Here is a 56,927-nt window from a genome sequence, read left to right as displayed (position 1 = left end):
GGTTCTGCTCCGGCAGGAAGCCCCAGAAACGGCCGTCGTCGCTGTTGTCGCGGTTGTCGCCCATGACCAGGTACTGGCCCTGCGGCACCTGCCAGTCGCCCTGGCCGGCCGGGTTGGCGCGGCCCAGGTACTCCAGCACGGTATGCGTGCGGCCCGGCAATGCCTCGCTGAGCAGGGTGGCGCCGTTCATTTCGGCGCCGCGGCCCTTGCCCACGTACTCGCCCTTGACCTCGTAGGCCAGCGGCTGGCCATTGATCGACAGGGTGTCGCCGTGGAAGCCGATGCGGTCGCCCGGCAGGCCGATGACGCGCTTGATGAAGTTCTCGCCGCGCTGCGGGTCGCCGGGCATGTCCGGATGGCCCGGGAACTGGAATACCACCACGTCGCCACGACGCGGCTCGCCGGTCGGGATCACCTTGGTGTTGGTGATCGGCAGGCGGATGCCATAGGCGAACTTGTTGACCAGGATGAAATCGCCGATCAGCAGGTTGGGCATCATCGAGCTGGACGGGATCTTGTACGGCTCGGCGATGAAGCTGCGCAGCACCAGCACCACCGCCAGCACCGGGAAGAACGCGCGCGAGTAATCGACGAGCGCCGGTTCCTCGCTGTCCAGCAGCCCGCCCTTGGTCGCGCGGCGCTTGGCCAGGAACAACTTGTCCAGCAGCAGGACCAGGCCCGAACCCAGGGTCAGCACCACCAGGGCGATTTCAAACCATTTCATTCGTCATCCTTCGCTATGCACGGGACCCGGCGGCAGGCGCCGGTCACTTGTTGTCCATCTGCAGCACGGCCAGGAAGGCTTCCTGCGGGATCTCCACGCGGCCGACCTGCTTCATGCGCTTCTTGCCTTCCTTCTGCTTCTCAAGAAGCTTCTTCTTGCGCGAAATGTCGCCACCATAGCACTTGGCCAGCACGTTCTTGCGCATCGCCTTGACCGTGGTACGGGCAATGATCTGCGAGCCGACGGCGGCCTGGATGGCGACGTCGAACATCTGCCGCGGGATCAGGTCCTTCATCTTCTCGCACAGCTCGCGGCCGCGGCGGTCGGCGTGGCTGCGGTGCACGATCAGCGACAGCGCGTCGACCTTGTCGCCGTTGATCAGCACGTCCACGCGCACGAACGGACCGGCCTCGAAACGCACGAAGTGGTAGTCCAGCGACGCGTAGCCGCGGCTGACCGACTTGAGCTTGTCGAAGAAGTCCAGCACCACCTCGGCCATCGGCAGCTCGTAGCTGATCTGCACCTGGCTGCCCAGGTAATTGATGCCGATCTGGCTGCCGCGCTTTTCCTCGCACAGCTTGATGATGTTGCCGATGTACTCCTCGGGCGTGAGCACGTTGGCGCGGATGATCGGCTCGCGGATCTCCTCGACCTGGTTGACCGGCGGCAGCTTGGCGGGGTTGTCCATCATCACGATGGAGCCGTCGCTCTTGAGCACCTCGTAGACCACGGTCGGCGCGGTGCTGATCAGGTCCAGGTCGTACTCGCGCTCCAGGCGCTCCTGCACGATCTCCATGTGCAGCATGCCGAGGAAGCCGCAGCGGAAGCCGAAGCCCATCGCCTCGGAGCTTTCCGGCTCGAAACGCAGCGCGGCGTCGTTCAGGCGCAGCTTGTCCAGCGCCTCGCGCAGGTCCGGGTAGTCCTCGGCGTCGACCGGGAACAGGCCGGCGAACACGCGCGGCTGCATTTCCTGGAAACCGGGCAGCGGCGCCGGCGCCGGGTCGGCGGCCAGGGTCAGGGTGTCGCCGACCGGCGCGCCGTGCACGTCCTTGATCGACGCGGTGATCCAGCCCACCTCGCCGGCCGACAGCCTGCCGGTGACCTTGCGCTTGGGGGTGAACACGCCCACCGCGTCGACCTGGTGGTTGCGGCCGGTGGACATGACCAGCAGCTTGTCGCCGGTCTTGACCTCGCCCTGCATCACCCGCACCAGCGAGACCACGCCCAGGTAATTGTCGAACCAGGAGTCGATGATCAGCGCCTGCAGCTTGTCGGTATCGCGCGGGGCCGGCGGCGGGATGCGGTGCACAATGGCCTCCAGCACCTCCTCCACGTTCAGGCCGGTCTTGGCCGACACCGGCACCGCGTCGGTGGCGTCGATGCCGATCACCGCCTCGATCTCGGCCTTGGCACGCTCGGTATCGGCGGTCGGCAGGTCGATCTTGTTCAGCACCGGCACCACTTCCAGGCCCATTTCGACCGCGGTGTAGCAGTTGGCCACGGACTGGGCTTCCACGCCCTGCGCCGCGTCCACCACCAGCAGCGCGCCCTCGCAGGCGGCCAGCGAACGGCTGACTTCATAGGAGAAGTCGACGTGGCCAGGGGTGTCGATGAAGTTCAGGTAGTAGGTTTCGCCATTGCGCGCGGTGTACGGCAACGACACCGACTGCGCCTTGATGGTGATGCCACGCTCGCGCTCGATCGGGTTGTTGTCCAGGACCTGCGCTTCCATCTCGCGCGCGGTCAGGCCGCCACAGATCTGGATGATGCGGTCGGCCAGGGTGGACTTGCCATGGTCGACGTGGGCGATGATGGAGAAATTGCGGATGTTCCGCATCGAATCGGCAGACATAAGGTGGCGGCGGCGCGGCGCGTCGTCAGGATAACGCGCCATTATCGCACGCCAGGCGGCCAGCCCGCACAGACCGCCGGCCCGGACGGCAGGAGCCGCCCGGAGGCGGCCCCTGCGTACAGCTTGATGAAGGCCGGGTTCAGCCGCCGGCCCGGACCGCGACGAAGGCGCTGTTGCCGCCCGCCCGCACCAGCAGCATCACCACGTCGCCCTTCCTGTAGCCGGCCAGCTCGCGGTTGAGCGCGGCCACGCTGCCGACCGGGGTCCGGCCGACCTGCAGCACCACCATGCCCGGCGACAGCCGCGCCTCGCGCGCCGCCTGGCTGTTCACCGCGGTGATGCGCACGCCCTCGCCGGCGTCCAGCCCCAGTTGCCGGCGCTCGGCGGCCGTCAGGTCGGCCACCTCCAGCCCCAGCAGGGCATTGGCGCCGGCCTGCGGCTTGTCGCCGCCGGCCGCGGCCGGGGCATTGGCCGGGCGTGCCGCGTCCTCGGCCAGTTCGGTCAGGGTCACGCTGATCTCGCGCGGCTTGCCGTCGCGCAGGATGCCCAGCCGGACCTTGCTGCCCGGCGGCATCGCGCCGATCAGCGGCGGCAGGTCGCTGGAGGCGGCGATCTCGGTGCCGTTGACCGAGCGGATGACGTCGCCGACTTCCAGGCCCGCCTTGCGGGCCGGGCTGTCCTCGACCATCTGGTTGACCAGCGCGCCACGGCTGTCCGGCATGCCGAGCCCCTGGGCCTTGAGCGAGTCGAGCGGCTCGACCACCACGCCCAGCTGGCCACGGCTGACCTTGCCGGTCTTCTTGATCTGCTCCACCGCGCTCATCGCCAGGTCGATCGGGATGGCGAAGCTGATGCCCATGTAGCCACCGGACGCCGAGAAGATCTGCGAATTGATGCCGACCACCTCGCCGCGGGTATTGAGCAGCGGGCCGCCGGAATTGCCCTGGTTGATCGCCACGTCGGTCTGGATGAACGGCACGTAGCGCTGCTCGGCGTAGGGGTTGCTGCGGCCGGTGGCGCTGACGATGCCGGCGGTGACCGAATGGTCCAGGCCGAACGGCGAGCCGATCGCCACCACCCACTGGCCGGGCTTGAGCGTATTGGAATCGCCCACGCGCACGGTCGGCAGGCCCTTGGCGTCGATCTTCAGCAGCGCCACGTCGTACTGCTCGTCGCTGCCGACGACCTTGGCGTCGAACTCGCGGCGGTCGCTGAGCTTGACCTTGACCGTCTCGGCGCCGTCGATCACGTGGTGATTGGTCAGCACGTAGCCGTCGGCGGAAATGATGAAGCCCGAGCCCATGCCGCGGCCGCGCGGGCCGTCTTCCGGCGCCTCGCGGGGCATCTGGAAGTCCGGGCCGAAGAAGCGCCGGAAGAAGTCCGGCAACTGGTCCATGTCCGGCCGCGCGCCGCCCGCCATGCGCGGACCGCGCCGCGGGCCGATCACGGTTTCCACGTTCACCACGCCGGGCCCGACCCGGTCCACCAGCTGGGTGAAATCGGGCAGGCCGCTGACCAGCTGCGGGGCCGGCGCCGCCGGGCGCGCGGCGACCGCCTGCTCGGCGGGGGCGGTGGGAGCATTGCTCTGGGCACAGGCGACCAGCGGCAGGGTCATTGCCAGCAGGCCGAACAGCCGCGTATGGATACGGTGGGTCATCAGACTCGAGCCTCCGATTGGAAAGTGAAGAAACACGCTCCGCCCGGCATCGAGCGCCAGACGGGGAAATCCCGGGAAACCGCACCGGCCGCGCATGGCCGCCGGTGCGGGAAGAAGCACCGGCTCAGGGCCGCGCCGGCTGCGCGTCCGGCGCCGGCTGCCCACCCTGGGATGGCAGCCGCGGCTCGAACGGGTAGAAGGTCGCCCCGCCTTCCGTCGGCGCGCTGGCATTCAAGGCGGTGCCCGACAGCGCCGGCGACAGGCTCGAGCGCGGCCATGGACGCGCCTGCAGCACGCCGCCAGGGTCGGCGAACGGATCGCGACGGAGCGCCGGCAGCGGTGCCTGCGCAGCCACTGCGCGCGCCGGCTCGGCCTGGCGCGCGGCCACGCTGCGCGCCGCCTGCTGGGTACGGGTGGCGCTGCCACGCCGCACCGATGCATCCGCACGCCGCAGCGCCACGGCGGCCACGGCCGGCGCCGCGGCGGCCAGCCCGGCCTCGGTGCCGGCCTCGGTACCGGCACCCGCGGCCGGGTCGGCATCGGCCACCACCGTGGCCGCCGGAACCTGGGCGGCGGTGGCGATCACGGTCTCCGGCACGGCCGGCCCGGGCAGCTGCCCGCGCGCCATGAACAGGGCCACGGCCGCGACCGAGGCCGCCAGCGCGGCGCCCCCGCCCCAGCGCCGCCAGCCACCGCGACGCGCCTGCCGTTCGGATGCCGGGGATACCCGTCCCGCCTCGGCGGCGATCGCCGCGTGGATCCTGAGGTCGAAGCCGGCCGGTGCCGGGGCGCAGGCCTGGCCGCGCAGGACGTCGCCCAGCAGCTGCCAGCGCTCCTGGCAGCCGGACAACTCGCCGTCGTGCTCGAGCCGGCGCAGCAGGAAACGCGCCTCGTCGGTGGGCAGCTCGCCGTCGACCAGCGCCGACAACTGCTGCCGGTAATGAAGTTCGAACTTGTCGGCGGTATTGCCCGCCGCCGCATCGACGCGGCCGGAAGCATTCATGCGCGGCTCCTTTCACGGGTGGCGCTGGCGGTATCCAGCAGCGGACGCAACTGCACGTCGATGGCCTCGCGGGCACGGAATATCCGCGAACGCACGGTGCCGATCGGGCAGCCCATCCTGTGTGCGATTTCCTCGTAGCTCATGCCTTCCACCTCTCGCAACGTGATGGCCGAACGCAGCTCCTCGGGAAGCGCGTCGACCGCCTTCATCACGGTCTGTTCCAGTTCCTGCCGCATCAGTTCGCGTTCGGGCGTGTCGGTGTCGCGCAGGCGCGCGCCGGCGTCGAACTGCTCGGCGTCGCCGATATCGACGTCGTCGGTCGGCGGGCGCCGGTTGTGCGCGGCAAGGTAATTCTTGGCGGTATTCACTGCGATTCGATGCAACCAGGTATAGAACTGGGCGTCGCCACGGAAATTCCCGATCGCGCGGTAGGCGCGGACGAAAGTGTCCTGGGCCACGTCCTGACATTCACTCCAGTCGGCGATGTAGCGCCCGATCAGCGCGACGATGCGGTGCTGGTACTTGCGCACCAGGACATCGAACGCCGCGCTTTCGCCGCGCTGCACGCGCCGGACCAGCTCCAGATCCAGCTCCTGCGGTATTTCAACCTCGGCCATAAAGGGCCGCACTCCTGTCAGCCCAACCGACGTCGGGCAATGAGACCGCCTGTGGCGGAAAAAGTTCAGCGTCCGGTCCCCGGAGCGCCGCACCGTCCTTCAGAGCATGTTTACATTGCGGCCGCAGCGCCCATGGCCGGCGCGCGCGGCACCCGGGCATGGCGGCCACCGCCCCCCGCGCCACGACGAAGCGCGCGGCGGGCATGTACACGCCCTGCAACCTGCGTTCGTATAGCCTGTCGGCGACAACCGGCCGGCGCGAACGCCCCTGCATCCCAAGCATTGGGATTTGACGCCGGGGAAACAACCTCTGGATCATAGCGGTCTTCTCCATACACAACCGGATGGAACGTCCCATGCTTTCAGGTTTCGATGGGCTCCGCTTCACTCACTGGCAGGCCGAGATCCGCGACGACGGCTTCGTCGTGCTCGCCCTGGACCGCCGCGACAGTCCGGTCAACGCGATGTCCCAGGACGTGCTGCTGGAGCTGGGCGACATCGTCGAACGGCTGGCGATCGACCCGCCCAAGGGCGTGGTGGTCCGTTCGGCCAAGGCCGCCGGCTTCATCGCCGGCGCCGACCTCAAGGAGTTCCAGGAGTTCGACCGCCGCGGCACCGTCAACGACGCCATCCGCCGCGGCCAGTCCACCTACCAGAAGCTGGCCGAGCTGCCCTGCCCCACCGTCGCCGCGATCCACGGCCATTGCCTGGGCGGCGGCACCGAACTGGCCCTGGCCTGCCGCTACCGCGTGGCGTCCAGCGATCCGTCCACCCGCATCGGCCTGCCCGAGACCCAATTGGGCATCTTCCCGGGCTGGGGCGGCAGCGCGCGCCTGCCGCGCCTGGTCGGCGCCCCGGCGGCGATGGACATGATGCTGACCGGGCGCACCCTGTCGGCCTCGGCCGCGCGCGGCATCGGCCTGGTCGACAAGGTCGCCGCACCGGCGGTCCTGGTCGACGCGGCGATATCGCTGCTGCAGTCGGGCGTGACCCGGCCGTTCAAGCAGCGTGCCACCGCCTGGGCCACCAACACCTGGCTGGCACGCCGGATCCTGGCGCCGCAGATGGCCAGGCAGGTCGCGCGCAAGGCGAAAAAGGAGCATTACCCGGCGCCGTACGCGCTGATCTCGACCTGGGAGCGCAGCGGCGGCAGCGGTATCCAGGCACGCCTGGACGCCGAGCGCCGCGCGGTGGTCAAGCTCGCCGGCGGCCCGACCGCGCGCAACCTGATCCGCATCTTCTTCCTGACCGAGCGGCTCAAGGCCCTGGGCGGCAAGGCGCCGGACATCCGCCATGTGCATGTGGTCGGTGCCGGGGTGATGGGCGGCGACATCGCCGCGTGGGCGGCCTACAAGGGGTTCGACGTGACCCTGCAGGACCGCGAACAGCGCTTCATCGACCCCGCCATGGCCCGCGCCCAGGCCCTGTTCGAGAAAAAGGTGAAGGACCCGGCCAGGCGCCCGGAAGTGGCGGCACGGCTGAAGCCCGACCTGGCCGGTGACGGCGTGGCCAGCGCCGACCTGGTGATCGAGGCGATCATCGAGAACCCGGAAGCCAAGCGCGAGCTGTACCAGGCGCTGGAGCCGCGGCTGAAGGCCGACGCGCTGCTGACCACCAACACCTCCTCGATCCCGCTGGACGAGCTGCGCGAACACATCGCGCAGCCGGCCCGGTTCGCCGGCCTGCACTATTTCAACCCGGTGGCGCAGATGCCGTTGGTGGAGATCATCCACCACGACCGCATGGCGCCGGAGACCGAACAGCGGCTGGCCGCGTTCTGCAAGGCGCTGGGCAAGTTCCCGGTGCCGGTGGCCGGCACCCCCGGGTTCCTGGTCAACCGGGTGCTGTTCCCGTACATGCTGGAGGCGGCCACCGCCTATGCCGAGGGTATCCCCGGCCCGGTGATCGACCGCGCCGCGGTGAAGTTCGGCATGCCGATGGGCCCGATCGAACTGCTCGACACCGTCGGCCTGGACGTGGCCGCCAGCGTCGGCACGGAGCTGGCGCCATTCCTGGGCCTGCAGATCCCGGCCGCGCTGGCCGCCGTGGAGCCGGGCAAGCGCGGCAAGAAGGACGGCCAGGGCATCTACAAGTGGGAAAACGGCCGCGCGGTGAAGCCGGAAGTGGCCAGGGACTACCAGGCGCCGTCGGACCTGGAGGACCGCCTGATCCTGCCGCTGCTCAACGAGGCGGTGACCTGCCTGCACGACGGCGTGGTGGCCGATGCCGACCTGCTCGATGCCGGGGTGATCTTCGGCACCGGCTTCGCGCCGTTCCGCGGCGGCCCGATCCAGCACGTCCGCGCCACCGGCGCCGATGCCCTGGTGGAAAAACTCCGGACCCTGCAGGCACGCCACGGCGACCGTTTCGCGCCGCGTCCGGGCTGGGACATGCCGGTCCTGCGCGCGCCCATTGCCTGACCGGCCGGGCCGGCAGGAAGGCCCCCCGGGGCGGCGCGGCGGCCCCGGGAGTTCGCTGCCGCATCCATCCATCGACCCTGCCGCCGCTGCGGCGGCAGCGGCCGCGCGCGCAGCGGTGGATGGCGGATGAACGCATGGCGCGCCGGCATGCGCCAGCGCTGGATTGATTGACCCAGATCAAGGCGATGAAGCCCGCCTGGAACGACTCTATGCGCGTCGTCTGGCGCAGTGTCGCGCCAGACCGTGACGAGCAGGCCACGCGCCGCGTCCATTGCCTATCCCACAGGAGCAACACCCATGAAAACCTCGCGCCGTCTTCTCCTCGCCCTGGCCCTCGTCGGCGCTGCGGGCGCGGCCCAGGCTGCCGGCAACTGCACCGTTTCGCTCAAGGGCAACGATGCGATGCAGTTCGATCTCAAGGAAGCCACCGTTTCGGCCAGCTGCGCCACCGTCACCATCGAGCTGACCCACACCGGCAAGCTCCCGGCCACCGCCATGGGCCACAACGTGGTGGTCTCCACCACCGCCGACATGGCCGGCGTCAACCGTGACGCGATCCGTGCCGGCGTCGCCAACAACTACGTGCCGGCCAAGGACGCGCGGGTGATCGCCCACACCACCCTGATCGGCGGCGGGCAGAAGACCCAGGTCCGCTTCCCGGGCAACAAGCTCACCGCCGGCGGCGACTACAGCTTCTACTGCTCGTTCCCGGGCCATTCGGCCATGATGAAGGGCAAGCTGGTCGTAACCCGCTGATTCCCCTCGCAACGCATACGGAGGCCCGGGCGACCCTGTCGCCCGGGCCTCCGTCATATACTGTTCAGCATGGCATCCACGGTTCACCCCTGGATGGCTGCAACCCGCCCGGGACACGCATTGATTCAAGTCAATGCCCGGAGTGCTCCACACGGTGGATGATTTCCCCCGTTCAGACCGAGGATCAGGCCGCATGCAAAGCGTGCAGGGGACGTATAACGACAAGGTGGTGCGCCAGTTCGCGGTGATGACCGTGGTCTGGGGCATCGTGGGCATGCTGGTAGGCGTGATCATCGCCGCCCAGCTTTACTGGCCGACGCTCGGCGAAGGCATACCGTGGCTCAGCTACGGGCGGCTGCGACCACTGCATACCAATGCGGTGATCTTCGCCTTCGGCGGCTGCGCACTGATAGCGACCAGCCTGCACGTGGTGCAGCGCACCTGCCACGTCCGGCTGATATCGGACAAGCTGGCGGCCTTCGTGTTCTGGGGCTGGCAGCTGGTGATCGTGGCCGCGGCCATCACCCTGCCGCTGGGTTACACCCAGGGCAAGGAATACGCCGAGCTGGAATGGCCGATCGACATCCTGATCGCCGCGGTGTGGGTGGCCTACGCGGTGCTGTTCATCGGCACCATCGCCAAGCGCCGGGTCAAGCACATCTACGTGGCGAACTGGTTCTACGCCAGCTTCATCATCGCCATCGCGCTGCTGCACATCGTCAACAACATCTCCATCCCGGCCGGTCCGACCAAGTCCTACTCGGTCTACAGCGGCGCGGTGGATGCGATGGTGCAGTGGTGGTACGGCCATAACGCGGTGGGCTTCTTCCTGACCGCCGGCTTCCTGGGAATGATGTACTACTTCGTGCCCAAGCAGGCCGGCCGCCCGGTGTACTCCTACCGGCTGTCGATCGTGCACTTCTGGGCGCTGATCGCGGTCTACATGTGGGCCGGCCCGCACCACCTGCAGTACACCGCCCTGCCCGACTGGGCGCAGTCCCTGGGCATGGTGTTCTCGCTGATCCTGCTGGCCCCGTCGTGGGGTGGCGCGATCAACGGCGTGCTGACCCTGTCCGGCGTGTGGCACAAGCTGCGCACCGACCCGATCCTGAAGTTCCTGATCGTGGCGGTGTCGTTCTACATGATCGCGACCTTCGAAGGCCCGATGATGTCGATCAAGACGGTCAATTCGCTCTCCCACTACACCGACTGGACCGTGGGCCACGTCCACGCCGGCGCGCTGGGCTGGGTGGCGATGATCTCGATCGGCTCGATCTACGCGCTGATGCCCAAACTGCTGGGCCGCGAGCAGATGTATTCGGTCAAGGCCATCGACACGCACTTCTGGCTGCACACCATCGGCGTGGTGCTCTACATCGCCTCGATGTGGATCGCCGGCGTGATGCAGGGCCTGATGTGGCGCGCGACCAACGACGACGGCACCCTGACCTACACCTTCGTCGAATCGCTGAAGTTCACCTATCCGTACTACCTGATCCGCCTCGGCGGCGGCCTGGTCGTGCTGAGCGGCATGTGCCTGATGGCCTGGAACGTCTGGCGTACCTGGCGTACCGCCCCCGCGATCGAACCGCAGCCGCTGCTGCCCGTCGACGCCTCCGAAGTGCGTGCCTGAGGAGGAAGGAACCCCATGAGCGAGAACAAGAATCCCCACGAGAAAGTCGAGAAGAACGTCGGCCTGATGGCGGTGCTGATCGCGGTCGCCGTGTCGTTCGGCGGCCTGGCCGAGATCGTGCCGCTGATGTTCCAGGCCGAGGCGATCAAGCCACTGGAGGGCGTCGAGCCCTACCCGGCGCTGGAACTGGCCGGCCGTGACGTCTACGTCCGCGAAGGCTGCTACAACTGCCATTCGCAGATGGTGCGCACCCTGCGCTTCGAGACCGAGCGCTACGGCCACTACTCGCTGGCGGGCGAATCGGTCTACGACCGTCCCTTCCAGTGGGGCAGCAAGCGCACCGGCCCGGACCTGGCGCGTGTCGGCGGTCGTTATTCCGATGCCTGGCACCGCGTGCACCTGATCAATCCGCGCGACGTGGTGCCCGAGTCGAACATGCCCAGCTTCCCATGGCTGGAGAAGAACCAGGTCGACGGCGCCACCGTGACCCGGCACATGAGCGCGCTCAAGGCCCTGGGCGACCCCTACAGCGACGAGCAGATCGCCAGCGCCGCAGAGGACGTCAAGGGCAAGACCGAGCTGGACGCGGTCGTCGCCTACCTGCAGGGACTGGGCCGGCATGCGCCGCGGGGAGGCCAGCAATGATCTCCGGCATCGTGACCGCGCTGCTGCTGGTGCTGTTCATCGGCGGCTGGATCTGGGCCTGGAGCCCGAAGCGCAAGCGTGAGTTCGAGGATGCGGCACGCCTGCCGCTGGAAGATGACAACGTGCAATACGGCAACGGGGGAGAGCGCGGATGATGAGCATGGGATGGACGTGGTACGTCATCGCCCTGGTTGCGCTGAACATCCTGGGCTGCGTGTGGCTGCTGTGGTGGACCGCACGCCGCCGGCCGGGCGACCCGAAGCCCGACGACACGCTGCACACCTGGGACGGTGACATCACCGAGTACAACAAGCCGTTGCCGCGCTGGTGGATCAACCTGTTCTACCTGACCATCTTCTTCAGCATCGGCTACCTGTTCTGGTACGGCGGGCTGGGCAACATCCCCGGCTACAGCGGCTGGACCTCCAAGGGCGAGCATGCCAAGGAGAAGGCCGTCGAGGACGCCAAGCTCGAGCAGACCTTCAAGCCGTATGCCGGCAAGCCGATCGACCAGCTGGCCCAGGATCCCAAGGCGCTGGCGCTGGGCCGCTCGATCTTCGGCAACACCTGCGCCACCTGCCACGGCTCCTCGGGCCAGGGTGCCGTCGGCTACCCCAACCTGACCGACGACATCTGGCACTGGGGCGGCTCGCCCGAGCGCATCCTGGAGACGGTGCTGGACGGCCGCGAAGGCGTCATGCCCGAGTGGGGCACCGTGCTCACCGGCATGGGCGGCCCTGAGGCGATCGACTACACCATCGCCTACGTGCGTACCCTGTCGGCCCCGGAAACCCTGCAGAACAACTACATGGCCGCCCGCGGCAAGAAGCTCTACGAGGGCGTCTGCGTGGCCTGCCATGGGGTCGACGGCAAGGGCAACCAGGACATCGGCGCGCCGGACCTGACCGACAACTACTGGCTCTACGGCAACAGCCGCGAAAGCCTGTACAAGACGATCACCGAAGGCCGCCACGGCAGCATGCCGGCGCACCGCGAACTGCTCGGCGAGACCCGCGTCCGCCTGGTCGCTGCCTATGTCTGGTCGTTGTCGCATAATCAGGCGGACACCAAGGCCAGCACGAGCGCAAAGTGACCGACTTCAGCGAGCCACGCTTCGACCACCCCCCACGTCCGCTGGCACAGCGCGTGGGGGCCATCGCCTGGCCCAGCTTTTTCGCCGCGGGCGTGGCGACGATGGTGTTCTTCGCCTTCGTCGACCCGCTGACGCTGCGCGACATGACCTTCCCCGATCTGCAGATTTCACGCGAGCTCGGCTATACGCTGGGCTTCGCCATGTTCTGGCTGGCCACCGCCTCGTCCAGCCTGTTCACCTGGATCCTGCTGCGCCCCGCCAGCCGCTTCAACCGCGCCCTGCCGCCGGACCGCTGAGCGGCGGCTGCGACAATCCGTCGCTTCCTTGCCTTCGTTTCAAACCGATACTGATCGCTCCCGCGCAGCAATACGCCCCGCATACGCCATGACCGTCAACCGCCCGTTCCCGCTTCCTCCCTCGCCGCCCACGGCGGCTGCTACCGGACGCATGCCATGAGCAAGCGCATTCCGCTGGATGTCGTGGACGAACAGGGCAATTCGTTCTATGTCAGCGAGCGCAAGGTCTATCCGCGCGACGTCTCGGGACGCTTCAACCGCCTGCGGGTGGCCGCGGTGGTGTGGTTGCTGGGCATGTACTACCTGTTCCCGTGGCTGTCGTGGGACGGCCGCCAGGCCGTGCTGTTCGACCTGCCCGCGCGCAAGTTCTACATCTTCGGGCTGGTGTTCTGGCCCCAGGACTTCCTGTTCCTGGCGCTGCTGCTGATCATCGCGGCAATGACGCTGTTCTTCTCCACCGCGCTGTCCGGGCGCCTGTGGTGCGGCTATGCCTGCCCGCAGACGGTGTGGACCGAAACCTTCCTGTGGATGGAGCGCTGGACCGAGGGCGACCGCCCGCGGCGCATGAAGCTCGATGCCGGCCCGTGGAACCGCGAGAAGGTGCTGCGCAAGGGCAGCAAGCACCTGCTGTGGCTGCTGTTCGCGCTGTGGACCGGGTTCACCTTCGTCGGCTTCTTCACCCCGATCAAGGACCTGGGCGCGCGCCTGCTGCCGTTCGAGTGGGGCGGCTGGGAGACCTTCTGGGTGCTGTTCTACGCGCTGGCCACCTGGGGCAACGCCGGCGTCCTGCGCGAGCAGGTATGCAAGTACATGTGCCCGTATGCGCGCTTCCAGAGCGCGATGTTCGACCGCAACACGCTGTTGATCGCCTACGACCCGATGCGCGGCGAACCGCGCGGCCCGCGCAAGCGCGGCCTGACCAGCGTGCTGGAGCGCGTGCGCGGCCTGCTGATCCCGTCGGTCGCCTATGACTACGTATTCCGCGCCGGGCGCCATCCGTCCGCCGCCACCCAGGCCGCGCACGCCAAGGGCACGATCACCTGGGACGGCGACCTGGCCGAGGTCGCGCCGTTGCCCAAGTTCGCCCCAGAGGAACTGGGCGACTGCATCGACTGCACCATCTGCGTGCAGGTGTGCCCGACCGGCATCGACATCCGCAACGGCCTGCAGTACGAGTGCATCGCCTGCGGCGCCTGCATCGACGCCTGCGATGAAGTCATGGACAAGGTGGGCTACCCGCATGGCCTGATCCGCTACTCCACGCAGAACGCCATCGACGGCAAGCCGACCCGCGTGCTGCGCCCGCGCATCTTCGTCTACGGCCTGCTCCTGCTGGGGCTGTGCGGCGCCTGGGTGTGGGGCGTGGGCCACCGCAGCGAGCTCATCGCCGAAGTGCTGCGCGACCGCAACGCGCTGTACCGGCAGTCCGCCGACGGCAGCATCGCCAACGACTACACGCTCAAGCTGATCAACAAGAGCCAGGAGACCCGGCGCTACCGCATCACCCTGGAGCCTGCCGACGCCGGCCTGCGCCTGCAGGGCCAGACCGAGGTCCAGGCCGGTCCCGAGCAGGTGCTGCCGGTGGCCCTGAACGTGGTCGCCGATGGCCAGGTCAGCGGCCGCCGTGCGCTGCGCTTCGTGGTCGAGCGCGAGGGTGGCGGTGAAAAGCGCGTCGTCGAAAGCAGTTTCTTTGGGCCGGTGCAATGAACGAACGTTCCAAATCCCCCTGGCGGGTCCCCGTGTTCTGGCTGGTTGTCGGCCTGCCGCTGCTGTCGATCGTGGCCGGCGTCGGGCTGGTGATCGTCGCCGTGCGCTCCGGCGGCGCCGACGTGGTGTCCGACCCGGTGCAGCGCGTGTCGCAGATCCAGACCACCGACCTGGGGCCGGACGAAGCGGCCGCCAAGCTGGGCCTGAGCGCGGTGCTGCGCGTTGAGGACGGCGTGGTCGAAGTCCTGCCGGCCACCGGCAAGTTCAGCGGCGGCACCGCGCTGCAGCTGGTGCTGGAACACCCCACCCGCCAGTCCGACGACCTGCGCCTGGAACTGCTGCCGCAGGGTCCGGGCTGGCGTGTCCAGCAGGCGGTGGACGGCGAGCACGACTGGGTCGTGCAGCTGCGCGACGCTGACGGTCGCTGGCGCCTGCACGGCCGGCTGCCGAAGCAGCAGCATGCCGCCCGCCTCTCTCCCTCGCTGGGCGGGGACCACTGAGCCCGGACGTGATCGCCGATCCGGCGCGGTCGCCCGCCGTCATGGCGGCCACCGGCACCTGCCACCACTGCGGCGAAGCACTGCCGGCCCAGCCCCACATGGCGGCGCTGGGCGGCAGCACGCATGCGTTCTGCTGCCATGGCTGCGCCGCCGCCGCCGAGTGGATCGCCAGCGCCGACCTGGACGGGTATTACCGGCTGCGCAGCGCCAATGCCGCGCGCGTGGGCGAAGCGCTGCCCGACCTGGCGGTCTGGGACCGCGCCGACGTGCAGGCCGAGCACAGCCGTGCGATCGATGGCGGCCGCGAGATCACCCTGCTGACCGACGGCATGCGCTGCGCCGCCTGCGCCTGGCTGATCGATCGCGCGCTGGCGCGCGAACCGGGCGTGATCGACTGCGGCGCCAATGCCGTCACCGGCCGCATCCGCATCGCCTGGGACCCGGCGCGCACCGCGCTGTCGGCACCGCTGCAGCGGCTGGCGATGCTCGGCTACCGTCCGTACCTGGCCGGCAGCGAGGCCGCCGAACGGCAGCGCACCGGCGAACGCCGGCGCTGGCTGCTGCGGCTGGGCATCGCCGGCCTGGGCATGCTGCAGGCGATGATGCTGGCCGAAGCCCTGTACCTGGATTTCAACAGCACCATGCCGGTGCCCACGCGCGATTTTTTCCGCTGGCTGACATTCCTGCTGTGCACGCCGGTGGTGTTCTACTCCGGCTGGCCATTCCTGTCCGGGGCGATGCGCGAACTGCGCGAGCGCCGCCTGGGCATGGACGTGCTGATCGCCAGTTCCACCCTGCTCGCCTACCTGGCCAGCCTGGTGGAGACCATCCGTGGCGGGCCGCATGTGTGGTACGACGCGGCGGTGATGTTCGTGTTCCTGCTGCTGGCCGCGCGCATGCTCGAACAGCGCGCGCGCTCGGTGGCCAGCGCCCAGGTCGACGCGCTGGCGCGCGCACGCCCGGCCTTCGCCACCCGCGAACGGGCCGACGGCCAGCGCGAAGCGGTGCCGCTGGCGGCGCTGAGCGTCGGCGACGTGGCCTGCGTGGCGGCCGGCGAAGCGGTACCGGCCGATGGCGTGCTGCTCGGCGACGGCGACGACGAGGCCTGGTTCGAAGAGGCGCTGCTGACCGGCGAATCGGCGCCGGTACGCAAGCAGCCCGGCGAGCCGGTCTATGCCGGCACCGTCTGCCGTGAACGCCCGGCACGGCTGCGCGTCACCCTCACCGGCACCTCCACGCGCCTGTCGCAGCTGGCGCGGCTGGTCGAACAGGCCCAGGCGCACCGGCCGGCGCTGGCCCGCCTGGCCGACCGCATCGGCAGCCGCTTCGTGCTGGCGCTGCTGCCGGTGGCGCTGGTCGTGTTCGCCGGCTGGTGGCACTACCAGCCCGAACGCGCGCTGGAAGTCACCCTCGCCCTGCTGGTGATCAGCTGCCCCTGCGCGCTGTCGCTGTCGGTGCCGGCGGCACTGGCCACCGCGCACGGCGCGCTGGCCCGCATCGGCCTGCTGGCGGTGCGCGCGGACGCGATGGACACGCTGGCGCGCGCCACCGACATCGTGTTCGACAAGACCGGCACGCTCAGCGACGGCCGCCCGGTGCTGGCCGCCACCCAGGTGCTGGACCCCGCGCTGGATACGGCCGGCGCGCTGGATATCGCCGCGGCCCTGGAGCGCGACAGCGGCCATCCGCTGGCCGCCGCCTTCACCCGCGGTGACGCTGCCACCCTCGGCGCGGCACGGGTCGAGGCGGTTCCCGGGCGCGGCGTGCAGGGGGTGGTCGATGGCCGCCACTGGCGCCTGGGCCGGGCCGACTTCGCCGCCGCGCGCCAGGATGATGGCGCCCTGTGGCTGGGCGACGGCCAGCGCGCCGCCGCCCGCTTCGTGCTGGAAGAGCGCGCCCGCGACGACGCCGCGCAGGCGCTGGCCGCGCTGCGCGCGCAGGGCCTGCGCGTGCACCTGGCCAGCGGCGACGGCGAGGCGGCGGTGCGGCGCATGGCCGCGACACTGGGGCTGGACGATGCGCACGCGCGGCAGTCTCCGGAAGACAAGCTGGCGCTGGTGCGGCGCCTGCAGGCCGGAGGCCGGGTGGTGGCGATGGTCGGCGACGGCCTCAACGACGCACCGGTGCTGGCGGGCGCCGACGTCTCCATCGCCATGGGCGAAGGCGCCTCGCTGGCGCACCGCGCCGCCGACCTGGTCACCACCGGCGGCGGCCTGCGCCGGATTCCGGCCGCGATCACGCTGGCACGTGCCACCCAGCGCATCATCCGCCAGAATCTGGCCTGGGCCACCGGCTACAACCTGCTGGCGCTGCCTTTGGCTGCGGCCGGCTGGGTCACGCCGTGGCTGGCAGCGCTGGGCATGGCGCTGTCGTCGCTGATCGTGACCCTCAACGCCCTGCGCCTGGCGCGGCTCAAGACACCCATGGAGGCACCCTGATGGCCATCCTGCTGATGCTGATCCCGATCAGCCTGATCCTGCTGGGGCTGGCCGTGGCCGCCTTCGTCTGGGCGGTCAAGCGCGGCCAGTTCGATGATCTCGACACCCCGGCGCTGGACATCCTCGAGGACAACGACCGACCCGCGCCGCCGGCCGGCGACACCCACGCCCGCGCCGCCGACCCGGGCGGTCGCGACTGAACGTGTTGCCACTGGACATCCCGGTCCTGACCGCCGCGTTCGTAGCCGGCCTGCTCGGCGGGCTGCACTGCGCGGTGATGTGCGGCGGCATCGCCACCGGCTTCCCGGCGATGGCCCCGGGCCGCGCCCTGGGCGTCGCCTGGCAGGCCAATCTCGGCCGCGTCACCGGCTACACCGTGGCCGGCGCGCTGGCCGGTGGACTGGGGGGCGGCATCCTGCGGCTGGCGCGCAGCGACACCCTGGCGCTGGGCGTGCGCGTCGCCGCCGGCCTCGCCCTGGTCCTGCTGGCACTGCGCCTGCTCGGGCGCGGCGGCCGCCTGGACCTGCTGGCCCGCCCCGGCCAGCAGCTGTGGCAATGGCTGCGGCCCCTGCACCGGCACCTGCTGCCGGCGGACCGCGCGTGGCGCCGCCTGGCGCTGGGCGCGCTGTGGGGCTGGATGCCCTGCGGCCTGAGCCTGAGCCTGCTGAGCGTGGCCTGGCTGCAGGCCAACGCACTCGGTGGCGCGCTGGTGATGGCCGTGTTTGGCCTGGCCACCCTGCCGGTGATGGTGCCGCTGACTTGGTCCGGTGCGCGCATGGGCCGCGGGCTGCAGCGCCCGGGCCTGCGCGTGGCGCTGGCCGGCTTCATCCTCGCCGCCGGCCTGCTGACCATCGCCGCCCCGTGGCTGATGCAGGTGCCGGCGCTGCATGGCGTGCTCAGCGCGCTGGGCTGCCAGCCGCTGCAATCCCGCTGATCAATCCACCGCCGAACTGCCGGCCGTGGCCATGAACGACGGCAGCCGGCCCTTCAGCGCGACATGGCCGAACAGGCATGCGGCATACAGTGCGCCGGGCAGGGACACCGGCAGCCAGTAATCGAATGGTATGTGGCCGATGGCAACGTGATGCAACCGATACGCCATCGCCGCCACGCCCATCAGTGCCAGCGCGGCACAGAGCGAACGCAGCACCAGGCGCGAATCGACGATTTCCTGCGCGGTTCCCATGCACGGCCGCCGCTGCCCGGTGCCCTGTCGCCAGGATACGACACCTCCGCGGCCTGCCGGCAATGCCGCTCAATGGCTGTGATCGTGGCCGTCGTGCCCGCCATCGTCGTGCGCGCCCTGCCGCGCGTGCACCGTGCAGGCATCGCCGCAATGGTCGGCCTCCACCTGCAGGGTCACGTGGTCGATGCCGAAGCGCTCGTGCAGCATGGCAGCCAGCGCGCGCCGCAGCGTGTCCGCGTCCTGGCCGGTGGCCATCGTCACCACGTGCGCGGTCAACGCCGGCGTGCTCGAACCCAGCGCCCAGACATGCAGGTCATGGATGCCGGTGACGCCGGCATGGCCGCGCAGCGCCTGCTCCACGTCGGCCAGCGCGATGCCCTTGGGCACGCCTTCGAGCAGCACGTTCAGCGCGTCGCGCAGCAGCACCCAGGTGCGCGGCAGCACCCACAGGCCGATCAGCACGGCGAGGATCGGATCGACCAGGGTCCAGCCGGTGAAGCGGATGACCAGCGCGGCGAGGATCACCGCCACCGAGCCCAGCATGTCGCTCCACACTTCCAGGTAGGCGCCCTTGACGTTCAGGCTCTCGCCGCTGCCGGCACTGAGCAGGCGCATGGCGATCAGGTTCACCAGCAGGCCGAAGCAGGCCACCCACAGCATGCCGGTGGAAGCGACGGCCTGTGGCTCGCGGAAGCGGCCCACGGCCTCCCACAGGATGTACAGGCCGACCGCGAACAGCAGGCCGCCGTTGGCCAGCGCGCCCAGCGCTTCCAGCCGCGCATAGCCATAGGTGCGGCGCGCATCGGCCGGGCGCCGGCTGAGCCGCACCGCGGTCAGCGCGATCACCAGCGCCAGTGCGTCGGTGGCCATGTGCGCGGCATCGGACAACAGCGCCAGGCTGTTGGTCATGAACGCGCCGACCACCTCCACCACCAGGTAGGACGAGGTCAGCGCCAGCGCCCACCACAGGGGCTTTTCGTGGCGTATCTCGCTGGGGACGTGGTTGTGGTCGTGGCTCATGGCGGGCTCCGTGCAGGACGCCGCCAGCTTAGTCAGCCCGGTGCGGCGGAGACTATTACATCGCCGCCGGCCACCACCCCGCTCTGAGCGCGAGTGCCGCGATCAACGCGGCCCCAGCACCGCCTGCAGGTCGTCGCCCTGCGGCAGGCCCGAACGTGTCTGCACGCTGCCGTCGGCATCCTTGAACACGATGCCCGGCGTGCCCTGGAACCCGAGCTCCAGCATCGCCAGTTCGTTGTCGCGCAGCTTGGCCTCGATCTCGGCCGGCACCTTGGCCAGGCCCTTGATGCCGCCGCGGGAAAAATCGCGCTCGTTCTGCTGCAGCGCCTGCTCCGGCGACGCCGCACCGAGGATCGCCGCGGCCTTGTTGGCGCTGTCCTCGCGGATCACCCCCACCAGGATCTGCCGGATCTGCACCTTGCCCGACTCCACCCACGGCCGTGCGGCTTCCCAGAAGCGATTGCAGTACGGGCAGTTGGGGTCGCTGAAGGCATACACGATGCGCGGCGCGTCGGCCTTGCCATCGGCCACCCAGTGGCTGGCCTCGACCCGCTGCCACAGCCTGGCGCCCATCGGCCCGGACACCAGCTCCTTGAGCTTGGCCGCACCGACGTCTTCGCCCTTGGCATTGACCAGGGTGCCGACGATCGCATGCTGCCCGTCGCTGGACACGTACACCGCCAGCGGACGCTGCCCGGCGACGCCGGCGTAGCCGGTCAATCCCACCGGCGTGTCGAACGTGCCCATGAACTCCACGCCCTGCCCGCGCAGGGTCTTGACCACCTCCGGCTCGGCGGCGGCGGTGCTGGCGGCCGGCGGCGCGGCGCCGCCATCGCGGGCGCAGGCGGCCGGCGCCAGCATTGAGGCCGAAAGCAACAGCAGGAGGGGACGGGAACGGGTCATCGCATATCTCGCAGGAGGAATCGGGAAGTCATTGCAGCTCGCGCAGGCGCATTTCCAGCGTGGCCCGCGACAGCTCGCCCATGTGCGCGCGGCGCAGCCGGCCGTCGGCGTCGAAGAACAGCGTGGTCGGCAGCGCGCGCGCACCGGTCAGGCGCATCAGCTCCGACTCCGGATCCAGCAGAATGTTCCCCGGCGCCAGCATTTCAGCGCGCAGGTAGCCGGCAACCTCGCTGGCGTCCTCACCCTGGTTGGCGAACACGAAGGCCACCTGCGGGTGCTCCGCCTGCGCGCGCGCCAGGGTGGGCATCTCGCGCCGGCACGGACCGCACCAGCTCGCCCACAGGTTCACCACCAGTGGCTTTCCAGCGTGGGCGGACAGCGGCACCGCGCTGCCCTGCATGTCGCTCAACACGATGTCGGGCAGGACGATGGTCGAGCGCTGCACCGCGAACAGCGCCAGGCTGCCGACCAGCCAGAACGCGGCGCCCGCGGCCAACCCGAGCAATACCGGTCTGCGCGGTGCCTGGCGCCGGGTCCGCCACAGCGCGTAGGCCGACGCCACGGCCACGCCGGCCCAAACCGAATACCCGCCATCGCCCAGGCGGATGATCGACAGCGGCTGCGGCAGGTAGTCCGCCGCGTGCCACAGCACGTGCGCCACGCGCGCACCCAGGACGCCGAGCAGGAACGCGTCGAGCACCACCGCGCCGGCGCGGCGGCGTGCGCCATCGGCGGCACTGGCCATCCCGCGCGCGAACAACCAGGCGATCAGGGCCGCGACCAGACCCAGCACCGCCATCAACGGAAACGGCCCGGCGCTGATCACGGACATGGCGCAACGCCACGCGGCAGGCCAACCTGAACGGGGATGGACCGGATCATGTGCCGCCGCGGCAGACGCGCCGGCGGAAAAACAGGGGGAAAAACGCTGGATGACACGTTGGCATGGACCGTTGCAGATAAGCCCTCAAACAGTAGCGGCTACGGCCGATAATGTCTCTTCGCCCCGCCACGTCCCCACCATCACCATGCCCAACACCCCCTCTGCCCGCGCCGACCACGACGACAACAGCCTTGCCGCCGACTGGCGCAGGAACCTGGTCGAGGCCGGTCCCGAAGCCACGCAGGTGCTGGCGGCGCTGGCGGAAACGGATGCGGCGGCGATGGCGGTGCATTTCTACCAGGTGATGCTGGGCGACCCGCGCGCCTCGCGCCTGCTGTCGCACGAGCAGGTGCGCACGCGCCTGCAGCCGGCGATGCAACGCTGGGTGAACGGCCTGCTGCGCGCCACTCCGGACGACGTCGAGGGGCTGATCGCCGCGCAGCGCGTGATCGGCGACGTCCACGCCCGCGTCGGCATCCCCGTGGACCTGGTGACCCGCGGCACCCGCGTGCTCAAGCAGCGCCTGTTCCAGTCCATCGCCGCGTTGGCGGGCCACGGCCAGGTCGCGCACGCAGCCGTGGCCAGCCTCACCGCCTCGTTCGACATCGCGCTGGAAGGCATGACCCTGGCCTATTCCAACGCGCGCGAACGCTCTTCGCGTACCGATGCCGCCTATCGCCTGTTCTCGCTGGTGCAGAACGTGGGCACCGAGCGCGAGCGCCAGCGCGCGTTGCTGCTGGACTGGGAAAACACCCTGCTCTATGCCCTGGCGAGCCAGTGCGACACCGCCGGCTTCCCGTCGCTGGCAGGCTCGGAATTCGGGCTGTGGTTCACCCACAAGGGCGTGCCCAGCTTCGGCGAGAGCGCCGAAACCCGGCAGATCTGCGAACTCATCGGCGAGATCGACAGCACCCTGCAGCAGACCCTGCGCGGCGAGAACGATGCGCGCGTGCGCGCCACCCAGCTGCAGGACATCCGCGGCCGCGTCAGCCAGGTCCGCAGCCTGCTGGGCATGCTGTTCGAACGCATCGGCGAACTCGACGCCGGTTGCGACACGCTGACCAACCTGCTCAACCGGCGTTTCCTGCCGACCGTGCTGCGCCGCGAAATCGAACTGGCGGCCAAATCGCAAAGCAGCTTCGCGGTGCTGCTGCTGGACCTGGACCATTTCAAGACGATCAACGACGAACACGGCCACGAAGTGGGCGACCGCGCCCTGCAGCACGTGGCCACCATCCTCGGCCAGTTCACCCGCGGCAGCGACTATGTCTTCCGCTATGGCGGCGAGGAGTTCGTGGTGGTCCTGGTGGCGGTGGACGAGCCGCAGGCCCTGGTGATCGCCAACAGCCTGTGCCGGCGCGTGGCCGAATCGCCGGTGGCGCTGGCCAACGGCGGCGGGCTGGGCATCACCACCAGCATCGGCGTGGCCGTGCATGACGGCCATCCGGACTACGAGCGGGTCATGGCCCGCGCCGACGCGGCGATGTACCAGGCCAAGAAGCGTGGCCGCAACCGCGTGGTGCTGGCCGATGGCTCGCTGCCCGAGGCGCCGGGACGGATCGCGTTGCAGCGCAGCTGAGCCGGCACCGGCCATCGCATGCTGGGCACGTGGCATGATCGGACCGCCACCGCCACAGGAAAGCCCGATGCCGACTTGCCGTCCGTCGTTCCGCCGCATGCTCCTGGCCTGCTTCGTGCTGTTCGCCAGCACCTCCGTGCTGGCCGCCACGCCGGTCGCCGAACCCGCGCATGTCGATGCCGACGGTCCTTACGTGTTCCGGGAGGACGGCCACCTGCGCGCCCGCTGGATCTGCGATGACGCGGTCCAGGAGCAGGCCTGGGACGACGCGCAGGCGACGGTCGCGGCGCGCTGCGGTTATCCGCACCCGGTCGCCGTGGCGCCGCCGCTGCCGGTGGCCACGGCGGTACTGCCGCCGGCCGCGCGCATCGTCGCGGTGTCCGATATCCACGGCCAGTACGGCCTGCTGGTGAAACTGCTGCGCGCCAACGGCGTCATCGACGAACAGGACCGCTGGACCCTGGGCCGCGACACCCTGGTGATCGCCGGCGACGTGTTCGACCGCGGCCCGCAGGTCACCGAGGTGTTCTGGCTGCTGTACGGCCTGCAGCAGCAGGCCGCGGCGGCCGGCGGCGCGGTGCACTTCGTGCTCGGCAACCACGAGACCATGGTGCTGTACGACGACCTGCGCTACGTCAACCCCAAGTACCTGCGCAGCGCGCAGCTGCTCGGCCGCAGCTATCCGCAGCTGTATGGCGCCGACTCGGTGATCGGGCAATGGCTGCGCACCCGCCCGGTGCTGCTGCGCGTCGGCGACACGCTGTTCCTGCACGGCGGCATCTCGCCCGAGGCGCTGCAGCTGGCGCTGGACCCGGCCGCCACCAATGCCGCCTACCAGGCATCGCTCGGCCGCCCCAAGGCCGAGGTCAAGGCCGATCCGGCCACTGCGCCGCTGTACGACGGCAAGACCAGCCCGATCTGGTACCGCGGCTACTTCGACGGGCGCCTGGATACCGCCGGCGTGCACAACCTGCTCGACCAGCTGGGCCTGGCGCGCATCGTCGTCGGCCATACCTCGATGCCGCACGTGAGCACATTCCACGGCGGTCGCGTCATCGCCATCGACAGCAGCATCAAGAAGGGCGAGAACGGCGAACTGCTGTTCATCGAGAACGGGAAACTCAGCCGCGGCCTGCTCGACGGCTCCCGGGTCGCACTGGCCGAAGGGACCCTCGACGCCGGCGACTGACCCGGCGCGCGCCTGCCGGCGCCGCCATCGCTCCTCTGCGGAAGCCGGCAACCGGCCGCTTCGCACCGCTTGCGCGCCTTGTCCCGCCGCGGTACCGCGTGCGTTGTCGCTGAACGCGCGGGTTGCGCGTGACTCGCGTTCCAGAACCGCGTGCCCCCCGGCAGGTTTCACACCCCCGTCATGAAACCCACGCCAGCTTGACCATGCGGGGACGTCGCCGGACATCGGGAACCGCCGGTCGACCCCCATGACATACAGAAGCCGCGCACGGGCGAGCGCCCGTCGCGACGTGGTGTTTGCAGAGCTTGGGACAGGCGATGAAACCACGAGCACTCGCGATGCTGCCGTTGTTGCTGGCCCCGGAAGCCGCCCTCGCGCAGGACTCCGTCAGCGCACTGAGGCAGGAAATCAGCCAGGCCCAGGCGCACCTGCAGGCCCTGACCGCGCGCCTGGACGCGCTGGAACGCGGGCAGGGCAACGCACCGCCCCCCGCGCCCAGCGCCGTCCCTGCAAGCAGTGCCCCCGGCGCACCGGCGACGACAGCCGTGACGCCGCCCCGGCCGGCGCCCGCCCCCGCACAGGCCGCGGTCGCCGCGGCGCCCATCCTGCCTCCCCGGGATTCGGTCGCCGACCCATCCACCGCGGCATCGCGCCCGGACAGCGCGGCCTCGCCCACCGACCCGGAACTCAAGGGCTTCTTCGCCATCCCCGACACCCAGACCCTGATCCGCCTGGGCGGCTACGCCAAACTCGACGCCATCGCCGACAACCATGCCGCCGGCGACAACGCGCAGTTCATCCCCTCGTCCATCCCCGTCGGCGGGCCGCACCGCGATGTCGCGCACTTCGGCATGCATGCCAGGCAGACGCGCTTCAGTTTCGAGGCCCGCCGGCCGACCACCCACGGCGCGCTGCGCTTCTACCTGGAGAACGACTTCTTCGGCGGCAGCGACGGCTACGGGTTCCGCCTGCGCCATGCCTACGGGCAGCTGGGCAACACCTATGCCGGTTACGGCTACTCCACGTTCATGGACGCCGATTCGCTGCCGGACACGCTGGATTTCGCCGGCCCCGGTGCCGCCGGCTACCTGCTGGTGGCCGGCATCCACCACAGCTTCGCGCTCGGCAAGGGCAACACGCTGACCCTCGCCGCCGAGGATCCCGATTCACAGCTGGCCGCAGCCGGCGCCACCGACATCAGCACCGAACGCTTCCCCGACATCAGCCTGGTCGCGCGCATGGAGCGCGAATGGGGCCACCTGCAGCTGGGCGCCGTGGCGCGCAGCCTGGGCTACGACGGCGACGGGCGCGACGACCGCAGTTTCGGTGGCGGGCTGCAGCTCAGCGGCTCCTACAGCATCGCCGAACGCGACCTGCTGCTGTTCGGGCTGGTCGGCGGCAAGGGCATCGCCCGCTATACCGCCGACCTCACCGGCTCGGGGCTGGACGCGGCGATCGACGCCGACGGCCGGCTCAGGGCGTTGCCGCTGCATGGCGGCTTCTTCGGCTACACCCACTACTGGTCGGACATGTGGCGCTCGAACCTGGTCTACGGCCGCCTGTACCTGGGCGATGCCGGAGCGTTGGCGGGCGATGCCTTCCGCCGCAGCCAGTACGCCGCATTGAACCTGATCTGGAGCCCGGTGCCGTCGTGGACCATGGGCATGGAAGTGCTCTACGGCCAGCAGCGGCTGCAGGACGGCCGCAGCGCCGACACCCTGCGCGTGCAGGGCAGCCTGCAGTACAGCTTCATCAAATAGCCCGCGCCCGCTGCGAGCGCCCGCACCGTTTCCACTGGAATCACATCGGCATACCCGTTGAAAGGAGGAACCCATGGCAGGCCAGAAGAAGATCGGCGTGGTCGGAGCAACCTTCCTGGTTGCCGGCAACATGATGGGCTCGGGCGTGTTCCTGCTGCCCTCCAGCCTGGCCAAGATCGGCACCGCCTCGATCTGGGGCTGGCTGGTCACCACCGCCGGCGCGCTGCTGCTGGCGTTCGTGTTCGCCAAACTCGGCAAGCTCGCACCAAAGGCCGGTGGCCCCTACGCATACGCGCGCGACTGGTTCGGCCCGTACATGGGCTTCCAGACCAACACCATCTACTGGTTCGCCAACTGGATCGGCAACGTGGCCATCCCGATCGCGGCGGTGGGCTACTTCAGCTACTTCTTCCCGATCCTGTCCGACCCCCTGCCCCGCTGCATCGCGGTGCTGCTGCTGGTGTGGGCGCTGAGCATGGCCAACGTGGTCGGCCCGGCCTTCGTCAGCCGCGTGCAGACGGTCACCACCAGCTTCGCGCTGGTGCCGATCCTGGGCATCGCGATCTTCGGCTGGTTCTTTTTCGACCCGGCCATCTTCAAGGGCGCGTACAACGTCTCGGGCCAGTCCAACTTCAGCGCGGTGTCCAGCGCCGCGGCGTTGACGCTGTGGGCGTTCATCGGCGTGGAATCGGCCTCGGTGACCGCCGGCGTGGTCGAGAACCCGGAGAAGAACGTGGCCCGCGCCACCCTGGCCGGCGTGTTCCTGGCCGCCATCGCCTACATCGCGAGTTCCTCGGTGATCATGGGCATGGTGCCCAACGCGCAGCTGCAGGTATCCGACGCCCCCTTCGCACTGGCGGCGGCCAATGCGGTCGGCGGCTGGGGCGGCGCGCTGGTGAGCCTGTGCGCGTTCCTGGGGGCGGCCGGCTCGCTGGGTGGCTGGATCCTGCTGACCGCGCAGAGCGCCAAGGCCGCGGCCGACGACGGCCTGTTCCCCGGCGTCTTCAGCCGCACCAACAAGGATGACGTGCCGGTCAAGGGCGTGGTGATCGTCGCGGTGCTGATGACCCTGGCGGTGCTGATCACCGCCACCTCGAAAACCGCGTCGGCGCAGTTCGACGTCATCACCTCCGCGGCCGTGGTGCTGACCCTGCTGCCCTACATCTATTCCTGCGTGGCCTGCTACTTCGTGGTGGAGCGCTCGCACACGCTGGTGCATACCGGCGCGTTCTGGGTGCTGACCAGCATCACGGTGGTGTATTGCCTGTGGGCCATCTTCGGCTCGTCCGGCCCGATCGTGCAGTACGCCTTCCTGTTCGTGCTGTTCATCACCGTGTTCTACCCCTTCTTCAGCGACGAACGGCGCAAGCAGCGGCTTGCCCGGCTCACGCCCGCCGGCACGCCGACTGCCGGGTCCAACTGAACGCACCCGCCTGCTAGACAAGGAAACCGCCATGTATTTCAAGTCCCTGGACTATCCCGTCATCATCATCGACGCGGACTACGACTCGCCGCGCATCAACGGCATCCTGATCCGCGCCCTGGCCGAGGAACTGCGCGGCAGCGACCAGCGCGTGCTGGCCGGCCTGACCCTGGACGACGCCCGCGCCGGCGCGCGCACCTACGTGGCCGCGTCGGCAGTGCTGATCTCCATCGACGGCACCGAGGAGAACGACGAACAGTTCCTGCAGCTGCTGGCATTCCTGAGCGAACAGAGCAAGCGCCGCGCCGACCTGCCGGTGTTCCTGTACGGCGATCGCCGCACCATCGAAAAGGTGCCGAGCAAGCTGCTCCGGTACGTGCATGGCTACATCTTCCTGTTCGAGGACACCAAGAGCTTCATCGCCCGCCAGGTGATGCGCGCGGCCGACGACTACATGGCCCGGCTGCTGCCGCCGTTCTTCAAGGCGCTGATCCACCATGCCGCCGAGTCCAACTACTCCTGGCATACCCCGGGCCATGCCGGCGGCGTGGCCTTCACCAAATCGCCGGTGGGCCGTGCGCTGCACCAGTTCTACGGCGAGAACACGCTGCGCAGCGACCTGTCGATCTCGGTACCGGAGCTGGGCTCGCTGCTGGACCACACCGGTCCGATCCGCGCGGCCGAGGCCGAGGCCGCGCGCAACTTCGGTGCAGACCACACCTTCTTCGTCACCAACGGCACCTCCACCGCCAACAAGATCGTCTGGCACGGCACCGTGGCCCGCGGCGACATCGTGTTCGTGGACCGCAACTGCCACAAGTCGCTGCTGCATTCGCTGATCATGACCGGCGGCATCCCGGTGTATTTCACCCCCAGCCGCAACGCCCACGGCATCATCGGGCCGATCAGCCTGGACCAGTTCTCCGGCGAGGCGATGCAGCGGATGATCCAGGCCAACCCGCTGGCCAGCCACGCCGCCCGGCCCGGAGCGCGGCCGCGCATCGCGGTGGTCACCAATTCGACCTACGACGGGCTCTGCTACAACGCCGAGAAGATCGCCGACAACCTCGGCACCGCGGTCGACTTCCTGCACTTCGACGAAGCCTGGTATGGCTACGCCGCGTTCCACCCGTTCTACGAGAACCACTACGGCATGGCCAAGGGCAAGCCGCGCGAGCAGGACGCGATCATCTTCACCACCCAGTCCACGCACAAGCTGCTGGCCGCGTTTTCGCAGGCATCCATGATCCACGTGCGCAACGCCGCCACGCGCGAGCTGGACGCGGAGCGGTTCAACGAATCGTTCATGATGCACACCTCCACCAGCCCGCACTACGGCATCATCGCCTCCTGCGACGTCGCCTCGAAGATGATGGAAGGCGAAGCCGGCCAGTCGCTGGTGCAGGAGATGCACGACGAGGCGGTGGCGTTCCGCCGCGCGATGCTGCATGTCAGCCACGACCTGGGACGCGACGACTGGTGGTTCAAGGTGTGGCAGCCCGACGGCGTGGAGCGTGCGCTGGGGCGGGAGGACGCCCCCCGGCCGATGGCCACCTCGCGCCCGGACTGGTACCTGCGCCCGGACGCGCACTGGCATGGCTTCGGCAACCTGGCCGACGATTACGTACTGATCGACCCGGTCAAGGTCACCCTGCTCACCCCGGGCCTGTCCATGGATGGCGAGATGGGCCGGCGCGGCATCCCCGCCGCGGTGCTGAGCAAGTTCCTGTGGACGCGCGGCATCACCGTGGAGAAGACCAACCTGTACTCGGTGCTGTTCCTGTTCTCGATGGGCGTCACCAAGGGCAAGTGGAGCACGCTGGTCACCGAGCTGCTCGCGTTCAAGGCGCTCTACGACGCCAATGCGGCGCTGGACCACGCGCTGCCCGGCCTGGTCCAGGACCATCCGGCCGCCTACGCCGGCTGGGGCCTGCGCGACCTGTGCGAAGCGCTGCACGACTTCAACCGCGAGTTCCGCGTGGCCGGGGTGATGCGCGAGATGTACGTGGACCTGCCCGAACCGGTCATGACCCCGGCGCAGGCGTACGACCACCTGGTGCGCGGCGAGATCGAGCGCGTCGACATCGACCACATCAGCGGCCGCATCGCCGGCACCATGCTGGTGCCGTATCCACCGGGCATCCCGACCATCATGCCCGGCGAGCGCTTCGGCGCGCAGGACGAGCCGATCATCCAGTCGCTGCGCATCGCCCGCGAGCAGAACGCGCGCTTCCCCGGCTTCGAGTCCGACGTGCACGGCCTGATCATCGATGACAGCGGCGCGCAGCCCGGCTATAAGGTGGAGGTATTGAAACCGTGAGCCCGGCATGGGACCGGGCGTGCCGCAACCGCCAGCCGACAGCCCGATGACCGGTACCCGACAGGAACAACGCGTACTGCAGCGCTCGATCGCGGCCACCGTGCTGGTCGCCGCGATCGGCTTCTTCGGCGGCCTGCTGGCGCGCTCGCAGGCGATCCTGTTCGACGGCGTCTACAGCCTGGTCGATGTCGCGCTCACCCTGGTCGCGCTGGCGGTGCTGCGGCTGATGGCCAGCGAGCGGAGTCCACGCTTCCAGTACGGGTTCTGGCACCTGGAGCCGATGGTCGAGGCGCTGGGCGGGGCGATCCTGAGCCTCGCCTGCATCTACGCACTGGCCAATGCCGTCATCGGCTTCAGCGATGGCGGCCACGAACCCCGGCTCGGCCCCGGCCTGACCTGGGCCGCGCTGCTGGCGGCGGTCGACCTGGTCATGGCGGTGTGGATCGGACGCCATGCGCGCCGGCTGCAGTCCGGCCTGCTGGCGCTCGATGCCCGCGCCTGGCTGCTGACCGGGCTGATGAGCCTGGCGGTGGTCCTGTCCTTCCTCATTGCCCTGGCCCTGCGCGGTGGCGCGCATGCGCACTGGATCCCCTACATCGACCCGCTGGTGCTGGCCGGCATCAGCCTGGCGGCGCTGCCGGTGCCGCTGCGCGCGGCATGGAAGGCCGCGCGCGAGGTGCTGCAGGTAGCCCCGGACGACCTGGACCGGCAGGTACGCGAGGTCATGCGGCAGTTCGTCGCCGAACACGGCTTCGAGGGCTTCACCAGCCATGTCGCCAAGATCGGCCGGATGCAGTTCATCGAGATCCACGTGCTCACCCGGCCCGATGCGCGGTTGGGCAGCATCGGCGATGTCGACCGCCTGCGCGACACCATCGCCAACCGCCTGGATGCGCGTTCGGGCCGTTTCTGGCTGACCATCGACTTCACCTCCGACCCGGCCTGGACCTGAGCGTCTTCGCAGCATGTGCGGCCGGCCGGTGCAACGCCACGCACGGCATCGCGCGGCGTCCGCCTTCCCGGCCGCACCGGCGCGGCCACGGCACACCGGATCGACACCGGCGGTGCCGCTCGCCACGCCCACTCCGTCCCCGCCATGCCCAGCCACTACAATGGCCGCCTGATGGCAGCCCTGCCCGGCTGCCGAAGTGGAATGCACGTGACCGAAAAGAAGCCCGAACACACCCCGTTGATGAAGCAGTTCTTCGCAGCCAAGGCCGATTACCCGGACCTGCTGCTGTTCTTCCGGATGGGCGATTTCTACGAGCTGTTCTATGACGACGCGCGCAAGGCCGCGCGGCTGCTGGACATCACCCTGACCCAGCGCGGCAGCTCAGGCGGCGCGCCGATCCCGATGGCGGGGGTGCCGGTGCATGCCTACGAGGGCTACCTGGCGCGGCTGGTGGCGCTGGGCGAGTCGGTGGCGATCTGCGAGCAGATCGGCGATCCGGCGCTGGCCAAGGGCCTGGTCGAACGCAAGGTGGTACGCATCGTCACCCCCGGCACGGTCACCGACGAAGCCCTGCTGGACGAACGCCGCGACACCCTGCTGATGGCGCTCTCGCGCAGCAAGCAGGGCTACGGCCTGGCCTGGGCCGACCTGGCCGGTGGCCGCTTCATGGTCAACGAGGTCGAGACCGAGGACGCGCTGGAAGCCGAGCTGGCACGGCTGGAACCGGCCGAGCTGCTGGTACCGGACGAAGAGAACTGGCCGGAATTCCTGCGCCAGCGCAGCGGCGTGCGCCGCCGCGCGCCATGGCTGTTCGATGCCGACAGCGGCCGCCGCCAGCTGCTGGCCTTCTTCAAGCTGCACGACCTTTCCGGCTTCGGCATCGACGACAAGCCGCGCGCCACCGCCGCCGCCGGCGCGCTGCTCGGCTATGTCGAGGAAACCCAGAAGCAGCGGCTGCCGCACCTGACCTCGATCGCGGTGGAAACCGCCGGCGAGGCGATCGCGATGAATGCCGCCACCCGCCGCCACCTGGAGCTGGACACGCGCGTGGACGGCGACACCCGCAACACCCTGCTGGGCGTGCTCGACAGCACGGTGACGCCGATGGGCGGGCGCCTGCTGCGACGCTGGCTGCACCGCCCGCTGCGACTGCGCGAGGTGCTGCAGCAGCGCCACCACGCGGTGGCGACGCTGATCGACCGCGGCGCCGATGCCGACCTGCGCGAGTCGTTCCGCGCACTCGGCGACATCGAGCGCATCCTCACCCGCATGGCGCTGCGCTCGGCGCGCCCGCGCGATTTTTCCACCCTGCGCGACGGCCTGGGCATGCTGCCGGCGATCGCCGCGCAGCTGGAGGCGCTGGATTCGCCACGCCTGCAGCAGCTGCGTGCCGAGCTCGGCTCGCACGACGACAGCGCGCACCTGCTGGCCGGCGCCATCGCCACGCAACCGCCGCTCAAGCTGTCCGACGGCGGGGTGATCGCCGAGGGCTTCGATGCCGAGCTGGACGAGCTGCGGCGGCTGTCCACCCATGCCGACCAGTTCCTGATCGACCTGGAGGCGCGCGAGCGCGAGAGCAGTGGCATCGCCACCCTGAAGGTCGGCTACAACCGGGTGCACGGCTACTACATCGAGATCAGCAAGGGCCAGGCCGACAGGGCGCCGGTGCACTACACCCGGCGCCAGACGCTGACCAACGCCGAGCGCTACATCACCGAGGAACTCAAGAACTTCGAGGACAAGGTGCTGTCGGCGCGCGAGCGCTCGCTGTCGCGCGAGAAGCTGCTGTACGAAGGCCTGCTGGATACCATCGGCGAGCGCCTGGAACCGCTCAGGCGCTGCGCCGCCGCGCTGAGCGAGCTGGACGTACTGGCCTGCTTCGCCGAACGCGCGCAGGCGCTGGACTGGGCGCGGCCGGAACTGGACACCGCGCCGTGCCTGAAGATCGAGCGCGGCCGCCACCCGGTGGTGGAAGCGGTGCGCGAGGCGCCGTTCGAGCCCAACGACCTGGACCTGCACCCACAGCGGCGCATGCTGGTCATCACCGGCCCGAACATGGGCGGCAAATCGACCTACATGCGGCAGAACGCACTGATCGTGCTGCTGGCCCACATCGGCAGCTTCGTGCCGGCCAGCCGCGCGGTGATCGGCCCGATCGACCGCATCCTCACCCGCATCGGTGCCGGCGACGACCTGGCCAAGGGCCAGTCGACCTTCATGGTCGAAATGGCCGAGACCAGCTACATCCTGCACCACGCCACCGCGCACTCGCTGGTGCTGATGGACGAGATCGGCCGCGGCACCTCCACCTACGACGGCCTGGCCCTGGCCGACGCGGTCGCGCGCCACCTTGCCCACGTCAACCGCTGCTACACCCTGTTCGCCACGCACTACTTCGAACTGACCGCGCTGGCCGATGAAACCCACGAAGGCGGCCCCAGTGGTATCGCCAACGTGCACCTGGACGCAGTGGAACACGGTGAAACGCTGGTGTTCATGCACGCGGTCAAGGACGGCCCAGCCAACCGCAGCTTCGGCCTGCAGGTGGCCGCGCTGGCCGGCCTGCCCCGTGCCACCGTGGCGCAGGCGCGGCGGCGCCTGGCCGAGCTGGAACAACGCGGCGGCGAGACCCACGCCGCGCAGATGGCGCCACAGGCCCTGGATGCGCCGCAGCAGTTCGGCCTGTTCGCGCCGGTGTCCTCGGCGGCACTGGAGGCACTGCAGGCGATCGACCCGGACGAGCTGACGCCGAAGCAGGCGTTGGAAGCGCTGTACCGGATGAAGTCGCTGCTGTGAGCGGAATCGCTCACTGACTGCATGCCCCTGCAATTGCGGTTGCGGTTGCGGTTGCAGTTGCGGTTGCAGTTACAGTTGCGGTTGCGGTTGCGGTTGCGGTTGCGGTTGCCCGTGATTCTGCAGTTGCCCGATGGCTTTTGACTTCCGGATCCCCTGCCTACGCGCCCAACCCGCTACGCGGGCTGGGTCCACTCCGCCTCCGGGATTTTTCGACACGACCCAGCTGCGATGCAGCTGGGGCCGGGGCAGTCGCCTCACGGCGCCAGCCCGCTCACCGGGGCGAAGCCGTGCTTCGCCTATTTCCGGTTCGCCCCTGTCGTGTCGAAAAACGACATGCGTCCCTGCACGTCGCCCCTGCGGGGTCTTGTCCGTCGGCTCCGTCGCTGCGGAAGGGGATCCGGAAGTCAAAAGCGGAGCAACTTCACAAGCACAGCAACGGCAACGGCAACGGCAACGGCAACGGCAACGGTGGGCAGCGTGCCTCGCTCAGGCACTCTCCGCCCGTTCCGCCACCAGCGCATCGTCCCGCGCATTGGCCCGCTGTGCCGCCGGCCGCTGCAGATGCGCCGCCGCATACGCCTCGAACACCGGCCGCGATTCCAGCTCGCCGATACGCATGTAGTAGCCAAGCACCGCCGCCATGTACAGATCGGCGACGCTGAACCGGTCACCCACCAGATACCGCCGGCCTGCCAGCGCGCCTTCCAGGGTGCGCATCAGGTCGGCCTCGTTGCCGTAGCCCGCCTCCCTCGCCGGCGCCAGCGCGCCATGCCGGCGCGCGCTGATGAACGACTCCAGCGGACCGGCGGCGAACAGCACCCAGCGGTAGCATTCGCCACGTGCGGGTGAACCCGGCGGCGGCAGCAGGTGCTGGTCCGGAACCTGTTCGGCCAGGTGCAGGCAGATGGCCGCGTTCTCGGTCACCACGCTGTCGCCGTGGCGCAGCGCCGGCACCTTGCCCATCGGGTTGATCGCCAGGTACCCCGGCGCCTTCATCGTGGTGCCGTAATCGAGGATGACCTCCTCGTAGGGCAGGCCGGTCTCTTCCAGCATCCAGCGCGCGACGCGGCCGCGGGAGAACGGGTGGGTGTAGAAAACCAACGTGTGCATGGCGGGCTCCTGTGGCGGGAGCCGGCAGTGTGCGCGGGGGCTGCTGACAGCGGCTGTCAGCAGTCAGCAGACGATGCCCGGCGCTGCCGCTGCTGCTCGCCCCAGCGCTTGAGCAGCCGGTGCCGCTGCTCGGGGTAGCACTGGCCGGTATCGTGCAGGGCCAGCACGCGGTCGGCACGGAAATGGCGGAAATCGCCGCGCATCTCGCACCAGGCCGCCAGCAGCCGGACCTCGGCCAGGAAGGCCATCGCGAACGGCCAGATCACCCGCTCGCTGGCGCGGTCCTCGGCATCGCGGTAATGGATGCGCACCGCATGCCCGGCGCGGATCGCGCGGCGCAGCGCCGGCAACCAGGGCTCCGGCACGGTCGGGTGCCACTGCGGCGCGTACAGGCCGCTGGTCTCCACCTGCAGCCGCAGGTTCTCCGGCAGTACCCCGGTCACCCGGTCCAGCGCCGCGCCGGCGGCGGCGGCCAGGTCCGGATCGGCGTGCGAGGCCACCCAGCGCACGCCGAGCACGATCGCTTCCAGCTCCTCGGCCGAGAACATCATCTGCGGCAGCAGGAAGCCACCACGCAGCTGGTAGCCGACGCCCGGGTCGCCGCCGATGTCCGCGCCCTGCCCGCGCAGCGCGTCGATATCGCGGTACAGCGTGCGCAGGCTCACCCCCAGCTGTTCGGCCAGTTGCGCACCGCGCACCGGGTTGCGCCGCCGCCGCAGTTCGTCCAGCAGGTGCAGCAGGCGGGTGGCGCGTTCGCTCATGCGGGGCGGTCCAGGACGGTTCGGGGGCGATGCGCAGTCTGGCAGATGGCGGCCGTCCCCGGGCATCGGCATGGCCGCCCATGGCCCTTGCGCGGCGCCGGCATTCCACCCACATTGCCATCGCCGGCATCCGCCGCGGAGGCTCCCATGTCCCTGCAGCTCTATGGCCATCCGTTCTCCTCGTACACCCAGAAGGTGCTCATCGCCCTGTACGAGAACGCCACGCCGTTCCAGTTCCGCATGCTGGGCCCGGACACGCCGCGCAATGCGGCCGAATGGCTGCGGCGCTGGCCGCTGCGCAGGTTCCCGCTGCTGGTGGACGACGGGCGCAGCGTGGTGGAGAGCAGCATCATCATCGAGTACCTGCAGCAGCGGCACGCCGGCCCGGTGCGGCTGCTGCCGGCCGATCCGGAGGCCGCGCTGGAGGTGCGTTTCCTCGACCGCTTCTTCGACCTGCACGTGATGAGCCCGGTGCAGCATGCGGTCGGCGGCGCGCTGAGCGGCGACGACGGCAAGGCTGGCGATGCGCTGGCCAGCGCGGTGGAGCGGCTGGAGCTGGCCTACGGCTGGCTCGAGGACCAGTTGGCCGGCAGGCAGTGGGCGGCCGGCGCAGCCTTCAGCCTGGCCGACTGCGCCGCCGCACCGGCGCTGTTCTACGCCGATTGGACACACCGCATCGCCGCGCACCATCGCGTGCTGTGCGAGTACCGGGCGCGCCTGCTCGCCCGCCCTTCGTTCGCCCGCGCCGTCGCCGAGGCACGGCCCTACCGGCCCCTGTTCCCGCTGGGCGCGCCCGACCGCGACTGACCCCTGGCGGCCGGCGCAACCGGCGCGTCACACCATAGATGGAACCTATGGCTCCGAGCGGATCATTCGATTTTCCATTTCACCCGCCCGTAGCTATCGTCATTGCACGATGTTTCCAGATGCCAGCCAGGAGCCCGCCATGAGCAGCAACGACAGCAAACCCACCTGCCCGTACCATGTCGCGCCCACGCCGGCGCAGGCCGCGCAGTCGCAGCGCGATACCCGTACCACCCCCGCGCAGAAGCACGGCGACGCCCCGGTCACGCCGATGACCACCGCCTTCGGTGCGCCGGTGGTGGACAACCAGAACAGCCGCACCGCCGGACCGCGCGGGCCGCTGCTGATGGAAGACGTGTGGCTGCTGGAGAAGCTGGCCAACCTCAACCGCGAGGTGATCCCGGAACGGCGCATGCACGCCAAGGGTTCCGGCGCGTTCGGCACCTTCACCGTCACCCACGACATCACCCGCTACACCCGCGCCAGGATGTTCTCCGAGGTCGGCAAGAAGACGGAAATGTTCGCCCGCTTCACCACCGTGGCCGGCGAACGCGGCGCGGCCGATGCCGAGCGCGACATCCGCGGCTTCGCGCTGAAGTTCTACACCGAGGAAGGCAACTGGGACCTGGTGGGCAACAACACGCCGGTGTTCTTCCTGCGCGACCCGCGCAAGTTCGCCGACCTCAACAAGGCGGTCAAGCGCGACCCGCATACCAACCTGCGCAGCGCGCGCAACAACTGGGATTTCTGGACCCTGCTGCCGGAGGCGCTGATGCAGGTCACCGTGGTGATGAGCGACCGCGGCATCCCGCGCACGTTCCGCCACATGCACGGCTTCGGTTCGCACACCTACAGCTTCACCAACGCCGGCGGCGAGCGCTTCTGGGTAAAGTTCCACTTCCACAGCCAGCAGGGCATCGAGGCGCTGACCGACGCCCAGGCCGAGGTGCTCGCCGGCAAGGACCGCGAAAGCCACGGCCGCGACCTGTTCCAGGCGATCGAACGCGGCGATTTCCCGAAGTGGAAGCTCTTCGTGCAGGTCATGCCCGAGCTCGATGCCGAGACCTACCGGTTCCATCCGTTCGACCTGACCAAGGTGTGGCCGAAGAGCGACTACCCGTTGATCGAAGTGGGCGAGTTCGAGCTCAACCGCAACCCGGAGAACTGGTACCAGGACGTCGAGCAGTCGGCGTTCGCGCCGAGCAACCTGGTGCCGGGCATCGGTCCGTCGCCGGACAAGATGCTGCAGGCGCGACTGTTCGCCTATTCCGATGCGCAGCGCTACCGGCTGGGCGTCAACCACCACCAGATCCCGGTGAACGCGGCGCGCTGCCCGGTGCACAGCAACCACCGCGACGGTGCCATGCGCGTGGACGGCAACTACGGCGGGCTGCCGCATTACGAGCCCAACAGCTACGGCCAGTGGCAGGAGCAGCCGCAGTACCGCGAGCCGCCGCTGCGCATCCGCGGCGATGCCGATTTCTGGAATTTCCGCGAGGACGACAGCGACTACTTCAGCCAGCCCGGCGCGCTGTTCCGCAGCTACGATCCGGCGCAGCAGCAGCGCCTGTTCGACAACACCGCACGCGCGCTGGGCGATGCGCCGGACTTCATCAAGCAGCGCCACGTGGACAACTGCAGCAAGGCCGACCCGGCCTATGGCGCCGGTGTCGCGGCGGCGTTGCAGAAGCTGGCGGAAAGCGGCCCGTCGGACCCGTTCGTGCCGGCACGGCCGGAAGCCGGGTTCCCCAGGGCCACGCCGGGCGCGGAAGACATCGTGCTGTAAGCGCCCCCGGCCCCGCCTGCGGGCGGGGCCGCACGCAACCGCCGCCCTCGACCGACTGGCGCTCAGCGGGCGCCCGGTACCCGGCCGCGTCCATCCGGCCAGGCCCGCCCCGGCATGGCCGCACATGCCCGCCCCCGGCGGCGCTACCATGCCCGTGCACACTCACCGCCAGGACCCGCCCGATGAGCCTCACCGACGATCTTCTTGCCCAGTTGCAGGGCGCGCCGCTGCAGCAGGTTTCCCAGCAGCTGGGGCTGGACAGCCAGCAGGCCGCAGGCGCGATCGGCGCCGCGCTGCCGCTGCTGATGGGCGCACTGGGCAACAACGCCGCCCGGCCGCAGGGCGCCGAAGCCCTGCTCGGCGCGCTGCAGGACAACCACAGCGGCCTGGACATCGGCGGCGTACTTGGCGCGGTGCTTGGCGGCGGCAGCAGCCCGGCCACCAACGGTGCCGGCATCCTCGGCCACATCTTCGGCGGCAGCCAGGGCCGTGCCGAGGCCGGCCTGGCCCAGGCCACCGGCCTGGGCAGCGAGCGTGCCGGGCAACTGCTCAGGATCCTCGCACCGGTGGTGATGGCCTACCTGGCCCAGCGCATGTCCGCGGGCGACCAGGCGCAGGTCGATGCCAGCGGCCTGGGCCGGATGCTCGGCCAGGAAAAGCAGCACGTGGTGCAGCAGGGCGGTGTCGCCGGCGGCCTGCTCGGCAGCCTGCTCGACCAGGACGGCGATGGCCAGCTCGGCGTGTCCGACCTGATCCGGCTCGGCAGCGGCCTGCTGGGCAGCGGCAAGCGCTGAGCCAGCGCTGTTCCGACGGGCAGGCGCTGTCCGCAGCGTCGCTGGCGGTGCCACACCGGCGCCCCCCTGCGGGCCTGCGCCGTGCAGCCGCGCCTACAGCGCGTCGATGTCGCCCAGCGCGCGGATCAGCCGCCGCGCGCGCTTGTCCGGCTTGTGTTCGGGCGGCAGGTAGCCGTCACGCGCGGCGGCGCGCTGCAGTCGTTGTTCCTCGCGCGCCTTGCGCGAGGCCTCGGTCTCCTCGTACAGCGCCTGCGCCACCCCTGCCGGCCCGCGCGTGTCGCTGAGGCCGCGCACGCCGATCTCGAAGATCTCCTCGCCACGCTGCACGCGCAGCGCATCGCCGATGCGGACCGCGCGCGAGGATTTGGGGCGCTGCCCGCCGATCTCGACCTTGCCGGTCTCCACCGCATGCTTGGCCAGGCTGCGGGTCCTGAAGAAGCGCGCGGCCCACAGCCAGACATCCAGGCGGATCGCCGCCGGCCCGTGTTGCGTTTCAGTCATGCTTTTTCTTGAAGTCCACTTCCATCGCATCCTTGCGCGACGTGCCGATGGTCCAGTTCAGGCTGTCGTCGGGGTTGCAGCGCCGGCTGCGCATCGACGGCGAAGCGCCCTTGCCCACCGGCTCGCCGCGTTCGCTGCCTACCAGGCAGTCGGCATGGTCGGACGGACGCACGCTGGCGTCCATCAGGCGCTCTGAATTGGCACAGGCTGACAAGGCCAGCACCACGACCGCGCCACACAGCTGTTTCAGCATTCCCGTTCCTCCTCCGGGGACATCCCGGCACCATCGTAGCGACACCTGCGGCCACCGTCACACCGGCAATGCTAGTGTCCGCATTCAGTCGCCGACCTCCGCCCATGACCGCCCCCGCCCCTGCCTCCCGCTCGCTGACCGAAGGCCCGATCGGGCGCAACCTGCTGCTGTTCGCCCTGCCCATCCTGGCCGGCAACATCGCCCAGTCGCTCAACGGCTCGGTCAACGCGATCTGGGTCGGCAAGTTCCTCGGCGAGGCGGCGCTGACCGCCACGGCCAACGCCAACAACATCATGTTCTTCCTGATCGGCTCGGTGTTCGGCATCGGCATGGCCGCCACCATCCTGATCGGCCAGGCCATGGGCGCGCGCGACGTGGCCCAGGCGCGACGGGTGATGGGTACCAGCGCCACCTTTTTCATCGGCATCTCGGTGCTGATCGCCATCGCCGGCTGGTTCATGGCGCACCCGCTGCTGGCGGCGATGGGCACGCCGGCCGTTTCGCTGCCGCTGGCCGAGACCTACCTGCGCATCATCTTCCTGGCCACGCCCACGCTGTACGCCTTCGCCTTCCTCGGCGCGGCGCTGCGCGGTGCCGGCGATTCGCGCACGCCGTTCCGCTTCCTGCTGTTGTCGGTGGCGCTGGACATCGTGCTCAACCCGCTGCTGATCTTCGGCATCGGCCCGTTCCCGCAGCTGGGCATCGCCGGCGCGGCCTGGGCCACGCTGCTGGCGCAGTCGCTGTCGCTGCTCGGCCTGCTGGCCTACATGCGCCAGCGCGGCCACGTGCTGTGGCTCGGGCGCAAGGACATGGCGCTGTTCCGCATCGACCTGGCGATCCTGCGGGCGCTGGTGGTCAAGGGCGTGCCGATGGGCCTGCAGATGGTGCTGATCTCGCTGTCGATGATCATGCTGATGACCATGGTCAACGACTACGGCACCGATACCGCCGCGGCCTATGGCGCCTCGCTGCAGCTGTGGACCTACGTGCAGATGCCGGCGATGGCGATCGGCGCGGCATGCTCGTCGATGGCCGCGCAGAACGTGGGCGCGGGCCACTGGAGCCGGGTGCGCGGCACCGCGCGCAAGGGCGTGCTGTTCAACTTCCTGCTCACCGGGGTGCTGATCCTGCCGCTGATCCTGCTGGACCGGCACTCGCTGGCGCTGTTCCTGCCCGACGGCAGCCAGGCGCTGGCGGTGGCGCGCCACCTGAACCACATCGCGGTGTGGTCGTTCCTGTTCTTCGGCGTGAGCTTCGTGATTTCCGGCGTGGTGCGTTCCACCGGCGCGGTGATCGCGCCGCTGCTGATCCTGGCCGCTGCGCTGTGGGGCGTGCGCGTGCCGTTCGCCGGGTGGCTGCAACCGTACTGGGGCGCGGACGCGATCTGGTGGAGCTTCCCGGTCAGCTCGCTGGTGTCGATGCTGCTGTCGCTGGCGTACTACCGCTGGGGCGGCTGGCGCAGGGCCAGGATGATGTCGCCGCCGGCGCATGCCGGGGAGCTGGCGACGCCGGCCGAAGTGCCGGCCTGCCCGCCGTCGCCGGTGGCCGACGCCGATGCCGGGGCCGATGCCGATGCGCAGCCCGGCAGGTCCTGAGGGTCCGGCATGGGAGCGCACCGCGGTGCGCTCCCGCAGCGGTCAGTAACGCTCGTCGAACGCGAAGATCGGCTTGCGCTGCTGCCACAGGCCGCCGGTGAAATCCGGGAATTCCAGGGTCTGGAAACCGTTGCCGATGGACTGCTCGGACAGCGGCGTGATCGCGCTCCAGGTCACCGCGTCGAAGATGTCGATCGGCATCGGCGCGCGCGCCTTCAGCGCCTCGACGAAAGCGTGGATCACGAACCAGTCCATGCCGCCGTGGCCGGCACCGGCGGCGGTGTCGGCGTATTGCTTCCACAGCGGATGCTCGTACTGGTCCTGGTAGGCCTTGAAGTCCTCCCATTCGTGCGGCGGACTGCGGCCCTCGATGTGGATGCCGTGGTTGAGGTCCATCCACAGGCCCTGGGTGCCCTGCACGCGGAAGCCCAGCGAGTACGGGCGCGGCAGCGAGGTGTCGTGCTGCAGCAGGATGGTCTCGCCGTTGGCGCAGGCCAGGGTGGTGGTGACGATGTCGCCCAGCTTGAACTGCACCCGGGTGCTCGGATGCGTGGTGCCGCCGCTCTTGGCCACGGTGTATTCGTGCAGGCCACGTGCCTTGCTGGCGAAGGCGTTGATGTGGGTGAAGCGGTTGCCGCGGTTGATGCCGGTGTACATCGCGCAGGGGCCGATGCCGTGGCTCGGGTACAGCTCGCCGTTGCGGGTGACCGAGTGTTCGGTGCGCCAGCGCGCCTCGGACCAGCCCTTGGGCCCGAATTCGACGCCGCTGCCGTAGGGGTGGTCGGGATTGCCGTCGTTGAACTTCACCCCACGCAGGTCGTGCTGGTAGCCGCCCTGCAGGTGCACCAGCTCGCCGAACAGGCCCGCGCGCACCATCTGCAGCGCCGCCATCACGTCGCGGCGGTAGCACACGTTTTCCAGCAGCATGTACGGCGTACCGGTCTGCAACTGGGTGTTGAGCACGTCCCAGTGGTCCTGCAGGGTGATGCCGGCCACCACCTCGCAGCCGACCGCGACCTTGGCCTGCATCGCCGCGATCGCCATCGGCGCATGCAGCTCCCACGGCGTGGCGATGATCACGCCGTCCAGCCCGCGCTGCTCCAGCAGGCGCTTCCAGGCGTTGGCATCGCCATCGGCGCCGTAGGTCCTGGGGGCCGGCTTGCCGGCCTTGGCCGCCATGGCGGTGGCGCGGCCGAGCATGACCGGCTCGATGTCGCACAGCGCCACCATGTCCACGTCGTCGCGGCGCAGCAGCTCCTTGAGCAGCACCTGGCCGCGCATGCCGGTGCCGATCATGCCCAGCCGCAGCTTGCGTCCGCGCGCCCAGGCCGGGGTCTCCGGCAACAGACTGGTGGCGGCCAGCGCAGCGCCGGCCAGGATGAATTCCCTGCGTTTCATTGCATGTCCTCTTTGGCTTGGAATCACGCCCGGGGCAGCCGCCATGGCACGCCCCGCGCGGGCGAAGCAGGCGTGCTCCCCTTCATGCCATGCACGCAGGGGAGCACGCAACGGTGCGGCATCAGAACCGGTAGGTGGCGGTCACGCTGTAGATGCGGCCGAAGTTGTTGGTGTAGCCGGCGAAGTTCATCCAGTCGTTCGGATCGTAGAACGGCAGGCGGTTGAACAGGTTCTTCACCGTCACGCCCACGCTCAGCTTCTCGACCGGCCGCCAGTTCACGCTCAGGTTGGCCGTCCACCAGGCCGGCGCGCCCGAGCACTGGCCCGGCGACACGTCGACATAGCTGCCGGTGCAGGTTTGGGCATTGTTGTCTTCCGCATCGATGCGGTCGTACGCCCACTTGGTGCCACCGACATAGTTGATGTAGAAGCCGGTGTCCCAGTTGCCGTAGGTCCAGTTGGTGTTGAACGTGGCGCGCAGCCGCGGGTTGTTGTAGTAACCGACGAAGTTGCCGTAGTACCAGCCGTCGGCGTCGTCGGAGTTGTACATGTTGCGGTTGGCGATGGTCGCGGCCACGCCGACGTTCAGCCGGCCCCAATCGCCCAGGTCGAAGCGGCCGCGGGCGTCCACGTCCAGGCCGTCGATCAGGGTGCGGCCACGGTTCTTGTACTGGCCGATGACGCTGGCCACGTTGCCGGTGCTGTAGCCCGGCAGGGTGGTCGGACAGGTCACGCCGCTGGCCGGGTCGGCGCACATGCGGGCCAGCGCGGCCAGGTTGGCCAGGTCGGTCTCGGTGATCGGGAAGCGGGTCTGCGCGCTGATCTCCTCGGGCTTGCTGTAGTCCGGCGCGACGATCTCGTTGCGGCGGTACACGAACCAGTAATCGGCCGACAGCGACAGCCAGTCGGTCGGCTCGAGCACGAAGCCCAGCGTCGCGATCCTGGCCTTCTCCGGCTTCAGGTCGGGGTTGGGCTGGGTCATGCGCGCCACGTTGCGGCTGCAGTCGCTGTTCCACAGGCTGTTGCCCAGGTCCTTGTCGACGCCGCGGGCCGACTGCCGCAGCAGGCCGGCGATGGCGTTGGTCTCGGCGCAGCGGGTCTCGTCGCGGTAGCCGCCGATCTGCGCGTACACGCCACCGGTGCCGGATTCGGCCAGGCTGGGGGCGCGGAAGCCCTCCGAATAGGTGCCGCGCAGCATCAGCTGCGGCAGCGCCTGGTACTTCAGGCCGATCTTCGGCGCCAGGTTGGCGCTGAAGCCCGGGTACTTGTCCAGGCGCAGCGCGGCGTCCAGTTCCAGCTTGTCGGTGATCGGCGCCACGGCCTCGGAGAACAGCGCGTAGGTGTTGCGCTTGCCGTCGAACCACGAGCCGCCCTGCTGGGTGATCAGGCCGTTGGCGGCATCCGGGTTGCCGGGGGTATAGAAGGTCTCGCGGGTGGCGTTGAAGCCGAAGGCGGCGCGCACTTCGCCGGCCGGCAGGTCGAACAGCGGGCCTTCGATCTTGCCGTCCAGGGTATGCAGGCGCGTCCACGACTGGATGTCGAAGGTCGGGAACGCCTCGCGGATCAGCGCGGCGTTGGCTTCGCTGAGCTCGCCGAACTTGTACGCCGGATGGTCGGAAATGATCACCCGGCCGGTGCCCGGGTCGATGGTGTACGGGCCGAAGGCCTTCTCGAAGCCGCGCAGGTTGACGTTGGTGGTCTGGTAGGTGACCGAATGCGAACCGGCCGTGGCGAAGGCGGTTTCCCAGTTCCAGTCGCCGATGCTGCCGCGCAGCCCGGCCACCGCGCGGTAGCTCTTGTCGGTGTTGCGCTGGCCGAAGTGGTTGCCGCCCACGTCCTGCAGCAGGTAGCCCAGGCCGACCACGCCGCCCATCAGCGCCTTCAGCTCCGGGCTGGCGTGGTTGTACTCGTTGTTCGGGCCGAGGAACGGATACAGGAACTGGTTGACCGTGTTGCCGGTATTGCGCGAGAACCAGCTCTGCGGGTTGCCGGTGGTGGTGCCGTAGGCGCGCGGCGTGCCGCCGTTGGCGCGCAGGTCGATGTCGGTGTAGGTGACCTCGGCGAACGCCTCGGTGGCGTCGCTCACCTGGAAATGGCCGTTGACATAGGCGGTCACGCGGCGGGAATCGGCGCCGCCGTTGATCTGGCGGTTCATCCACGTCTGCCAGATGCAGCGCGTGCCGCTGCTCACCTGCAGCACGTTCTTGCAGCCCGGCGCGGCTTCGTCCACGCGCGCCTTGGTCACCGGATCGAAAGCGAAGTAATAGCCCGGGTTGAACACCCCCGGCGCGCTGCCCGTGTCCAGGCGCAGGTTCTTGATGTAGTCGGGATTGTTGACGTAGAACTGGGCCGGGTTCTTGTCGTACCACTCGCTGTCGGGGATGCCGTTGCGCTCGTACAGGTTGACGCTGGCATAGACGTTGTAGCGGTCGCTGGACAGGTCGCCGAAGCCGCCGGTGATGCTGGCCTGCTTCTCGCCGTAGGAATCGAAGCGCGGCGCGGTGTCCCAGGTGCCGCTGACCTCGAGCCCCTGGTAGCTGCGCTTGGTGATGACGTTGATGACGCCGGCCACCGCATCGGTGCCGTACACCGCGGAGGCGCCGTCGGTCAGCACTTCCATGCGTTCGATCGCGGCGGCGGGGATGGCGTCGATGTTGACGAACTGGGTCTGGAAGCCCGACGGCGCGCCGTAGTACGACAGCCGGCGGCCATTGAGCAGCACCAGCGTGCCCTGCGGGCCGAGGCCGCGCAGGTTGGCCTGGGAGGCGCCGTCGGAGCCGGTGAACAGCGATTTGGAATCGACCTGGGCCGGGCGCGCGGCCGGCAGGTTGTCCAGCACCTGCAGCAGGGTGCGGGCGCCCATGTTCTGGATGTCCTGCTTGCTGATCACCTGTACCGGCGAGGCGGTTTCCACGTCGGTGCGGCGGATGTTGGAACCGGTGACCTCGACGCGGGCCAGTTCGGTGGTCTTTTCCTTGTCCTTGTCCTTGCCGGCATCCTGCGCGAGGGCCGGCGCGACGATGGCGATCAGGGCGCTGGCCACGGCCAGCGACAGCGGCGTGAACAGGCAACGGGTGGGATTGCGGCGGGCTGGCAACATCGGGGTTCTCTCCTGGCGGTGACGCACGGAACAGCGGATGGCGGGCATGGCGATCCCGTTCCACGGCCGCGACGGCCGTGGTCGGTGTGTTGGGGGAGCAGCGGTGTTACGCGGGGGTCATGGGGCGACGAGTTCGGCGGAGTCGCCCTCCTCGCCGATCAGCACGGCATTGGCCCAGTTGCCACAGACCTGGGTGGGTTGGCTGCCCTGCGCACCCAGCGTGCGCAGGCTCAGCGAGGACAGGCCGCGGATGTCCAGTTCCGGCTTGACCACGCCCGGGGCCTTCACCAGGCCGCTGTCGTACAGCAGACGGCCATCGCCCCAGACCTGGAACTGCATGCCGCCGGCGGCGCGGCAGGCATCGTCGATGCCGAGATCGGCACGCAGCAGTCGCCAGCGGCCCCTGAGCGCCAGGTCGACGCGGCTGTCCGCGCCCACGCCCAGGCCGCTGCGGAACAGCAGGCCGTTCATGCGCATGCCGGCATCGCCATGCAGCGCGCGGTCGGCCTGCACCTGCCCGGCCAGCGCGGCCGGCAGCGGCAGCCGGGAGAGGTATTGCTGCCGTGCCGGCCGCTCCGGTAGCTGTTGTTCGAGGATGTGGAAGGTGGACAGCGCGATCGGCCCGACGTCGCGCGGCCGCAGCGCGTCGATGGCGCGCGCGGCAGTGGCCTGCGCGGCGCTGACCATCGGGTCGCTGCCCGCGGCGCCGTCGCCGTCGCCGTCCGGGTTCTGCACGCCGAGCACGCGGAAGCGCAGCAGGCGGCCGGCATGGGCCGGGAAATCGATGCGCTGCAGGCCTTGCTCCAGCGGCAGGCGGCCGCGCGCGACCGGCTCGCCCCACTCGCCGTTGCTGTCGGCCAGGTAGATCTCGTAGTCGCGCACCTGGCCGTGCTTCCAGTGCGGGTCGTTGCGCGGTGCCAGTTCGACGCCATCGATCATGCGCCGCTCGCCGAAGCCGATCACCCATTCGTGGGCGCCGGTGCGGATGGCCTGGTTGCGCACGCTGCGGAACCAGGTGGCCGGATCGTCGTCGAAGGCGTTCTCCAGCGGGTAGCCCGTTTCCTCGGCCGGGCGGTTGACCACCAGCAGGCTGTCCGGCGGCAGCACGCGGCCCTGTTCCGGGGCCGCCGGGAAGGCGTCGTCGGCCGTGGCCGCGGCCAGCGGGAAATCCAGCCGCAACTGCAGCGGCTGGCGGATGTCCACGCTGGCGGTGCGCACGTGCAGGGTGCCGCGGCGTTCGCCGGCATCGAAGTACCAGCCCTCTTCGGCCGCGTCGAAGGCGGCCGCGCCGGCCAGCATCGGCAGCGCGCGGTAGTCCAGCCGCACCGCGGCCGGGGCCTGCCGGTTGAGCACGCGCAGGCCGTAGCGGCGCTGCGCCAGCTGTCCGCGGTACTGCCCCTGCACCGCGTCGATGCGCACCTGCACCGGGCCGCTGCCCTGCGCCGGCGCCTGCACCTGGATGCGCTGGGTGCTGGATTCGCCCTGCTGGTAGCGGCGTGTAGTGCCATCGTCCTCGTACAGCGTGTAGCTGGAGTCGCCCTGCGGGTACAGGTCGAAGGTGACTTCATCCAGCGGCTTCTCGCCGTCGAACAGCATGGACGGATACATCGGCACGATCGCGCCGGCACGCACGAACACCGGCAGCGTCGCCAGGTCCACCTGGCGGTCGAGGCGGCGGCCTTCGGCGCCGGCCTGCACGCGGCGGCCGTCCCAGTAGTCGAACCAGCCGCCGGCCGGCAGGTGGATGTCGCGGCGCCAGCCGCGGCTGGCGGCCTGGCTGCGGTACACCGGCGCCACCAGCAGCTCGCGGCCGAGCAGGAACTGGTACTTGTAGGTCTCGTCGCGCGCATGCGGGTCGCGCGGGTTGTCCCACATCAGCCCGCGCACCGGCGGCGCGCCGGTCTGCGCGGCCTCGTGCACCAGCCCGTACATGTACGGGGTCAGGCGCATCTTCAATTTCAGGTAATCGCGGTTGATGCCGCGGTAGGGCTCGTCGAACCACCACGGGTGCTTGCGCGCCCCCGACGACCAGCCGCTCATGCCCATCAGCACCGGGGTGAAGGCCTTCCACTGCAGGTCGCGGGTGAAGGTCTCGGCGCTGCCGCCGAAGATCGCATCGACGTCGCCGCTGGCGTAGGCCATGCCGGACAGGCCCGAACCGACCAGGGTCGGCACGTGCCAGCGGATGTAGTCCCAGCTGCTGCTCTGGTCGCCGGTCCAGGCCACCGCATAGCGCTGGATGCCGGCCCAGCCCATCACCGTCCACAGGAACGGGCGCGCATCGGAATTGTCGACGATGCCGTCGAACGCCTGGCGGTTGGCGTCCATCGCGAACTGGTAGCCGGGGCCGGTCCAGGCTACGTCCAGCTTCTGCACGCGGCTGCCGGCCTTGCCGACTTCCCAGGCGATCTTGTCCACGCCGTTCTCGGTCCACAGGCCGGTCCTGAAGCCGTACTTGGCCAACCGCTGCACGGTTTCGGGCAACTGCCGGTAGCCGCAGCCATAGCCGTCGTTGGGCAGGATCCAGCCGCCGGGCATGTCGTGGGCGCGGTACTGCGCGGCGACGCTCTCCACCACGTCCGGCGTGGTGCCGGTGGGGCCGTCACTCCAGCCTTCGGGCACGCTGCCGGGCTTCTTGGCGTTGTCGCCGTCGTTGTAGCAATCGGCATCGCCATAGGACAGCGCCCAGCGCGCGACCAGGTTCGGGCGCCCGGTCAGGCGGGTGTAGCGCTCGATCAGCCGCGGCAGGTCCGCGCCGACGAAGTAGTAGGCATCGAAGCGGTCTTCGCGGTGCAGCAGCGTGGCCTGGTCGGGCTGGCGCAGGTCGTAGCTGCCATCGCTCCAGGTGTTGCGCAGCATGCCCCAGCCGCGCGAGCTGAGCAGCATCGGCGCCGGGCTCGGGCGGTCGCCCTCCTCCCAGCCGCCGGAATAGGAAATCTCCAGTTCGCGGCCCTTGAACTGGAAGCGGCCGTTCTGCTGGCCGCCGCCGAAGAATGCCTCGTCGGCCTGCGAAGACAACACCTGCACGCTCTGTGCGGTGTCCAGGTCCAGCGGCTGCAGTTCCTGCCACAGCGCCACCGGCTGGTCGCCGTCCAGGCGCTCCAGGCGCAGGCGCAGGGGCTGGCGCTGCACGTGCAGCACCAGGGCATCGGTACGCACGCGGATCTCCTGCGCGTCCTGCTCCAGGTGCGCCTGTACGTTGGCCCGGGGCTGCGGCAGCACGATCGGCGCGGCCTTGTCGCCGGCACCGCTCAGCCTGCCCTTGCGCCCGGCCTGCACGCGGACGATGTCGGCGGCCGGCAGCTCGATGCGGATGCGCGCGCCGGTGTCGGTGAGCAGATCCCAGCCGCGCACGCCGTCGCGGCCATCGCCGGCACTGACCGTGCGCAGGTTGCCCACCGGCTCGGCATGCGCCGGCAGCGCCGGCAGCAGCAGCACGGAAAGCAGCGCCACCGGCAGTGGCAGACGTCGTACGCGGTTGTGCACCTTGCTCCCCAGGCCCAGGTGGGCATCCGATGGCGTTGCGCCGACTCTAGGGCAGCAATTCGAAAGATGTCAACAAAATGAAAGCAAAAGATAAGGATTTTTGAATGAAACGAAAGTTTGTGCAAAGCACCACTTTCCTTATCGCCCCGTTCCGCGCGGGATGCGCCAACGAAAGGCCGTGCGCGGAAACCTTTCGTTCGCCGGTTCAGGTCCGGCATTCCATCTCGCCGAAAGATTTCTTTCTTTTTTCTTTCGATGTTTGACATTTCGAAAGAAAAAGCAGATCGTGCGCTGGCCCAACAGGAACCAAGAATGGACGCCACCCTGCTTACCGACCCATCTGCCTGGCAGCGCCTGGGCGGAGCCGATACCGCTGCCGAAATCGCCCAGCAACCGGCCTTGTGGGACGCCCTGGCCGCCGCCCTGGAACGCGACCAGCCGCGCCTGCAGGCCTTCCTTGGCCAGCGCCTGTCCGATCCGGCGCAACGCGTGCTGTTCACCGGTGCCGGCAGTTCCGGCTTCATCGCCGAGATGGTCGCCGACCACCTCAATGCGCAGTGGCCGGCGGACGTGCGCGCGGTGCATACCACCAGCCTGCTGACCCACCCGTCGCTGTATCTGCAGCGCGAGCGCCCGACCCTGCTGGTGTCCTTCGGCCGCAGCGGCTCCAGCCCGGAAAGCGTGGCCGCGGTCGAGCGCGTGCGCGCCGACGTGGACGACGCCCGCTTCCTCGACATCACCTGCAACGCCGATGGCGAACTGGCGCGCCGTGGCGCCGGCCGCGCCGATACCTGCACGCTGCTGATGCCGCCGGCCAGCTGCGACCGCGCCTTCGCCATGACCAGCAGCCTGAGCTGCATGCTGCTGGCGGCGCTGGCGGTGTTCGAACGCGCGCCGTGGAGCGCGCGCGGCCAGCGCATCCACGACCTCGCCGCGCTGGCGCGACAAGGACTGCAACGCTGGGACGCGCCGGTGGCCGCGCTCGCGGCGCAGCCGTTCGAGCGGGTCATCTACCTGGCCAGCGGCCCGCTGGAAGCGCTGGCCCGCGAAGCCGCGCTGAAGGTGCTGGAACTGACCGCCGGCCGCGTGCTGGCGATGGCCAACACCCCGCTGGGCTTCCGCCATGGCCCCAAATCCACCCTCGACCCGCGCACCCTGGTGGTGATGCTGCGCAGCGTGCAACCGCTGGCGCGCCGCTACGAACAGGACCTGCTGGAAGAACTGCGGGGCGACGGCGTGGCCGGCAAAGTGCTGTCGGTCGGCCCGCATTCGGATATCGGCGCCGGCGACGATTTCACCCTGCAGGTGCCGCCGCTGGCCGATGCCTGGCTGGCGCCGGCGTGGCTGCCGTTCGCGCAGCTCTATGCGCTGCGGCGCTCGGCCGCTCTGGGGTTGACGCCAGACAATCCGTTCCCCGACGGTACCGTCAACCGCGTGGTCAAGGGCGTCACCATCCACCATGGCTGAGTCCACCGCCGACACCTGCTACGGCATCGACATCGGTGGCACCAAGACCGAGCTGGTGGCCTGCGATGCGGCGTTGCAGGTGGTCTGGCGCAAGCGCATCGCCACCCCGCAGGGCGACTACCCGGGCTTCCTGCAGGCGGTCGAACGCCTGGTCGCCGATGCCGATGCGGCACTGGGCGCGGGCGCGCATGCCATCGGCATCGCCCTGCCCGGCGTGCGCGACCGGCGCAGCGGCCGCCAGCTCAGCGCCAACGTGCCGGCGCTCACCGGCCAGTGCGTGGCCCGGGACCTGCAGGCACGCCTGCAGCGGCCCCTGCGCTTCGGCAACGACCTGCAGTGCTTCGCCCTGTCCGAGGCCCATGGCGGTGCCGCCGACGGCTACCCCAGCATGTTCGGCGCGATCCTCGGCACCGGTGCCGGCGGCGGCTACTGCGTGCAGGGCCGGCTGATCGGCGGCTTCAACGGCCTGGCCGGCGAATGGGGCCACTGGAGCGTGCCGGCCGACCTGCTGCAGCGCCACGGGCTGCCGCTGCTCGAGTGCGGCTGCGGGCTGCGCGGCTGCGTGGAGCGCTATGTCTCCGGCAGCGGCGTGGCGATGATCGAACGCCATCTGGGCGGCAGCGCCGGCAACGCCAGCGACGTGATCGCCCTGGCCGAGGCCGGCGATGCCCGCGCGCGGCAGGCACTGGACATCCACCGCGACCTGCTCGGCCACAGCCTGGCCGCGCTGGTGCTGGCGCTGGACCCGCACGTGATCGTGCTCGGCGGCGGCCTGTCGCAGTACGCGCCGCTGTACCAGCAGCTGCCGTCGGCGATCGCCGCGCACCTGTTCGCCGGCGTGCAGGTGCCGCCGATCGTGCCACCCCGCTTCGGCGATGCCGGCGGCGCACGCGGTGCCGCCCTGCTCGCCTGCCAGCCCACTTTTTCCTGACCCCGTGAGTACGCCCATGTCCCCGCTGCAGTCCCTGCTCGCCGACCACCGCGCCGGCCACAACGTCGGCCTGTACAGCGTCTGCTGCAGCCATGAACAGGTGCTGCGCGCGGCGCTGCAGGTGGCGGCCCGTCGCGGCACGGTGCTGCTGATCGAAGCCACCTCCAACCAGGTCGACCAGTTCGGCGGCTACACCGGCATGACCCCGCCGCAGTACCGCGATTACGTGCAGGCGCTGGCCGACGAAGAAGGCTTCCCGCGCGGGCGGCTGATCCTGGGCGGCGACCATCTCGGGCCCAATGCGTGGCAGAAGCAGCCCGCGGCCGAAGCGATGGCGCACGCACGGGTGCTGATCGAGGCCTATGTCGCCGCCGGTTTCCACAAGATCCACCTGGACTGCAGCATGTCCTGCGCCGACGACCCGGTGCCGTTGCCCGACGCCATCGTCGCCGCGCGCTCGGCCGAACTGGCGGCCATCGCCGAACGCACCGCCGCCAGCCACGGCCTGCCGCCGCCGGTCTACGTGATCGGTACCGAAGTACCGGTTCCAGGCGGCGAAGCGTCGCTGGCAGCCGGGCTGGCGGTGACCACGCCGGCCGCGGCGGCACAGACCCTGGAGATCCACCGCCAGGCCTTCGACACCCCGGCGCTGCGCGACGCCTGGCAGCGGGTGATCGCGATGGTGGTGCAGCCGGGCGTGGATTTCGACCACAGCAGCGTGCACGACTACGATGCCGCGGCCGCCGCCGAGCTGGCCGATTTCCTGGAACGGCAGCCGCGCATCGTGTTCGAGGCGCACTCCACCGACTACCAGCGCGAGAGCGGCCTGCACGCACTGGTGCGCGACCACTTCGCCATCCTCAAGGTCGGCCCCGCCGCGACTTTCGCCTACCGCGAGGCGTTGTTCGCGCTGGCCGCGATCGAAGCCGAGCTGCTGCCGGCCGCGCAATGCTCGCGCCTGCCGCAGGTATTGGACGAGGTGATGACCGCACAACCCCGGCATTGGCAGGCGCACTACCACGGCGACGCGGACACGCTGCGGCGGCTGCGCGCATTCGCCTTCAGCGACCGCTGCCGCTACTACTGGGGCGAACCGGCGCTGCTGGATGCGGTGCGCACGCTGTTCGCCAACCTGGAACGGCACGCGCCGCCGCTGGCGCTGCTCAGCCAGTACCTGCCCGAACAGTTCCGCGCGGTACGCGAAGGCACGCTGGCCAATACCCCCGGCGCCCTGGTGCGGCACCGCATCGGCCTGTGCCTGGACGAATATGCGCGCGCCTGCGCGGCCAATACCGCCGGCCCGCGCCGGCACAACGCAAGTTCCGCCCCGCCAAACCTTGCGAACGGCTAAGCTCGACCTTTCCCGGAGAAAGTACGAAATGGCCATGCGCAACACCCGTTCCCGCCGCCAGCAGATCCTGCAGCAGCTGCTCGAGCAGGGCTCGGTGCAGGTCGCCGATCTGGTCGGCCGCTACGGCGTGTCGGCGGTGACCATCCGCACCGACCTGGGCCATTTCGAGGAGCAGGGCCTGGCCACGCGCACCCACGGCGGCGCCACCCTGGTGCGCACGCCGCCGCAGGAGCAGGACATCCACGAAAAGGATGCGCTGAACCTGCCGCTCAAGGAGTCCATCGGCGCGCGTGCGGCGCAGCTGGTGCAGCCCGGCGACAACATCATCATCGACTCCGGCTCGACCACCATGACCCTGGCCCGCCACCTGCGCGGGCACCGCGACGTGACGGTGATGACCAACGGCCTGAACATCGCCTGGGAGCTGGCCAACGCCGCCGGCGTCAACGTCCTGCTCACCGGCGGCCAGTTGCGCAAGCAGTCGCTGTCGCTGCAGGGCAGCCAGGCCGAGGCCAGCCTCAATCCCTACAGCTTCGACACCCTGTTCCTGGGGGTCGATGGCCTGGACCTGCAGTTCGGCCTGACCACCCACGACGAGGCCGAGGCGCGCCTGAACCACCGCATGGTCGAACGCGCGCGGCGCATCGTGGTGCTGACCGACGCCTCCAAGTTCGGCCGCGTCAGCCTGCACCGCATCGCCTACCTGGACCAGATCCACGTGGTGATCACCGACGCGGGCATCGACGAGGCCACGCGCGAAGGCCTGCAGCGCCGCGGCATCGACGTGGTCGTCGCCGAACCGGCAGCGTAACCGGGCCCCGCGCCCCCCCGGGCATCGCCCGGCGGACTTCCCCGCCCCCCTCCTCCAGCGCCCGGCCCGGTGCCGGCTCCCATCCGCGACGGCCGGATACCGTCCGGCTGCAGGCAGTGGCGGCCGCGGGCCAGTCCGCTCACGGCGGCACTTCACGGGCACGCAAACGCAAACGGCCGCCCGAAGGCGGCCGTTGCGCGGCGACGGGCGCGAAGCCCGCGGCGGGATTACTCGGCGGACTTGGCGGCCTGGCGGGCAGCCTTGGCCTGCGCAGCGGCGGCCAGGTCTTCCTTGATGCGGGCAGCCTTGCCTTCCAGGCCACGCAGGTAGTACAGCTTGCCGGCGCGGACCTTGCCGCGGCGCTTGACTTCGACCGAGTCGATCAGCGCGCTGTGGGTCTGGAACACGCGCTCGACGCCGTAGCCGTGCGAGATCTTGCGCACGGTGAACGAGGAGTTCAGGCCGGCGTTCTTGGTGCCGATCACGACGCCTTCGTAGGCCTGCACGCGCTCGCGGTTGCCTTCCTTGACCTTGACGTTTACGACAACGGTGTCGCCCTGGCTGAACTTCGGCAGTTCGCGGGTGATCTGGGCGGATTCGAAGTCCGCGACGATGGATTTGTTCAGCTTGCTCATGATTGCACCGATGTATTCGGGTGGACGTGTCGTGTCGACAACTTGGGCTGATGCAGTCGCCGGATTGCGCTGCACGATTGTTGTTCTGGCGGTCCGCATGGCCCTGGGGCCACGGGAATCCGCAATTCTAGCCTATGCGCCGTCCCCGGCGCCAGTAGGGGCATCCCCTCCGGCGGCCAGGGCCTGCCGGGCCTCGTCCAGCAGCCTGCGGTCGGCCTTGCCCAGGCGGGCTTCGTCCAGCAGGTCGGGACGGCGCAGCGCCGTGCGCAGCAGCGACTGCTGCCGGCGCCAGCGGGCGATCGCGGCATGGTTGCCCGAACGCAGCACCTCCGGCACGTCGCCCAGCGCATGACTGGCCGGCTGGCTGTAGTGCGGGCAATCGAGCAGGCCGTCGCCCTCGAAACTGTCCTGAACCGCCGATTCGGCGTCGTTCAGCGCACCCTCCTGCAACCGGGTCACCGCATCGACGATCACCGCCGCGCCCAGTTCGCCGCCGGACAGCACGTAGTCGCCGAGGGATATCTCCTGGTCCACCTCGGCGGCCAGGAAGCGCTCGTCCACGCCTTCGTAGCGGCCGCACAGCAGGATCATCCGCGGCAGTGCCGCCAGTTCGCGCACCTTGGCCTGGGTCAGCGGCTGCCCCTGCGGGCTCAGGTAGATCACCGGCGCCGGAGTCGGGTCGGCAGCGCGCGCGGCGGCCAGCGCCGCGCGCAGCGGTTCGATCAGCATCACCATGCCCGGGCCGCCGCCGAACGGGCGGTCGTCCACGCGGCGGTAGTTGCCCTCGGCATGGTCGCGCGGATTCCAGCCATGCAGGTCGAGCAGGCCGCGCTCCTGCGCGCGGCCGACCACGCCCAGCGCGGCGGACTGCGCGATGAACTCGGGAAACAGGGTGATGACGTCGATGCGCACCGGGGTCAGAACTCCGGATCCCAGTCGACCACGATCAGGTTGGCGTCGAAGTCGACCGACTTGACGAAATCGTCCATCACGAACGGCACCATGCGCTCGCGGTCGCCGCGCACCACCAGCACGTCGTTGGCGCCGGTGTTGAACAGGTGCGAGGCGCGGCCCAGCTTGACGCCGTCCACGGTCTGCACGTCCAGGCCCTCCAGGTCGACCCAGTAGTACTCGTCCGGCCTGGGCGGCGGCAGCGCGCTGCGCGGGATATGGATCTCGGTACCGCGCATGGCCTCGACCATGTTGCGGTCGTCCACCCCGGGGAAGGTCGCCACCAGCGTCTTGCCGGCCTCGCGGCCGCGCACGCCGGTGATCTGCGACTCCTGCCCCGAGGGGCTGCGCAGGATCCAGGGCTGATAATTGAAAATGGCCAGCCGCGGCTCGGTCCAGGACTCGAGCTTGAGCTCGCCGCGCACACCAAAAGCGCCGGTCACCCTGCCCAGCAGGATCCGGCGCTCGGAATCTTTCTTCATAAAGCAGTCGGGCCGCGCTTGCGCGCGGCCCGCCAGGATCAGGCCGCTGCGGCCTGGGCCTTGGTCGCTTCCTTGTACAGGTTGCGAACCTTGTCGGTCAGCTGGGCGCCGTTGGCGACCCACTTGTCGACCGCGGCGATGTCCAGCACCACGCGCTGCTCGGCGCCCTGGGCGACCGGGTTGTAGTAGCCGACGCGCTCGATGTTGCGGCCGTCGCGGGCGCTGCGCACGTCGGTGACGATGATGTGGTAGAACGGACGCTTCTTGGCGCCGCCGCGGGTCAGTCGAATCTTGACCATGGTGGTTTTTCCTTTGTAGCCCAGTCGCCGGGATGGCGCGGTAAGCCGGCGATTATAGCCGCGCCCCCGGCCCATTCCAAGCCCGCCCCCGGCCCTGCCTGAACAGGCCGGTTCACAGCGGCCGCCAGGGCGTCTGCGCCAGGGCGTGCCGCAGTTGCCGCAGCAGCGCCTCCGAATCCGCGAACCGGCAGTCGCCGATCCGCGCCAACGGCCACAGCCCGGTGGCGTTGCAGGCCACCGCCGCGCGGAAGCCGTCCAAGGCGTCCAGCGGCACCTCCCGCCACGCCTGCGCCTGCCCGAGTTGCTCCAGGCCGGCGATGAGCAGTTGTTCGGCGGTGCCGCGCAGCGCTTCGGCACGCGGCCATACCACCTCCGTGCCGGCGAGCAGGGCGATGTTCCAGGTACTGCCCTCGCTGATCCGCCCGGCCGCATCGACGAACAGGGCGTCGTCGAAGCCCCGGCGCATCGCCAGGCGCCGCTGCTGGAACAGCGGCAGGGTGCCGGCATGCTTGAGCTGCGGCAGCTCGCGCTGGTAGCGCACCGGCAGCACCGCCCGGGCCTGGCCGGGCACCGTCGCCGGCGCGGCCACGCTTACCAGTACGTCCACCGGCACCGCCCGCAGCGGCTGGCGGAAGTCGAAGGCGCGCGAGAACACGGTGATGCGCAGCGAGGCATCCTGCATGCCCCGCGCCACGAGCGCCTGCCGCAGCCAGTCGAGCAGGCGCGCTTCGTCCAGTTCGGCATCGAACAGTTCGCGCGTGCCCTGCTGCAGCCGCCGCAGGTGCAGCGCCCAGCCCTGGACCGCGCCCGCGCGCACCTGCAGCGAGGTGAAGTGCCCGTAATTGACCAGCGCCGCGTCGAGCAGCCCGGCATCGACCGGTTCGCCGTTGCAGGACACCGCGTTCACAGCAGCGCCTGCGCCTGCTGCCACATCGCCCGCACCACGCCGGCGGCGGGGCCGCGCCGCGCCATCCACGCCGACTGCCCGGCCCAGGCCTGCATCGCCTCCAGCCGGTCGTCGGCCTGCGCCTGCCGGCGCATGCCGGCAGTGAGGCCGCGC

At 69.8% G+C, this 56,927-nt stretch carries 50 protein-coding genes (2 of these 50 running past the window's edge); 28 read left to right on the top strand and 22 right to left on the bottom strand.

Going from position 1 to position 56,927, the window contains the following annotated elements; all coding sequences use genetic code 11:
* The 5 genes from lepB to rpoE form a co-directional block, all read right to left on the bottom strand.
* Positions 1–724 carry the 5' portion of a signal peptidase I gene (gene lepB / locus F0P95_RS09465; RefSeq protein ID WP_054664350.1) on the bottom strand. It extends 95 nt beyond the left edge of the window, so the window shows 724 of its 819 coding nt (coding positions 1–724); it begins with the start codon at positions 722–724; its stop codon lies off the left edge, out of view.
* Positions 725–767: 43 nt separating this feature from the next.
* On the bottom strand, positions 768–2,561 hold the full coding sequence (lepA, locus tag F0P95_RS09460) for a translation elongation factor 4 (protein ID WP_182333921.1): 1,794 nt from the start codon (positions 2,559–2,561) through the stop codon (positions 768–770).
* 154 nt (positions 2,562–2,715) lie between these two features.
* Complete coding sequence (locus F0P95_RS09455) at positions 2,716–4,233, bottom strand: DegQ family serine endoprotease (protein WP_182333919.1); 1,518 nt, start codon at positions 4,231–4,233, stop codon at positions 2,716–2,718.
* Positions 4,234–4,357: 124 nt separating this feature from the next.
* Positions 4,358–5,236: a sigma-E factor negative regulatory protein gene (locus F0P95_RS09450; protein WP_182333917.1), complete on the bottom strand. Its 879-nt coding sequence runs from the start codon at positions 5,234–5,236 to the stop codon at positions 4,358–4,360.
* On the bottom strand, positions 5,233–5,853 hold the full coding sequence (gene rpoE / locus F0P95_RS09445) for an RNA polymerase sigma factor RpoE (protein ID WP_182333916.1): 621 nt from the start codon (positions 5,851–5,853) through the stop codon (positions 5,233–5,235). The genes F0P95_RS09450 and rpoE overlap by 4 nt, the downstream gene beginning before the upstream one ends.
* A 356-nt stretch (positions 5,854–6,209) precedes the next feature.
* On the opposite strand from rpoE, the gene F0P95_RS09440 reads away from it, so the two are divergent.
* From F0P95_RS09440 to F0P95_RS09385, 12 genes are all read left to right on the top strand, one after another.
* Complete coding sequence (locus tag F0P95_RS09440; RefSeq protein ID WP_182333914.1) at positions 6,210–8,273, top strand: 3-hydroxyacyl-CoA dehydrogenase NAD-binding domain-containing protein; 2,064 nt, start codon at positions 6,210–6,212, stop codon at positions 8,271–8,273.
* Positions 8,274–8,570: 297 nt separating this feature from the next.
* Complete coding sequence (gene azu / locus F0P95_RS09435) at positions 8,571–9,029, top strand: azurin (RefSeq protein WP_182333912.1); 459 nt, start codon at positions 8,571–8,573, stop codon at positions 9,027–9,029.
* 193 nt (positions 9,030–9,222) lie between these two features.
* Entirely contained in the window at positions 9,223–10,662 is a 1,440-nt protein-coding gene (ccoN, locus tag F0P95_RS09430; protein ID WP_054664337.1) for a cytochrome-c oxidase, cbb3-type subunit I, read from the top strand.
* A gap of 15 nt (positions 10,663–10,677) precedes the next feature.
* The gene (gene ccoO, locus F0P95_RS09425; RefSeq protein WP_054664334.1) at positions 10,678–11,307 is read left to right on the top strand and encodes a cytochrome-c oxidase, cbb3-type subunit II; all 630 of its coding nucleotides are present in this window, start codon (positions 10,678–10,680) and stop codon (positions 11,305–11,307) included.
* Positions 11,304–11,462 carry a cbb3-type cytochrome oxidase subunit 3 gene (locus F0P95_RS09420; protein WP_182333910.1) on the top strand — a complete coding sequence of 53 codons (159 nt, stop codon included), beginning with the start codon at positions 11,304–11,306 and terminating at the stop codon, positions 11,460–11,462. Before ccoO ends, F0P95_RS09420 begins: the two co-directional genes overlap by 4 nt.
* 5 nt (positions 11,463–11,467) lie before the next feature.
* Complete coding sequence (gene ccoP / locus F0P95_RS09415) at positions 11,468–12,400, top strand: cytochrome-c oxidase, cbb3-type subunit III (RefSeq protein ID WP_232528667.1); 933 nt, start codon at positions 11,468–11,470, stop codon at positions 12,398–12,400.
* Positions 12,397–12,696, top strand: coding sequence for a hypothetical protein (locus tag F0P95_RS09410; protein ID WP_054664328.1), 300 nt, complete (start codon positions 12,397–12,399; stop codon positions 12,694–12,696). Before ccoP ends, F0P95_RS09410 begins: the two co-directional genes overlap by 4 nt.
* Before the next feature lie 156 nt (positions 12,697–12,852).
* Positions 12,853–14,403, top strand: coding sequence for a 4Fe-4S dicluster domain-containing protein (locus F0P95_RS09405; RefSeq protein ID WP_182333907.1), 1,551 nt, complete (start codon positions 12,853–12,855; stop codon positions 14,401–14,403).
* Positions 14,400–14,903, top strand: coding sequence for a FixH family protein (locus tag F0P95_RS09400; protein ID WP_182333906.1), 504 nt, complete (start codon positions 14,400–14,402; stop codon positions 14,901–14,903). The genes F0P95_RS09405 and F0P95_RS09400 overlap by 4 nt, the downstream gene beginning before the upstream one ends.
* A gap of 8 nt (positions 14,904–14,911) precedes the next feature.
* On the top strand, positions 14,912–17,341 hold the full coding sequence (locus F0P95_RS09395; protein WP_232528666.1) for a heavy metal translocating P-type ATPase: 2,430 nt from the start codon (positions 14,912–14,914) through the stop codon (positions 17,339–17,341).
* Positions 17,341–17,541 (top strand): cbb3-type cytochrome oxidase assembly protein CcoS, encoded by a 201-nt coding sequence (gene ccoS, locus F0P95_RS09390; protein ID WP_182333904.1) that lies wholly within the window; start codon positions 17,341–17,343, stop codon positions 17,539–17,541. Before F0P95_RS09395 ends, ccoS begins: the two co-directional genes overlap by 1 nt.
* A gap of 2 nt (positions 17,542–17,543) precedes the next feature.
* On the top strand, positions 17,544–18,275 hold the full coding sequence (locus F0P95_RS09385; protein WP_232528665.1) for a sulfite exporter TauE/SafE family protein: 732 nt from the start codon (positions 17,544–17,546) through the stop codon (positions 18,273–18,275).
* Here the strand turns inward: F0P95_RS09385 and F0P95_RS09380 are convergent, their stop codons facing one another.
* The 4 genes from F0P95_RS09380 to F0P95_RS09365 form a co-directional block, all read right to left on the bottom strand.
* Positions 18,276–18,527, bottom strand: a complete 252-nt coding sequence (locus tag F0P95_RS09380) for a hypothetical protein (RefSeq protein ID WP_182333903.1) — start codon at positions 18,525–18,527, stop codon at positions 18,276–18,278.
* 69 nt (positions 18,528–18,596) lie between these two features.
* Positions 18,597–19,547, bottom strand: coding sequence for a cation diffusion facilitator family transporter (locus tag F0P95_RS09375; RefSeq protein WP_182333901.1), 951 nt, complete (start codon positions 19,545–19,547; stop codon positions 18,597–18,599).
* A gap of 102 nt (positions 19,548–19,649) precedes the next feature.
* Entirely contained in the window at positions 19,650–20,450 is an 801-nt protein-coding gene (dsbG, locus tag F0P95_RS09370; RefSeq protein ID WP_232528664.1) for a thiol:disulfide interchange protein DsbG, read from the bottom strand.
* Between the two features lie 28 nt (positions 20,451–20,478).
* Positions 20,479–21,282, bottom strand: a complete 804-nt coding sequence (locus F0P95_RS09365) for a TlpA disulfide reductase family protein (RefSeq protein WP_198422001.1) — start codon at positions 21,280–21,282, stop codon at positions 20,479–20,481.
* Between the two features lie 196 nt (positions 21,283–21,478).
* Here F0P95_RS09365 and F0P95_RS09360 point away from each other — a divergent pair, with 196 nt between their 5' ends.
* The 7 genes from F0P95_RS09360 to mutS all read left to right on the top strand — a co-directional run bounded on the left by F0P95_RS09360 (position 21,479) and on the right by mutS (position 33,352).
* Positions 21,479–22,912, top strand: a complete 1,434-nt coding sequence (locus F0P95_RS09360; protein WP_182333899.1) for a GGDEF domain-containing protein — start codon at positions 21,479–21,481, stop codon at positions 22,910–22,912.
* A gap of 67 nt (positions 22,913–22,979) precedes the next feature.
* Entirely contained in the window at positions 22,980–24,101 is a 1,122-nt protein-coding gene (locus F0P95_RS09355; RefSeq protein ID WP_182333898.1) for a metallophosphoesterase, read from the top strand.
* A 338-nt stretch (positions 24,102–24,439) separates the two neighbouring features.
* Complete coding sequence (locus F0P95_RS09350) at positions 24,440–25,861, top strand: DcaP family trimeric outer membrane transporter (RefSeq protein ID WP_232529058.1); 1,422 nt, start codon at positions 24,440–24,442, stop codon at positions 25,859–25,861.
* Between the two features lie 73 nt (positions 25,862–25,934).
* Positions 25,935–27,284: an arginine/agmatine antiporter gene (adiC, locus tag F0P95_RS09345; protein ID WP_182333895.1), complete on the top strand. Its 1,350-nt coding sequence runs from the start codon at positions 25,935–25,937 to the stop codon at positions 27,282–27,284.
* Positions 27,285–27,315: 31 nt separating this feature from the next.
* The gene (locus F0P95_RS09340; RefSeq protein ID WP_182333893.1) at positions 27,316–29,604 is read left to right on the top strand and encodes an Orn/Lys/Arg family decarboxylase; all 2,289 of its coding nucleotides are present in this window, start codon (positions 27,316–27,318) and stop codon (positions 29,602–29,604) included.
* A 46-nt stretch (positions 29,605–29,650) separates the two neighbouring features.
* Positions 29,651–30,556, top strand: coding sequence for a cation diffusion facilitator family transporter (locus F0P95_RS09335; protein WP_182333891.1), 906 nt, complete (start codon positions 29,651–29,653; stop codon positions 30,554–30,556).
* 240 nt (positions 30,557–30,796) lie between these two features.
* Positions 30,797–33,352 (top strand): DNA mismatch repair protein MutS, encoded by a 2,556-nt coding sequence (gene mutS / locus F0P95_RS09330; RefSeq protein WP_232529057.1) that lies wholly within the window; start codon positions 30,797–30,799, stop codon positions 33,350–33,352.
* Between the two features lie 486 nt (positions 33,353–33,838).
* On the opposite strand, the gene F0P95_RS09325 is transcribed toward mutS, so the two are convergent.
* Together F0P95_RS09325 and F0P95_RS09320 are read right to left on the bottom strand one after the other, a co-directional pair.
* A complete protein-coding gene (locus F0P95_RS09325) occupies positions 33,839–34,462 on the bottom strand; it encodes a glutathione S-transferase family protein (RefSeq protein ID WP_182333888.1) in 624 nt (207 codons plus the stop codon).
* 56 nt (positions 34,463–34,518) lie between these two features.
* Positions 34,519–35,223, bottom strand: a complete 705-nt coding sequence (locus tag F0P95_RS09320) for a helix-turn-helix transcriptional regulator (protein WP_182333886.1) — start codon at positions 35,221–35,223, stop codon at positions 34,519–34,521.
* Positions 35,224–35,370: 147 nt separating this feature from the next.
* Here F0P95_RS09320 and F0P95_RS09315 point away from each other — a divergent pair, with 147 nt between their 5' ends.
* From F0P95_RS09315 to F0P95_RS09305, 3 genes are all read left to right on the top strand, one after another.
* Complete coding sequence (locus F0P95_RS09315) at positions 35,371–36,030, top strand: glutathione S-transferase family protein (protein WP_182333884.1); 660 nt, start codon at positions 35,371–35,373, stop codon at positions 36,028–36,030.
* Between the two features lie 139 nt (positions 36,031–36,169).
* Positions 36,170–37,813 carry a catalase gene (locus F0P95_RS09310; protein WP_425515850.1) on the top strand — a complete coding sequence of 548 codons (1,644 nt, stop codon included), beginning with the start codon at positions 36,170–36,172 and terminating at the stop codon, positions 37,811–37,813.
* 182 nt (positions 37,814–37,995) lie between these two features.
* A complete protein-coding gene (locus F0P95_RS09305) occupies positions 37,996–38,607 on the top strand; it encodes a DUF937 domain-containing protein (RefSeq protein WP_182333883.1) in 612 nt (203 codons plus the stop codon).
* A 93-nt stretch (positions 38,608–38,700) separates the two neighbouring features.
* Here the strand turns inward: F0P95_RS09305 and F0P95_RS09300 are convergent, their stop codons facing one another.
* Complete coding sequence (locus F0P95_RS09300; protein WP_182333881.1) at positions 38,701–39,108, bottom strand: RNA-binding S4 domain-containing protein; 408 nt, start codon at positions 39,106–39,108, stop codon at positions 38,701–38,703.
* Positions 39,101–39,361 carry a hypothetical protein gene (locus tag F0P95_RS09295; protein ID WP_182333879.1) on the bottom strand — a complete coding sequence of 87 codons (261 nt, stop codon included), beginning with the start codon at positions 39,359–39,361 and terminating at the stop codon, positions 39,101–39,103. Before F0P95_RS09295 ends, F0P95_RS09300 begins: the two co-directional genes overlap by 8 nt.
* A 104-nt stretch (positions 39,362–39,465) precedes the next feature.
* Between F0P95_RS09295 and F0P95_RS09290 the strand changes: the two genes are divergently transcribed.
* Complete coding sequence (locus tag F0P95_RS09290; RefSeq protein WP_182333877.1) at positions 39,466–40,956, top strand: MATE family efflux transporter; 1,491 nt, start codon at positions 39,466–39,468, stop codon at positions 40,954–40,956.
* Between the two features lie 42 nt (positions 40,957–40,998).
* On the opposite strand, the gene F0P95_RS09285 is transcribed toward F0P95_RS09290, so the two are convergent.
* From F0P95_RS09285 to F0P95_RS09275, 3 genes are all read right to left on the bottom strand, one after another.
* A complete protein-coding gene (locus F0P95_RS09285) occupies positions 40,999–42,354 on the bottom strand; it encodes a Gfo/Idh/MocA family protein (protein WP_182333875.1) in 1,356 nt (451 codons plus the stop codon).
* Between the two features lie 121 nt (positions 42,355–42,475).
* On the bottom strand, positions 42,476–45,454 hold the full coding sequence (locus F0P95_RS09280) for a TonB-dependent receptor plug domain-containing protein (RefSeq protein WP_182333873.1): 2,979 nt from the start codon (positions 45,452–45,454) through the stop codon (positions 42,476–42,478).
* A 117-nt stretch (positions 45,455–45,571) separates the two neighbouring features.
* Positions 45,572–48,940 carry a TIM-barrel domain-containing protein gene (locus tag F0P95_RS09275; protein ID WP_182333870.1) on the bottom strand — a complete coding sequence of 1,123 codons (3,369 nt, stop codon included), beginning with the start codon at positions 48,938–48,940 and terminating at the stop codon, positions 45,572–45,574.
* 104 nt (positions 48,941–49,044) lie between these two features.
* Between F0P95_RS09275 and F0P95_RS09270 the strand changes: the two genes are divergently transcribed.
* Genes F0P95_RS09270 through F0P95_RS09250 form a run of 5 tightly spaced genes read left to right on the top strand, consistent with a single transcriptional unit; the run spans position 49,045 to position 53,500 of the window.
* Positions 49,045–49,203, top strand: coding sequence for a hypothetical protein (locus F0P95_RS09270; protein ID WP_182333869.1), 159 nt, complete (start codon positions 49,045–49,047; stop codon positions 49,201–49,203).
* Positions 49,204–49,252: 49 nt separating this feature from the next.
* Positions 49,253–50,407 (top strand): SIS domain-containing protein, encoded by a 1,155-nt coding sequence (locus F0P95_RS09265; RefSeq protein WP_182333867.1) that lies wholly within the window; start codon positions 49,253–49,255, stop codon positions 50,405–50,407.
* On the top strand, positions 50,400–51,338 hold the full coding sequence (locus F0P95_RS09260) for an ROK family protein (protein WP_182333866.1): 939 nt from the start codon (positions 50,400–50,402) through the stop codon (positions 51,336–51,338). The genes F0P95_RS09265 and F0P95_RS09260 overlap by 8 nt, the downstream gene beginning before the upstream one ends.
* 16 nt (positions 51,339–51,354) lie before the next feature.
* On the top strand, positions 51,355–52,689 hold the full coding sequence (locus tag F0P95_RS09255) for a D-tagatose-bisphosphate aldolase, class II, non-catalytic subunit (RefSeq protein ID WP_182333865.1): 1,335 nt from the start codon (positions 51,355–51,357) through the stop codon (positions 52,687–52,689).
* A 34-nt stretch (positions 52,690–52,723) separates the two neighbouring features.
* Positions 52,724–53,500 carry a DeoR family transcriptional regulator gene (locus tag F0P95_RS09250; protein ID WP_182333864.1) on the top strand — a complete coding sequence of 259 codons (777 nt, stop codon included), beginning with the start codon at positions 52,724–52,726 and terminating at the stop codon, positions 53,498–53,500.
* 227 nt (positions 53,501–53,727) lie between these two features.
* Here F0P95_RS09250 and rplS read toward each other — a convergent pair whose 3' ends face one another.
* The 6 genes from rplS to F0P95_RS09220 all read right to left on the bottom strand — a co-directional run.
* On the bottom strand, positions 53,728–54,135 hold the full coding sequence (gene rplS, locus F0P95_RS09245) for a 50S ribosomal protein L19 (RefSeq protein WP_054664251.1): 408 nt from the start codon (positions 54,133–54,135) through the stop codon (positions 53,728–53,730).
* Between the two features lie 132 nt (positions 54,136–54,267).
* Positions 54,268–55,047 carry a tRNA (guanosine(37)-N1)-methyltransferase TrmD gene (trmD, locus tag F0P95_RS09240; RefSeq protein WP_182333863.1) on the bottom strand — a complete coding sequence of 260 codons (780 nt, stop codon included), beginning with the start codon at positions 55,045–55,047 and terminating at the stop codon, positions 54,268–54,270.
* Between the two features lie 5 nt (positions 55,048–55,052).
* Positions 55,053–55,568 carry a ribosome maturation factor RimM gene (rimM, locus tag F0P95_RS09235; RefSeq protein ID WP_056931004.1) on the bottom strand — a complete coding sequence of 172 codons (516 nt, stop codon included), beginning with the start codon at positions 55,566–55,568 and terminating at the stop codon, positions 55,053–55,055.
* A 38-nt stretch (positions 55,569–55,606) separates the two neighbouring features.
* A complete protein-coding gene (gene rpsP / locus F0P95_RS09230) occupies positions 55,607–55,867 on the bottom strand; it encodes a 30S ribosomal protein S16 (protein WP_054664242.1) in 261 nt (86 codons plus the stop codon).
* A 112-nt stretch (positions 55,868–55,979) separates the two neighbouring features.
* Positions 55,980–56,774, bottom strand: a complete 795-nt coding sequence (locus tag F0P95_RS09225; RefSeq protein ID WP_232528663.1) for an aminotransferase class IV — start codon at positions 56,772–56,774, stop codon at positions 55,980–55,982.
* Positions 56,771–56,927: the 3' end of an NAD(P)H-dependent flavin oxidoreductase gene (locus F0P95_RS09220; protein ID WP_182333862.1), read on the bottom strand. The gene runs 914 nt beyond the window's last position; only the last 157 of its 1,071 coding nucleotides appear in the window; its start codon lies off the right edge, out of view; it ends in the stop codon at positions 56,771–56,773. The genes F0P95_RS09225 and F0P95_RS09220 overlap by 4 nt, the downstream gene beginning before the upstream one ends.

Source organism: Stenotrophomonas acidaminiphila (genome assembly GCF_014109845.1).
GTDB classification, from domain to species: domain Bacteria; phylum Pseudomonadota; class Gammaproteobacteria; order Xanthomonadales; family Xanthomonadaceae; genus Stenotrophomonas; species Stenotrophomonas acidaminiphila.
The sequence above is the reverse complement of the archived record's forward strand: the minus strand, read 5'-3'. Positions and strand labels throughout refer to the sequence as shown.

Bases quoted from the DNA above. Each gene is read 5' to 3' on its own strand.
- mutS (WP_232529057.1), top strand. From the start codon at position 30,797: ATGAAGCAGTTCTTCGCAGCCAAGGCCGATTACCCGGACCTGCTGCTG.
- F0P95_RS09375 (WP_182333901.1), bottom strand. From the start codon at position 19,547: ATGAGCCACGACCACAACCACGTCCCCAGCGAGATACGCCACGAAAAG.
- F0P95_RS09305 (WP_182333883.1), top strand. From the start codon at position 37,996: ATGAGCCTCACCGACGATCTTCTTGCCCAGTTGCAGGGCGCGCCGCTG.
- F0P95_RS09310 (WP_425515850.1), top strand. From the start codon at position 36,170: ATGAGCAGCAACGACAGCAAACCCACCTGCCCGTACCATGTCGCGCCC.
- rimM (WP_056931004.1), bottom strand. From the start codon at position 55,568: ATGAAGAAAGATTCCGAGCGCCGGATCCTGCTGGGCAGGGTGACCGGC.
- F0P95_RS09250 (WP_182333864.1), top strand. From the start codon at position 52,724: ATGCGCAACACCCGTTCCCGCCGCCAGCAGATCCTGCAGCAGCTGCTC.
- F0P95_RS09290 (WP_182333877.1), top strand. From the start codon at position 39,466: ATGACCGCCCCCGCCCCTGCCTCCCGCTCGCTGACCGAAGGCCCGATC.
- ccoN (WP_054664337.1), top strand. From the start codon at position 9,223: ATGCAAAGCGTGCAGGGGACGTATAACGACAAGGTGGTGCGCCAGTTC.
- F0P95_RS09420 (WP_182333910.1), top strand. From the start codon at position 11,304: ATGATCTCCGGCATCGTGACCGCGCTGCTGCTGGTGCTGTTCATCGGC.
- F0P95_RS09285 (WP_182333875.1), bottom strand. From the start codon at position 42,354: ATGAAACGCAGGGAATTCATCCTGGCCGGCGCTGCGCTGGCCGCCACC.
- F0P95_RS09405 (WP_182333907.1), top strand. From the start codon at position 12,853: ATGAGCAAGCGCATTCCGCTGGATGTCGTGGACGAACAGGGCAATTCG.
- rplS (WP_054664251.1), bottom strand. From the start codon at position 54,135: ATGAGCAAGCTGAACAAATCCATCGTCGCGGACTTCGAATCCGCCCAG.
- F0P95_RS09300 (WP_182333881.1), bottom strand. From the start codon at position 39,108: ATGACTGAAACGCAACACGGGCCGGCGGCGATCCGCCTGGATGTCTGG.
- F0P95_RS09340 (WP_182333893.1), top strand. From the start codon at position 27,316: ATGTATTTCAAGTCCCTGGACTATCCCGTCATCATCATCGACGCGGAC.
- ccoO (WP_054664334.1), top strand. From the start codon at position 10,678: ATGAGCGAGAACAAGAATCCCCACGAGAAAGTCGAGAAGAACGTCGGC.
- F0P95_RS09265 (WP_182333867.1), top strand. From the start codon at position 49,253: ATGGACGCCACCCTGCTTACCGACCCATCTGCCTGGCAGCGCCTGGGC.
- F0P95_RS09450 (WP_182333917.1), bottom strand. From the start codon at position 5,236: ATGAATGCTTCCGGCCGCGTCGATGCGGCGGCGGGCAATACCGCCGAC.
- F0P95_RS09400 (WP_182333906.1), top strand. From the start codon at position 14,400: ATGAACGAACGTTCCAAATCCCCCTGGCGGGTCCCCGTGTTCTGGCTG.
- F0P95_RS09280 (WP_182333873.1), bottom strand. From the start codon at position 45,454: ATGTTGCCAGCCCGCCGCAATCCCACCCGTTGCCTGTTCACGCCGCTG.
- F0P95_RS09295 (WP_182333879.1), bottom strand. From the start codon at position 39,361: ATGCTGAAACAGCTGTGTGGCGCGGTCGTGGTGCTGGCCTTGTCAGCC.
- F0P95_RS09355 (WP_182333898.1), top strand. From the start codon at position 22,980: ATGCCGACTTGCCGTCCGTCGTTCCGCCGCATGCTCCTGGCCTGCTTC.
- ccoS (WP_182333904.1), top strand. From the start codon at position 17,341: ATGGCCATCCTGCTGATGCTGATCCCGATCAGCCTGATCCTGCTGGGG.
- dsbG (WP_232528664.1), bottom strand. From the start codon at position 20,450: ATGACCCGTTCCCGTCCCCTCCTGCTGTTGCTTTCGGCCTCAATGCTG.
- F0P95_RS09270 (WP_182333869.1), top strand. From the start codon at position 49,045: ATGAAACGAAAGTTTGTGCAAAGCACCACTTTCCTTATCGCCCCGTTC.
- azu (WP_182333912.1), top strand. From the start codon at position 8,571: ATGAAAACCTCGCGCCGTCTTCTCCTCGCCCTGGCCCTCGTCGGCGCT.
- F0P95_RS09325 (WP_182333888.1), bottom strand. From the start codon at position 34,462: ATGCACACGTTGGTTTTCTACACCCACCCGTTCTCCCGCGGCCGCGTC.
- F0P95_RS09360 (WP_182333899.1), top strand. From the start codon at position 21,479: ATGCCCAACACCCCCTCTGCCCGCGCCGACCACGACGACAACAGCCTT.
- adiC (WP_182333895.1), top strand. From the start codon at position 25,935: ATGGCAGGCCAGAAGAAGATCGGCGTGGTCGGAGCAACCTTCCTGGTT.
- F0P95_RS09315 (WP_182333884.1), top strand. From the start codon at position 35,371: ATGTCCCTGCAGCTCTATGGCCATCCGTTCTCCTCGTACACCCAGAAG.
- F0P95_RS09380 (WP_182333903.1), bottom strand. From the start codon at position 18,527: ATGGGAACCGCGCAGGAAATCGTCGATTCGCGCCTGGTGCTGCGTTCG.
- F0P95_RS09320 (WP_182333886.1), bottom strand. From the start codon at position 35,223: ATGAGCGAACGCGCCACCCGCCTGCTGCACCTGCTGGACGAACTGCGG.
- lepA (WP_182333921.1), bottom strand. From the start codon at position 2,561: ATGCGGAACATCCGCAATTTCTCCATCATCGCCCACGTCGACCATGGC.
- F0P95_RS09365 (WP_198422001.1), bottom strand. From the start codon at position 21,282: ATGTCCGTGATCAGCGCCGGGCCGTTTCCGTTGATGGCGGTGCTGGGT.
- F0P95_RS09350 (WP_232529058.1), top strand. From the start codon at position 24,440: ATGCTGCCGTTGTTGCTGGCCCCGGAAGCCGCCCTCGCGCAGGACTCC.
- F0P95_RS09455 (WP_182333919.1), bottom strand. From the start codon at position 4,233: ATGACCCACCGTATCCATACGCGGCTGTTCGGCCTGCTGGCAATGACC.
- F0P95_RS09260 (WP_182333866.1), top strand. From the start codon at position 50,400: ATGGCTGAGTCCACCGCCGACACCTGCTACGGCATCGACATCGGTGGC.
- rpoE (WP_182333916.1), bottom strand. From the start codon at position 5,853: ATGGCCGAGGTTGAAATACCGCAGGAGCTGGATCTGGAGCTGGTCCGG.
- F0P95_RS09440 (WP_182333914.1), top strand. From the start codon at position 6,210: ATGCTTTCAGGTTTCGATGGGCTCCGCTTCACTCACTGGCAGGCCGAG.
- F0P95_RS09335 (WP_182333891.1), top strand. From the start codon at position 29,651: ATGACCGGTACCCGACAGGAACAACGCGTACTGCAGCGCTCGATCGCG.
- F0P95_RS09255 (WP_182333865.1), top strand. From the start codon at position 51,355: ATGTCCCCGCTGCAGTCCCTGCTCGCCGACCACCGCGCCGGCCACAAC.
- rpsP (WP_054664242.1), bottom strand. From the start codon at position 55,867: ATGGTCAAGATTCGACTGACCCGCGGCGGCGCCAAGAAGCGTCCGTTC.
- ccoP (WP_232528667.1), top strand. From the start codon at position 11,468: ATGGGATGGACGTGGTACGTCATCGCCCTGGTTGCGCTGAACATCCTG.